The sequence below is a fragment of the Actinophytocola sp. genome, assembly GCF_050699915.1.
Classification (GTDB): domain Bacteria; phylum Actinomycetota; class Actinomycetes; order Mycobacteriales; family Pseudonocardiaceae; genus Actinophytocola.
The window spans coordinates 1-55,652 of the sequence record NZ_JBOHGA010000005.1 but is presented as its reverse complement, the minus strand read 5'-3'; the positions used below and the strand labels follow the sequence as shown (position 1 = coordinate 55,652).

The following is a 55,652-nucleotide window of genomic DNA, read 5'->3' as shown; positions in this document are numbered from 1 at the left end:
CGCGTCCTTGCCCTCGAAGCGCCGGTACAGAGTCGCCCGGGACACACCGGCCCGCCGCGCCACGACGTCGACATTGGTGCGCCGCAACCCGTAGGCGAGGAACTCCTCGAGCGCGGCGTCCACAATGGACTCTCCGACCGCGTCCGTGTCGGGCTCGGCCAGCACCAGCTCCAGCAGGCTCATCCGCGCGGCCCCACCCCGGCGCGGGCGTAACCCCGGCGGGCCCGCTCGGTGTAGCGCAGTCGCGGCGGCACCACGCGCCAGGACGTCCGCACCGCGCGGCGGAACCGCTGGTGTCGGCGCTCGTCGCGGGCGGTCCACCGCTCGCCGATCAGGTCGCGGACCGGCTCCGGGAGCGTGCCGACCGACAGCCACCACAGCGGCTTCGCGGTCGGCTTGCGCAGCAGCCGGTACAGCGGCGCCGGCACCAGCGGGAACGTGGCCGGCGGCTCCTTGGCGAACTCGACCAGCCCGCGGGCGGCCGGCGTGATCACCAGCTCCTCGCGGCACATCCGGTCGAAGTAGGCGAGGAAGCTCGCCCAGTCCGGCGGCACCGCACGGTCGCTGACGCCGTATGCCCGGAACACCACCCGGCTCTCGGCGTAGAGCTGCTCCTTCTCCGCGTCGGTCATCGGATGGTCGAACAGGTCGATCATCTGGAACAGCGCGTCGAAGATCGTCGCGTGCGCCCAGAAGTACACGTCCGGGTCGAGCGCGTGATAGCGCCTGCCCTGACCGTCCACTCCCTTGATGTGCGTGTGGAAGTCGCGGATCCTGCGCGCGGTGCGACCGCCGTGCGGCCAGTCGAAGGTGACGCCCTGGATCTCCGGCACCGAGCGCAGCACCCGCTCCCACGGCTCGTGGAAGAAGTCCGAATGCTGCTCGACCCCGGCGCCGAGCCCGGGATGCATCAGCTGCAGCAGGCCGGCCTTGACCAGCAGCAGGTACCCACGCACCTCGCCGGCCCAGCGCCAGTGCAACGACCCCGGCCCGGGCACCTCAACTTCGGGCTCCGCGCGCGCCGATGCGGTCACAGCAGTCTCCTCTGAGCCGATGAGACACTTCCGCCTCATTGTATCACTCAGAGTGCGCAAAACCGCACCTCAGGGGAACGCGACGCAACCCAGCCACAAGTACGCACGAAACCGGAAGGTGCGAACTCAGGCGACCGAACGTTTGAATTCCGGGGAGGCGGACTGGCTAGTGGTAGTCGTAGAAGCCGCGTTGGCTCTTCTTGCCAAGCAGACCCGCGTCGACCATGCGCAGCAGCAGCGGTGGCGGTGAGTAGAGCGGCTCCTTGAACTCGGCGTACATCGACTCGGCGATGGCCTTCGTCGTGTCCAGGCCGATCAGGTCGGTCAGCCGCAGCGGGCCCATCGGGTGCGCACAGCCCTGCACCATGCCGGTGTCGATGTCCTCGGGCGAGGCGAACCCGGACTCCAGCATCCGGATCGCGGACAGCAGGTACGGCACGAGCAGCGCGTTCACCACGAAGCCCGCGCGGTCCTGGGACAGGATGACCTCCTTGCCCAGCTGGTCCTCGACGAACCTGTCCGCGCGCTCCTTGGTGGTCTCGCCGGTGAGCAGCGAGGGCACCAGCTCGACCAGCTTGAGCACCGGCACCGGGTTGAAGAAGTGGATGCCGATCACCTGTTGGGGCCGCGACGTGGCCATGCCCAGCTTCATGATCGGGATCGAGGACGTGTTGGACGCGAAGATCGCCTCCGGGTCGGTGACGACCTTGTCGAGAGTGGTGAACACGTCGGTCTTGATCTGCTCGTTCTCCGCGACGGCCTCGACGACGAGCTGCCGGTCGGCGAAGTCGCCGAGGTCCTCACTGAACCGCATCCGCCCGAGGGCGGCGTCCCGGCCGGCCTCGTCGAGCTTGCCGCTGCGCACCGCCCGTGCGAGGGACTTCTCCACCCGCGCGCGACCGGCGGTGAGCGCGTCCTGGTTCACCTCGGTGACCACGACGTCCAGCCCGGCACGCGCGCAGACCTCCGCGATGCCCGACCCCATCAGCCCGCAGCCGACAACCCCGACACTCTCGATAACCACAAATCCTCCGTAGCACTCAGACGTGTTGAACGGTTCGCTCCGCTCCGTCGCTCTCGCTCAGACGTTGCGCCGGTACTGGCCGCCGACCTCGAAGAAGGCGTCGGTGATCTGACCGAGCGTGCACACCCTAGCCGCGTCCATCAGCACGCCGAAGACATTCTCGTCCGCGGCGACCGCCTCGCGCAGCCGACGAAGGGCCTGCTGCGCGTCCTGGGCGTGCTTGCGCTGGTACGCCTGGGTTCGGTCGACCTGCGAGCGCTTCTCCTCCTCGGTGGCCCTGGCCAGCTCGATCGTCGGCAGTGCCTCGGCGTTCTCCTTGTTCGGCAGGAACGTGTTCACGCCGATCAGCGGCAACGAGCCGTCGTGCTTGCGCTGCTCGTAGAGCATCGACTCGTCCTGGATGCGGCCGCGCTGGTAGCCGGTCTCCATCGCGCCGAGCACGCCGCCGCGTTCGGCGAGGCGCTCGAACTCGACCAGCACGGCCTCCTCGACCAGGTCGGTCAGCTCGTCGACGATGAACGAGCCCTGCAGCGGGTTCTCGTTCTTCGACAGCCCCCACTCCTTGTTGATGATCAGCTGGATGGCCATCGCGCGGCGCACCGACGACTCGGTCGGCGTGGTGATCGCCTCGTCGTAGGCGTTGGTGTGCAACGAGTTCGCGTTGTCGTACAGCGCACAGAGCGCCTGCAGCGTGGTGCGGATGTCGTTGAAGTGCATCTCCTGCGCGTGCAGCGACCGGCCCGAGGTCTGCACGTGATACTTGAACTTCTGCGAGCGTTCGTTAGCGCCGTAGCGCTCGCGCATGGCCACCGCCCAGATCCGCCGCGCCACCCGGCCGATCACGCTGTACTCGGCGTCGAGGCCGTTGGAGAAGAAGAACGACAGGTTCGCCGCGAAGTCGTCGATGTGCATGCCACGAGCGAGGTAGGACTCGACGTAGGTGAACCCGTTGGCGAGCGTGAAGGCCAGCTGGCTGATGGGGTTCGCGCCGGCCTCGGCGATGTGGTAGCCGGAGATCGACACCGAGTAGAAGTTGCGGACCTTCTTGGCGATGAACCACTCCTGGATGTCGGCCATCATCCGCAGGCTGAACTCGGTGGAGAAGATGCAGGTGTTCTGGCCCTGGTCCTCCTTGAGGATGTCGGCCTGCACGGTGCCGCGGACGTTGGCGAGCGCCCACGCGGCGATCTCCGCGCGCTCGTCCTCGGTCGGCTGGCGACCGTGCTCGGCGGCGAACTTCTCGACGTTCTGGTCGATCGCGGTGTTGAGGAAGTACGCGAGGATCGTCGGCGCCGGGCCGTTGATCGTCATGGAGACCGATGTGGACGGTGCGGTGAGGTCGAAGCCTTCGTAGAGCGCCTTCATGTCGTCCAGCGTCGCGATCGACACCCCGGAGGTGCCGATCTTGCCGTAGATGTCCGGCGGGGTGTCCGGGTCGTGGCCGTAGAGCGTCACCGAGTCGAACGCGGTCGACAGCCGGGTCGCCTCGGATCCCTCGGACAGGTAGCGGAAGCGGCGGTTGGTGCGGAACGCGTCGCCCTCGCCGGCGAACATGCGGGCCGGGTCCTCGCCGTCGCGCTTGAACGGGAACACGCCCGCGGTGAACGGGAAGTAGCCGGGCAGGTTCTCCTTGCGCAGGAAGCGGAGCAGCGACCCCTCGTCGTCGTACCGGGGCAGCGCGACCCGCGGGATCCGGCTGCCGGACAGGGTCTCGCGCCACAGCTGAGTGTGCAGCTCCTTGTCCCGGACCCGCACGACGAGCTCGTCGCCGGCGTAGTCCTCGGCCAGCGTGCGGTGACGAGCCAGCAGGTCCTCGGTGTCGCGCTGTACCCGGCGCGCGGCCTCCTCGGCGAGCGCGTCGATGTCCACTGTGGACAACCCGGCCCGGTCGAGCGCCGAGCGGGCCCGGGTGAGCGCGGCCCGTTCGGCCACCGCGGCGACCTGCTCGTCGGTCCGCTCGTGGTAGTCGCGCACGGTGTCGGCGATGTCGGCGAGGTAGCGCACCCGCTGCGGCGGCACGACGGTGGCGGCCCTGGTGGACACCTTGCTCCCGACCGAGGCCAGGGTCGGCTCGCTGACCGCCAGCCCGCGCTCGGCGAGCAGGTCGCGGGTGTGGTGGTAGAGGGCGGTGACGCCGTCGTCGTTGAACGTGGCCGCGCTGGTGCCGAAGACCGGCATGTCCTCCCAGGAGGAGCCGAACGCCTCGCGGTTGCGCACCAGCTGCCGGGCGACGTCGCGGCGGGCGTCCTCGGCGCCGCGGCGCTCGAACTTGTTGATGGCCACGGCGTCCGCGAAGTCGAGCATGTCGATCTTCTCGAGCTGCGACGCGGCACCGAACTCGGGCGTCATCACGTACAGCGAGGTGTCGACGAACGGCACGATGGCCGCGTCACCCTGGCCGATGCCGGGCGTCTCGACGATCACGAGGTCGTTGCCGGCCGCCTTGGCCGCGGCGACCGCGTCCGTCAGGCCGTCGGGCACCTCGGTCGCCGCGCCGCGGGTGGCCATCGAGCGGAAGTAGACCTGTTCGCCGTCCCCGCCGGGCAGGCCCGCGATGCCGCCGAGGGTGTTCATCCGGATCCGGTCGCCGAGCAGCGCGCCACCACCGCGCCGGCGGGTCGGGTCGACCGCGAGCACGGCGACGCGCAGCTTGTCCTCCTGGTCGAGGCGGAAGCGGCGGACGAGCTCGTCGGTGAGCGAGGACTTGCCGGAGCCGCCGGTGCCGGTGATGCCGAGGACCGGGACCTGCCGGCTCTTCGCGGTCTCGCGGATCCGCTCGAGCGTGGCCTCGTCCAGCTTGCCGGCCTCGATCTTGGTGATGACGCGGGCGAGCGCGTCGTGCTGGCCGGCGTAGAGCGCGTCGAGCGGCGGCTCCGGCCGGTCGGCGAGGTCGGTGTCGCAGGCCTCGACCATCGAGTTGATCATCGGGGCGAGGCCGAGCTGCTGGCCGTCGTCCGGGGAGAAGATGCGCGCGACGCCGCGCTCGTGCAGGAGCTGGATCTCCTCGTGGACGATCACGCCACCGCCGCCGCCGAAGACCTTGATGTGGCCCGCGCCGTGCTCGTTCAGCAGCTCGACGAGGTAGCTGAAGTACTCGACGTGGCCGCCCTGGTAGGCGCTGATCGCGACGCCCTGGACGTCCTCCTGGATGGCGGCACGGACGACCTCGCGCACCGAGCGGTTGTGGCCGAGGTGGATGACCTCGGCGCCCTGCGACTGCAGGATGCGGCGCATGATGTTGATGGCCGCGTCGTGCCCGTCGAACAGGCTCGCGGCGGTGACGAACCGAACCGGGTTCGCGGGACGGTGCAGCGTGATGGCCATGATAATAGTTTGACGTCCTACTATTCGACGTGCAACCGATGTGGGCGAGGTCTCCCCGTTCGGGCACGGTCGAAGTGGGCCGAACTGCCATGATGGCGCGATGGTTCCCGAGTCCGTACGCCGCATGCTCGACGACGACCTCGCCTCGCGTTCGCTCGGCATGACCCTCGTGGACGCCGGCACGGGCTTCGCGGTGGTCCGGATGACGGTCACCGACACGATGGTCAACGGCCACGACATCGCCCACGGCGGGTACGTGTTCCTGCTCGCGGACACCGCGTTCGCCTGCGCGTGCAACAGTCACGGCCCGGTCACGGTCGCCGCGGGCGCCGATGTCACCTTCGTGGCGACCGCGCGACGCGGCGACGTGCTCGAGGCGCGGGCGGAGGAGCGCGTCGTGTACGGCCGCAGCGGGCTGTGCGACGTGACGGTCCGCCGGGACGACGACGTGATCGCGGAGTTCCGCGGCCGCAGCCGCACGCTGAGGAGCTAGCCTGCCGGCATGGCCGCCGACCTGTTCGCGGGAGTCCCCGTCGCCGACTACGCCACCGCGCTGGCCTGGTGGGAGCGGCTGTTCGGCACCCCGCCGGCGTTCTTCCCACACGACACGGAGGCCGTGTGGGAGGTCGCCGAGCACCGGTACGTGTACATCGTCGAAGATCCCGAGCACGCCGGCCACGCCCGGCTCACCCTCTTCGTCGACGACCTCGACACCCGCATGGCCGCGATCGCCGAGCGCGGGCTGGAGCCCGCGAACCGGGAGACGTACGGCGACGGCGTCCGGAAGATCACCTACGCCGACCCCGACGGCAACGAGATCGGCTTCGGCGGCGGCCCGGCCTGACCGCCACTCGCGTCAGCTCAAGGCGAGGAACACCGCGCCCCCCACCACCGGGCCGAGCAGCGCGCCCACCAAGACCTGCGCCACCGTGTGGTCCTCCACCACCACGCGCGCCCAGCACACCAACGCCACGAGCAGGGCGAGCAGCAACAGCCACGGCCCGTAGACGTAGCTGATCATCGCGACCGCTCCCCCGGCCACCGTCGCGTGCACCGACACCTTCCACCAGCGGGTGATCACCAGGCACGCCACCCCGGTCACGATCAACGCCCAGGCCAGCGCGACGAGCTCGGTCGGCGCGCCGCCGGCGAGCATGATCGCCGTGCCGGCCAGGGCGGACGCGAGGCACACCAGCAGCGGCACCGTCCGGTGGGCGCGGTCGCGCACCCAGCGGCCCTCCCATCGCCCGCGGCGCGCGCCACGTACGAGGAACGCCATCGGCAGCACGCTGTAGAAGATCGCGACGAGCACGCCCCAGCCCAGCGTCTGCAGCGGTTCGTATCCCGTCGCGTGCCAGGCGACGGCCAGCGGGAGCGCCACGACCACGACGGCCGGCGAGAGCACCTCGGTCACGATGAGCGCCGCGCGGCGGGCGGTAGTGTCCACGTACACCATGATCCCTGCGCGAGGAGAGTCGATGAAGGCCGGCGACACCGCCCCCGACTTCGAGCTGCCCGACGAGACCGGCACGCCCCGCCGGCTCGGTGAGTTCCTGGAGACCGGACCGCTGGTGCTGTTCTTCTACCCGGCCGCGATGACTCGCGGCTGCACGGTCGAGAGCTGCCACTTCCGCGACCTCGCCGGCGAGTTCGCCGAGCTGAAGGCCTCCCGGGTCGGCATCAGCCCGGACGACGTGGCCAAGCAGCGGGCCTTCAGCGACAAGCACACGTTCGACTTCCCGCTGCTGTCCGACCCGGACGGCGAGGTGGCCACACGGTTCGGCGTGCGGCGAGCGTTCGGGCCGCTGCTCACCCGCCGCCACACGTTCGTCATCGACACCGACAGCACCGTGCTCGAGGTGGTCAAGAGCGAGCTCCGGATGGCCGTGCACGCCGACCGCGCCCTCGAGATCCTTCGCCGCCGCACTCCTTAGTTGTAGAGCGCGTCCTTCGGCACCGCCGCGTCGGTCTTCAGCGCGTCGAACAACGCCTGCGACTTGGCCTCGTCCATCTGTGTCGCCGAGCCGTCGGTCACCGGCACCGTCGTGGTGATCGTGCCGCCGTCGGAGATTCCGCCCATCGCGAAGCCCAGGCCCGCGAGGTGGTACAGGTGGTCGCCGTCGTCGACGGTCAGCGCGTTCGGCACCTCCGAGAGCAACGGGAAGACGTCGAACGGGTTGAGCAGCGTCGCCGGGCTCGCGATCTCCGCGGCCAGCGCGCCGATGAACGTCCGCTGGTTCGCCACCCGGTCGAGGTCCGACCTCGGCGTGGCCGCGCTCTTGCGGGTGCGGACGAACGCCAGCGCCTGCGCGCCGTCCAGCGTCTGGGGGCCGGCCTTGATCGTCACGCCGGTCGCGTTGTCCTTGATCGTCTTCGGGATGTTGATCTCGACTCCCCCGACGGCGTCGACCATGTTCGCGAAGCCGGCGAAGTTGATCTCGGCGTAGTGGTCGATGCGCAGCCCGGTCGCCTGCTCGATGGTCTGCACGAGCAGCTTCGGCCCGCCGATCGAGAACGCGGCGTTGATCTTGTTGACGCCGTTGCCCGGGACCTCGACGTTCAGGTCGCGCGGCAGACTCATCAGCGTCGCCGGCGTGTCGTTGTCCGGCAGGTGCGCGATGAGCATGGTGTCGGTGCGCTTGCCCTCGGTGTCGCCGGTGATGAGCTTGTCCTTCTCCTCCTGCGACAAGCCCTCGCGACTGTCCGAGCCGACGATCAGCCAGTTGGTGCCGGCCGCCTCCGCGGGCCGGCCCGGGTAGTCGGCGAGCGCCGCGACGCGGTTGAGCGAGGAGTCGACCCAGAAGTACATGCCGGCGAGCAGCACGACCAGGATGAGCACGATGATGCCGAGCGTGCGGCCGAAGCGGCGGCGCTTGCGGGGCCGGCGCGGTCGCGGTGGGTAACCGTCACCGCGCGGCGGCGGGCCGTACCCGTCCGGCGGCGGGCCGTCGTAGTGACCCCGGCGCGGCGGCGCGTCGGTCGGCGGCATGGGCAGCGCCTTGGTCTCGTGGTACGCCGGACGCCGGCCCTGCGCGGGCGGCCGCCCATAACCACCTGGGCCGCCTCCATACCCGGGCCGCCGCGGCGGGCCCTGCTGGCCGTAGCTCATCTCCCCACCTTCCGTCGATTCCCAAGACGTGGGGACCGCTGTCGAGGTTGCCAGTGGTACCGCTCACACCGTAGGGGACGCGAGTCAGAGCGGAACGCTCAACCCACCGGGCGAGGATTTGGCCAGCGCGCTGGCGATGACGTGGTCCAGCTCAGTGATACCCAGTGCGCCGAGCGTGAAGCGCCGCACCAGCAGCCGCCACTCGCGCGCCCGGCGCAGCATCGAGTGTCCCTCGCCCAGCACGTCGAACCGGCACACCGCGTCGGTGACCTCCTTGGCCCGCACCGCGTAGCGCAGCGACCGCCCGGGGGCGGTCACCGTGTCCTGGTCACCGTGCGCGATCAACACGGTCCGCCCGGCGAGCTGGTCGACGACGTCGCCTTCGGGAGTCCACGGCGCGAGCGCGCACACGGCCGCCACCCGCTCGGCGCCGGCGACGTGCAGCGCCGTCCGGCCGCCCATCGAGTGCCCGACCACGACGACCGGCGCGCCCGGATGCGCCCTACCGATCTCCCCGAGCGCCCAGCGGGCGTCGACGACCGGGTCGCGGTCCGGACCGTTCCAGCCGCGGTAGCGATAGCAGAGCTGCCACGCCGCGAGTCCGGCGTGGCGCCCCGCCCACCGCAGGTCGTGGGCGAACGGCAGCATCCGCAGGTAGGCGGGGCGCAGCCGGTGCGCGCGGACCTTGCTGGTCTCCTGCCCGCCGTGCAGGACGAGCGCCACCGCGCGCACACCGGTCCGGCCGAGCACGCGCAGGTCGGGCGCGGTCACGAGCCGATCCGGCGGGACTCGACCAGCGCCTCGATGCCGTCCAGGACCCGCCGCAGTCCGAAGTCGAACGGGTCTCCCCAGTCCAGCTCCTCGTCGCGCCACACCTGTGTGAGCGCCGGGTACCGCGCGGGGTCGAGGTGGCCGTCGAGCAGCGGCGCGAAGTCGGTCCAGAACTGCTCGTCGCTGACCCCGGTGCGCCGCTGGACCTGGGTTTCCTCCACCAGCTGCTGGGCCACGCCGCGGACGTAGCCGGTGACCAGGCCGACGACCGCCATCCGCTCGCCGCTGGTCAGCCCGAGGTCACCGACCGCGGCCAGTACCGCGTCGAGCGCGGCGGCCTGGTTCGGGCCCATCACGCCCCTGGTCAGCGACGCGCGCAGCAGCCACGGGTGGTGCTGGTAGCCCTCGAGGCTCGCGCGCGCGAACCGCTCGAGCGCCGCGCGCCAGCCCGCGCCGGCGACCACCGACGCGGCGTCACCCATGACCGAGTCGAGCATCAGGTCCTGCAGCTCGGCCTTGGCCGGGACGTACCGGTACAGCGACATCGTGCCCGCGCCCAGCCGGTCGGCGACGCGGCGCATGGAGACGCCGTCCAGGCCCTCGGCGTCGGCGAGCTCGACGGCGGCGGCGACGATCCGTTCGACGGTCATACCGGGTTTTCGGCCCCGGCTGGGCGCCGGCTTGGTGCCCCAGAGGAGCTCCATGCTGCGGGCCGCGGTGGCCGAGCCACCGAAGCTCGACGAGGCCGTGTCGTCCTTGGTCATCGCGGGCCCATCGTATTGTGCTAAATTCGCGTACAGTGTACCCACTTTCTGCAGGGAGGTCTCATGACGATCTTGGTGACGGGCGCGACGGGCCAGGTGGGCCGGCACGTGGTGGCTCAGCTCGCGGCGGCGGATGTGCCCGTGCGGGCCATGACACGCCACCCGGACGACTTCGCGTCGGCGACCGGCGCCCCGGTCCCGGCGGGCGTCTCCGTGGTGCGGGGCGATCTGCTCGAGCCCGCGACCCTGCCGGTCGACGGGGCGACCGCGCTGTTCCTGTTCCCCGAGCCGCGCAGTGCCCGGGCGGTCGTGACCCGTGCGGTCGAGGCCGGGGTGCGGCGGATCGTCACGCTGTCCTCGGGCGCGGTGACCGGCGGGTACGACACGGACTTCCAGTTTCCGGTCGAGCAGGCGGTCGAGGCGTCGGGGTGCGAGTGGACCCACCTGCGTCCCGGCGAGTTCGCCTCGAACACCCTGCGGCTGTGGGGACCGTCGATCCGGGCCGAGCGGGTCGTGCGCTACCACTACCCGGACTGGCGAGGCGTGCCGATCCACGAGGCGGACGTCGCCGCGGTCGGGGTGGCCGCCCTGCTGTCGGCCGGACATCACGGGCGCGCGTACGACCTGACCGGCCCGGAGCGGATCAGCGCGCGCGAGCAAACGCGGGCAATCTCGGCAGCGCTGGGTGAGAAGGTGCGGTTCGAGGAGGTGACGCCGGCCGAGTCGCGGGAGATCCTGAAGCGGCAGGGTGGTTGGGCCGCGGACAACGCGGACTTCCTGACCGGGTTCGAGGCGTACTCCGCGTCCTCCCTGCCGGACATGACGACCGAGGAGCTGGCGGAGTCGATCCGGCCGCTGCCGACGGTCGAGGAGGTCACCGGTCGGCCGGCGCGGACGTTCGCGCGGTGGGCGGTCGATCACGTGGCCGACTTCCGCTGACTAGGCTCGGTTTCGTGACCGTGACCGTGGCCGGGCTGCTGCTCGCGGCCGGCGCCGGACGCCGGTTCGGGATGCCGAAGGCGTTGGTGCGCCACCGTGGGCGGCTGTTCGTGGAGCATGCGGCGCAGGTGCTGCACGAGGGCGGGTGCGTGCCGGTGGTGGTCGTACTCGGTGCGTCGGCCGACGCGGTGCGGGCGTCGGCGTCGTTGCCCGGGTCGGCTCTTGTGGACAATCCAGAGTGGACGACCGGGATGGGTTCGTCGCTGCGGGCCGGCCTGTCGACGCTCGCGTCGTCGGTCGCGCAGGCCGTGGTGGTGCTTCCGGTCGACACGCCGGGGGTGACGGCACTGGCGATACGCCGGCTCGCCGACCTGGCCGCACCGGACGCCCTCGCGCGGGCGACCTACTTCGGCCGCCCGGGCCACCCGGTCCTGATCGGCCGCGACCGCTGGCCGGACGTCGTGAAGGCGGCCGTCGGGGACGCGGGCGCGCGGCCGTACCTGTCGTCGCACCCGCCGCTCGAGGTGCCGTGCGAGGACGTGGCCAGCGGAGATGACGTGGATCGCCCGTCGGACCTCCCGGAACTGTCGGACCCCGGTGAGAAGGTGACCGGGTACCCCGACGAATGAGGAGGTCCCTCCCGTGACCGGCCGAGAGGCGCAGAAAGACGAGCTGGCCGACCTGGTGCGCGGCGCCGCGCCCGAGTTGGAGGAGGCGGTGAAGTGGCGCCGCCTGACGTTCACCGCAGGCGGCGACTGGCACCACTGGGTATGCGCGGTGGCGGCCTCGTCGAATGGCGTGTCGCTGATGTTCCACAAGGGCGCACTGCTTGACGATCCGGCCCAGCTGCTGCGCGGGGAGGCCCGCTACGTGCGCCAAGTCCCCCACGCGACGGTGATGGAGCACCCGAAGGAGCTCGCAGCCCTACTTCACGAGGCGATCGCCCACCAGAAGGACATGCTCGACTGATTTCGCCCGAAGCGACTGTCCGCAGAGCACCCGCCCACAACGCGGCCGATCGGACCCCGGAAGCGTTCGTGGCGAGCCCGCACCAGAGGCGGGGAGCCTCGCAACTCGCGGGACCAGCCGGTGTGGCTGGTTCCGGTCCGCGACCAGACCCGGATTCGCGGCGGACAGCCGGCTTCTGGCCCACGCCGCTGACGCCGAGGCGGCCAGGTCAGGCGGCGGTGGCCTGGGTGGCGAACTGGGTGCGGTACAGGTCCGCGTACCTGCCCTCCGCTTCCAGCAGTGAGTCGTGGTCGCCGCGTTCCACGATTCGGCCGTCCTCCACCACCAGGATCTGGTCCGCCGCCCGGACGGTGGACAGGCGGTGCGCGATGACGATCGCCGTGCGGCCGGCCAGTGCTGAGGTCAGCGCCTCCTGCACGGCCACCTCCGACTCCGAGTCCAGGTGCGCGGTCGCCTCGTCGAGGATCACCACTCGGGGCTGCGCGACCAGCAGCCGCGCGATCGTCAGCCGTTGGCGTTCGCCGCCCGACAGGCGGTAGCCGCGCTCCCCCACGACCGTCTCCAGCCTGTCCGGCAGCGACTCCACCAGGTCCGCCAACCGCGCCTGCCGCAGCGCCGCCCAGATCTCCTCGTCCGTCGCGGCCGGCCGCGGGTACGCCACGTTCGCCCGGATCGTGTCGTGGAACAGGTGGCCGTCCTGGGTCACCACGCCCACCGTGTCCCGCAGCGCGTCGAATGACAGCTCGCGAACGTCCACATCGGCCAGACGGACGGCGCCCGCCTCGACGTCGTAGAGGCGCGGCACCAACGAGGCGATCGTCGACTTGCCCGCGCCGGACGGCCCCACCAACGCCACCATCTGCCCGGCCTCGGCCCGGAACGAGATGCCGTGCAGCACCTCCTGGCCGCCCCGCTGATCGAGAACGGCCACCTCCTCCAACGACGCCAGCGACACCTTGTCCGCCGCCGGGTACCCGAAGCGCACGTCGTCCAGCGACACCGACACCCCACCCGCCGGCACCGTCTTCGGCGTCGGCGACTCGGTGATCATCGGCGGCAGGTCGAGCACCTCGAAGACCCGCTCGAACGACACCAGCGCGGTCATCACGTCCACCCGCGCGTTCGCGAGCGCGGTCAGCGGCGAGTACAGCCGCGTCAGCAGCAACGCCAGCGCCACCACGGTGCCCGCATCGAGCTGACCGGTGATCGCCAGGTACCCGCCGAGCCCGTACACCAACGCCTGCGCCAGCGCCGACACCAGCGTCAGGCTCGTCATGAACCACCGGGTCAACATCGCCGTCCGGACGCCGATGTCGCGCACCCGCGCCGCCCGGTCGCCGAACTCGGTCGCCTCCGCGCGCGGGTGACCGAACAGCTTCACCAGCGTCGCGCCCGGCGCGGAGAACCGCTCCGCCATCTGGGTGGTCATCGACGCGTTCAGCGTGGCCGACTCGTGCTGCATGTCGGCCATCCGCCGGCCCATCCGTCGCGCGGGCAGCACGAAGACCGGTAACAGGATCAGCGCGAGCGCGGTCACCTGCCAGGACAACGTCAACATCACGACGACCGAGAGCACCAGCTGGATCACGTTCGTCACCAGCCCGGCGAGCGTCGAAGTGAACGCCCGCTGCGCCCCCATCACGTCGTTGTTCAGCCGCGACACCAGCGCGCCGGTCCGCGTCCGGGTGAAGAACGCCACCGGCATCCGCTGCACGTGCTCGAACACCGCCCGGCGCAGGTCGTGGATCAGCCCCTCCCCGATCCGCGACGACTGCCACCGCTCGGCCAGCCCCAGCCCGGCGTCCAGTACCGCCACACCCGCGATCGCCACCGCCAGCCACACCACCAGCGACACGTCGTGCCCGCCGACGATCGCGTTCACCACCTGCCCGGCGAGCAGCGGCGTCGACACGACGAGCACCGCCGAGATCATCGTCAGCAGCAGGTACACGACCAGCTTGCCCCGGTGTGGCCCGGTGAACCGGAACACCCGCCGGATCGTGCCCTTGTGCAGGCCCTTCGGCGCGTTCGCCGCGCGCATGGCGCCGTACATGACGCTCCAGGCGTTGTCCACTACAGCCCCACTTCCTTCCCCCGTCGCCCCGGCACAACGCCGGCCATCGCGCGGGCCTTCCCGGTTACCCGGAGAGCGAACGCGCCGCACTAGTAGCCTGCCCGCGTGGAGCAGACCGGGCAGCGCGCACGCCGCTTCGACCTGCTCTTCTACCTGGTGAGCCTGCTGTTCGCGGCGGCGACCGCGGTGTTCTCCGAGTTCTACGGCTACCGCGTCTGGGGCAACCTCGCCTCGGTCGGCTACCTGCTCGCCACCGCACTCACCGGGTTGGCTCTAGTGTCGCGGACACCACCGACAGTTTTCGCCGGGCTGCTGCGTTCGCGGTGGACGCCGATCGCCGTCGCCGGTCTGCTCGGCGGGATCGTGCCGCTGCTCGTGCTGGTCTTCCGCCGGGCGCCGGACTTCGTGTGGGGTCCGTGGCCGTGGTCGTTCCCGGCCCAGCCCGAGGTGTGGGTCGTCGAGCGATCCGCGGACCTCCTGCTCGACAACGGCACGCCCTACCCCGACCTGAGCCTGCTCGACCGGCCGGCGCACCCGGACGACTACACGCCCTACGGCCCGTCGATGACCGTGCTCGGCCTGCCGCGTGCGCTGCTCGGCGACGCCGCGCTCACCGACGCCCGCGTGGCGTTCGCCGTGGCGAGCGTGCTGATCATCGTGCTGGCGTTCGCGGTCCTGGGGTGGCCGCGCGTGCCGGTGGCGGCCGCGCAGCTCGCCGCGATCAGCCCGCTCACGCTGCTGACGATGACCGTCGCGGGCGACGACCTCCCGGTGATCGCGCTGATCGTGCTCGCCGTCGCGCTGGTCCACCGCGGCCGACCGGGTTGGGCGGGTGTGGTGTGTGCGGTCGTGGTCACGATGAAGCTGACCGCCCTGCCCGCGCTCGTGGTACTCGCGGTCGCGGTGCTGGCCTACCGCGGCGGCCGCCGCGGCCTCGCGATCTTCCTCGGCACGACCGTCGCGGCGAGCGCGGTGATCGTGGTGCCCGTGCTGCTTGTCGACCCGGCGTCGTTCGCCGAGCACGTGATCCTCTACCCGGCCGGGCTCGGTCAGGCCGGCTCACCGGCGCGGAGTCCGCTGCCGGGACACCTGATCGCGGGCCTGGGACCGGTCGGGCACGCCCTGTCGCTGGCGCTGCTCGCCACGGCGGCATGCGCGATCGTCGCATGGTTGTTCCTGCGCCCACCACGGGATCCCGCGGATGCGACGCTGCGGATCGCCACCGGTCTCGGGGCGGCGATCATCCTCGCGCCGGCCACGCGTTGGGGCTACCTGATCTACCCGCTGGCCCTGCTCGGCGCGATGATCGGGTTCGCTTCCGTCGGCGGAACGACGCCGGGGCGGCGCCGGACGGACCGGACAACCGCGGGACCGACCGATGAACTGGTCGCGAACCCCGACACCCGCGGCAGCCAACCCTAGGACGGAACCTACTTCTTCTTGGTACGGGTGGCGCCGCCACGACCCCGCAGCGTGACACCGGATTCCGACAGCACCCGGTGCACGAAACCGTAGGACCGACCCGTGGACTCGGCCAGGGCGCGGATGCTGGCGCCCTTCTCGTACTTCTTCTTGAGGTCAGCGGCCAGCTTGTCGCGCGTACTGCCCGTGATCCGCGCGCCCTTCTTCAGATCGGCCACGTCGTCCGCCTTCCGTAGCGTGTGACGGAGGATTCTGATGACACCTGCCGACGCAATGATCGAACACGACCGCGAGGAATGCCAGACGAGATCGAAAATAGCTATGAACTCGCACACCCCCGGACGAGGGATTAGGCCAGTTGAACGAGTTCCAGGTAGTCAGCAGACCAGTGATCTTCGGTACCGTCCGGTAGCAAGATCACCCGTTCGGGTGCCAGTGCCTCGACCGCACCCGGGTCGTGCGTGACGAGTACGACCGCTCCCGCGTAGTTGTGCAACGCCTCCAGCACCCGCTCACGGCTCGCCGGGTCGAGGTTGTTGGTCGGCTCGTCGAGCAGCAGCACGTTGGCGGAGCTGGAGACCAGGCCGGCGAGGGCGAGCCGGGTCTTCTCGCCGCCGGAGAGCGTGCCGGCCGGTTGCTCGAGTTGCTCGCCGCTGAACAGGAAGGTGCCGAGCAGTGAGCGCAGCTGCTGCTCGGGTGTGTCCGGCGCGGCGTGGCGCACGTTGGCCCACACGGTCGCCTGGTGGTCGAGCGTCTCGTGCTCCTGCGCGTAGTAGCCGATGCGCAGCCCGTGGCCTGGCACGACCTCGCCGGAGTCCGCCGGCTCCATGCCGCCGAGCAGGCGCAGCAGCGTCGTCTTGCCGGCGCCGTTGAGGCCGAGCACGACAACGCGGCTGCCCCGGTCGATCGCGAGATCCACTCCCGTGAACACCTCGAGCGAGCCGTAGCTCTTCGAGAGTCCCTCCGCGGTGAGCGGAGTCTTGCCGCACGGCGCCGGCTGGGGGAAGCGGATCTTGGCGACCTTGTCGGCCCTGCGGACCTCCTCGAGCCCGGACAGCAGCCGCTCGGCACGCTTGGCCATGTTCTGCGCGGCCACCGCCTTGGTCGCCTTGGCGCGCATCTTGTCGGCCTGTGCCTGCAGCGCGGAGGCCTTCTTCTCGGCGTTGGCCCGCTCGCGGCGGCGGCGCTTCTCGTCCGCCGCGCGCGCGTCGAGGTAGCGCTGCCAGCCCATGTTGTACAGGTCGACCTGGCCGCGCATGGCGTCGAGGAACCAGACCTTGTTCACCACGTCGGCGAGCAGCTCCACGTCGTGGCTGATCACGACGAGACCGCCGCGGTGCGTCTTGAGGAAGCCGCGCAGCCAGGAGACCGAGTCGGCGTCGAGGTGGTTGGTCGGCTCGTCGAGCAGCAACGTGGTGCCGGATCCGTTGCCCGCGCCGGACTCCGCGGCGGCGAACAGGATGCGGGCGAGCTCGACGCGGCGACGCTGGCCGCCGGACAGGGTGGCGATCGGCTGGGCGAGCACCCGGTCGGCCAGCCCGAGGTTGGCGCAGATGCGTGCCGCCTCGCTCTCCGCCGCGTAGCCGCCGAGCGAGGCGAACCGCTCCTCGAGCCGGCCGTAGCGGCGGACCTCGCGGTCGCGCTGGGAGTCGTCGGCGTGCTCGGACATCGCCGACTGCGCCTTCTCCATCTCGCGCAGCAGCTGGTCGAGGCCGCGCGCGGAGAGCACCCGGTCCTTCGCGGAGACCGACAGGTTGCCCTCGCGCGGGTCCTGGGGCAGGTAGCCGACGTCGCCGGCGCGGCGCAGGTCGCCGGCGTAGGGCTCACCCTCGCCGGCGAGGACGCGCAGCGTCGTGGTCTTGCCGGCGCCGTTGCGGCCGACGAGGCCGATCCGGTCGCCCGGCTGGACGCGCAGCGTCGAGTCGGAGAGCAGCGTGCGCGTGCCGGCGCGCAGTTCGAGATCGAGAGCGGTGATCATGCGGAGACTCCGTGGAGGTGGTGGTGGGCAGGCCTCGTCCGCTCGCCGGTCGTGACCGGCGAGCCCGCCTGCGGCCTAGTCCGTACGAACCACCACGGACCCGAGTCTACGGGTTGCCGGCAACGTAATTGAGCGCACGGTGTGCGCTAAGCAGCCGCTTAGTAGAGTCAGCGGCTATGACTCCTGACTTCCACGGCAAGGTCGCGCTGGTGACGGGTGCCAGCCGCGGCATCGGACTCGCGATAGCGACCGAGCTGGCTCGCGGCGGGGCGGCGGTGACGATCTCCTCACGCAAGCCGGAACAGGTCGAGGCCGCGGCCGAGGCGGTGCGCGCCGACGTGCCGGACGCGAAGGTGCTCGCCGTCCCCGCGAACACCGGCCGCGACGAGGACCGGGAGGAGGTCGTCCGGCGCACGACCGAGGAGTTCGGCCGGCTCGACGTGCTGATCAACAACACCGGCATCAACCCGACCTACGGCCCGCTGGCCGAGGCCGACCTCGGGGCGGTGCGCAAGATCTTCGACGTCAACGTGGTCGGCGCGCTCGGCTTCGTCCAGCTGGCACTGAAGGCGTGGATGGCCGAGCACGGCGGCTCGATCGTGAACATCGCCTCGATCGCCGGGCTGCGTTCGTCCGGCCTGCTCGCCGCGTATGGCGCGAGCAAGGCCGCGCTGATCCGGCTGACCGAGGAGCTGGCCTGGCAGCTCGGGCCGGGCGTGCGGGTCAACGCCGTGGCGCCGGCCGTGGTGAAGACGAAGTTCGCCGAGATGCTCTACAGCGAGCGCGAGGAGCAGGCGGCGAACGCGTACCCGATGAAGCGCCTCGGCGAACCGGCCGACGTCGCGCAGCTCGTCGCGTTCCTGGCCTCAGACCAGGCGAGCTGGATCACCGGCGAGACCGTCCGGGTGGACGGCGGCATGCTGGCCACCGGCACCCTGGGCTGACAACCGGCCGGCTAGACGAGCGTGGCCAGGGTGGCGACCGACTTGCGCAGGTCGGCGCGCACGGCCCGGCCGATCGCCATGCCGACCGGGCCGAAGACCGGCCGGCCGGTGACGTCGGCGTCGACCGTGATCTTCGAGTGGCCGTCGCCGTCGCCGCGGACCGTCAGGTCCAGCGCGATCCGCACGCCGCCCACGCCCCGGCCGGAGATCGTCAGGCCGGTCGGCGGGGCGTAGCGCTCGACATGCCACCGCACGCGGTTGCGCAGGCCCATCACCGCGACCACCGACGTCAGGTCGGTGCCCTCGCCGATCTCGGCCGGCACCTCGCCGCGCCAGCCCTCGTGCAGGGTCAGCCACTCGCCGAAGCGGGACAGGTCAGCGGCCGTGGCCCAGGTCCGCTCGGGCGTCGCCGGCACCGAGACCGACGCGTTCACCTTGGCCACTCGTCCTCCTACGCCTCCCGCACCACGATCTCGACGTCGCGCGACCGCCGGGCCGCGTCCTCGAGGACGGTGCGGCGCGGCTCGGGCACGTCGAGCGCTCGCGGCTGCGCGAGCGCGAACAGCTTCGCGAGTCGAGAATCGGCGCGCAAGACGTCGAGTGCGCGCTGGTCGCCGCCGAGCACCACCGCGTCCAGTTCGGACAGCCGGGGCACCAGCACCGCCACCGCGTCGTCGGCCGCCGCCCGCAGCGCCACCCGAACCTGCCCGTCGCGGCGGCGGGCGAACCGCTGCTGCGACCAGCCGCCCGCGGCGCTGCGCCCGTGCACCGGCCGCCGGTCGGTCCGCGACACCTCCACCACGCCGTCCCGCGAGACGCCGACGGCGTGACCGCCCAACCGGACGAGCAGCAGCCCGATGCGGCGCGGCGTGAGCAGGTGAGCCACCAGTGGGTCGATCGCGAGCCCCGCGAACGACCCGGTGGACCCGAGCGGTCCGAACGGCACCGCGCAGGTGGCTGTGGAGCCGTCGACCGCGTCGACCCGCACCGCAGCGGGCTCGCGGACGGTGCCGACCACTCCCCCGTGCCGGCCGGCGAAGCGCTCGAACCAGCCGGCCACCCGCTCCGGCTCGACCTCGACCGCGCGCCCGCCCCCGGCCACCGCCCTGGCTCTGCCCACGCGCCGACGGTAGCGGCTGGTGACAAGGCACGGCCGCCGCCGGCTGGTGCCGACGACGGCCGTGCGCGTTGGTCAGGACGTCACGGTGTGACGTACCCGTTGATGTGCAAGGAAACCGACCGGATCGAACCGGTGTCGGCGCCGGCGAGGTCGAACGCGCTGAACGTCCAGTCGCCGTCCGCCGGGCCGCGCAGGCCGGAGAACGCGTCGGCCGGACGCCAGGTGCCGGTGAACGGCGCCTGGACCGGCGTCACCGACGCGAACGGGTTCGCCGCGTCGTCGGCGAACACGACCTGGCACAGGTTGTTTCCGCCGCCGCCGTTACCGCTGAACACGGTCGCGGTGGCCCCGGACGGCGAGGTGACGATGCCGACGAGGTCACCGACGAACGTGTGGTCCAGGCCGACCGTGGTCGAGCCCGCGGTCGCGTTACAGGTCGCGCCGTCGATGGAGAACGTCACCTTGGACGCCGGACCCATGCCGCTGACCGGGATCGTCACGCTCGAGCCGACCGTGCTGTTGTCCGGGATCGCCACCGGCGCACCCGCGTACGCGTAGTCCACAGTGGTCGGTGAGGGCTCGCCCACCTCGACGGTGAAGCTCGCGTTGCTCGGCGAGTAGGCCCCGGCGAACGTGACCCGGCTGTTCAGCCGCAGCGGAGTGCCGACCTGGTGCGACGAGGGCACGGTGACCTGGAACGACTTCGTCACCCTGGCGTTCTTCTCGATCGTGCCGTAGGACTGCGCCCGCGGCGTGATCGTCACACCCGGGGTCGGGCTGGTCAGCACCACGCTCGTCGACACCGCGGTGGCGTCGCCGATGTTGGTCACCGGCAGGTCGACCGTCGCGGTGTCACCCGGGTGCAGGAACTGGCCGCCGTCGTTCGGGGTGACCGTCGGCGCGGCCGCCTGGGCAAGCGGCTGCGGGCTGGCCCCGGTGAACGCCAGGACCCTGTCGGCCAGGATCACGCCGTGCCCGCTGCGTCCGTCCACGCCCGGCTCGACGATGTCGATCGCCGTGCTGGTCAGCGCCTCGCGAACCTCGGCCGGGTCGATGCCGGGGTTGCCCGACAGGACCAGGCCCGCGATCGCCGCCGCGTGCGGGGCGGCCGCTGAGGTGCCGAAGAACGGATCGAACCCGGGCACGCTGGTGAGCACGCCGTCCGCGGCGGTGATGTCCGGCTTCTGCCGCACCTCGCCACCGGTGGAGCTGACGTCGCCCGGCGTGATCGCGGTGCCGTCGGCCTCGTAGAAGACCCGGCGTGGGCCGTCGGAGGTGAACCGCTCGAGCGCGGAGTCGGCGTCGTACGCGTCCGGGAACGGTCCCCGCGGGTTCGGCGGGTCGCCCGGCTCGAGGTCGAACGGCAACGGGTCGTTCGCCGGTGCCGCGGCCACGCTGAACGCGCCCCGCGCCGCCGAGTGGCCGAACGTGACGCCCGGCGTGTTGAACGCCTTCAGCCCGTCGGCCGAGTCGGAGAACCGGCCGCGCAGCGCCGAGAGCGACAGGTACCGGTCGTCGCCGCGGAACTTCACCACGGCCAGGCGCAGACCGCTGCCGCCGAAGATCGGGGTGTCCACCCGCTCGTAGGCGTCCTGCGTGCCGGTCTGGTAGTCCTGGCTCATCGAGACGACGTTGCCGGCCGCGTCGAGCAGGTACAGGTCGTAGTCGTTGTTCGACGCGCCCAGCGGGTCCGACCAGTTCAGCAGTACCGGCACGCCCGCGGACGACGCGTTCGAGATCGGCTGGTAGACCTGGGTGGCCGCGGAGGTGTCGAAGTCGTGCGCGTACCCGGCGAACTTGCCGATCACCTGGCCGGAGTTGACGAAGTCACCCTCCCAGTGCGCGGCGGTGCCGTCGACGGTGTTGCCCTCGTTGCCCGCCGAGGAGAAGTACAGCGCGCCGTCGGCGATCACGTCGTTCACGGCCTGGGCGATGATCCAGTCCTGGAACGGCGCTTCCTTGAAGTAGATGATGTCGTCGACGATCACGTCGCAGTCCAGGTCGAAGCGCAGCGCGCGGATGTTGTCCGCGAAGCTGGCGTCGCCGTTGAACGCGGTCGCGAAGCCCAGCTCCGCGGTCGGCGCCACGTCGTGGATGATCTCCAGCATCGCGGTGCCCTCGTCGCCCCCGCCCGCCTGGGTCGGCAGCACGTCGACGGCCGGCAGCTCACCGGCGGCCTGCGAGGCGGCCAGCGAGTCCACACCGTCGGACAGGGCGCAGATCTTCACGCCCACGCCGGTGACGCCGATCTGCTCGCGCGAGGTGTCGGCGTTGTGCGTCCGGTCGCCCTCACTGTTGATCGGCCCGGCCCGGTTCTCCAGCGCCGCGCGGGTGCGCTGCGCGATCCGAGTCACCTTGGCCTGCTTGGACTCCGGCTTGGCCGGCTTGGCCGACGTGTCCCCGCGGTCGAGCTCGCGCGCGGTCATCGCGCCGCCGGCGACCTCGATCCGCTTGACGTCCGTCCGGGCCGCGATCGCACCGATCGCGGACAGCGGCAGGTCGGCGCGGATCGTTCCGTACCGCGTGGACACCGAGCGCAGCGTGGCGCCCGCGTTGGTGAGCGTCTTGCGCAGGTCGTTGGACACGGTGGCGCGGATGTCCACCAGGGTCCGGTTGCCGGTGACCGCGACTCCGCTCTGCAGCTTCGGCAGCGCGCGCGTCGCGGCCGCGTCCGCCCGCGCAGTGAGCGCCACGAGGAGCTTACTGTCTACTTTGGACTCGACCTTGTCGGCGCTCGCCTTGATGTCCTGCAGGGCGCCGATCTGCCTGGCCGCGTTCTCAGCGGCGGCCGAGGCCTTCTGGTCCTCGGGCGGCGGGGCCGCGGCCGCCGGGCTCGCCAACCCCACGACGGCGAGCAGGCAGGCGGCTGAGGTGAACAAGACTCGGGATCTTCGGGATGCGTGAGCAGGTCTACGCACGGATCGTCCTCCGCGATTGGGCCGTGCCCCGACTCACGGACAGCCCTACCGGGTACCCCCGGCCGCGCCAAACCTATGGTTCGTGGCTTTCCGCCACAGCGGCCATTCGGCTCAACCACACCGGATGTGCGTTACCAATTGCCGGCTGTTAGCGACTCACAGAACGAATGCGTCTGACCACGGTTGTGCGCTGCGACCAGAGAGCGCGTCGAGGAGCGCGGCGGCCTGACTGTCAGTGAGCGACGCGACGAAGTCGATTACCGCGCGTCCCCTGGCCAGTTCCCGGACTCCGGCGCTGCCTTGGGGCGGCTCGCCGACCGCACCGACCAAAGTGGACATATCGGTCTCGGCGAGCACGCCGTACTCGTGCTCGGCGAGCGCGACGAGGTCCTGCAGCCGGCGCGGCAGGCGGTTGGCCTCGTAGCGGTCGGTGAGCCACTGTTCGAGGGCGTGGACGAGGGAGCCGAGCAGCTGCGCCTGGCCGCGCTGGTGCAGCGCGAGGTCGGGGCGCAGTAGGACGAAGCGGCGGTGCACGAACTTGAGGACCTGGACCTCGTGCCACTGCGCCGGGGCGAGCTGCACGTGTCCGGAGCGGGTCGGCGGGTCGGGCGCCACGCCGATGTCGGTGACGAGCCGGACGGTCCAGCCGGAGGAGAACCGGCCGACCGTCTGCTCGGCCTCCACCGAGCCGTCGAAGGGGGTGGCGAGCAGGGTGTCGACGAGCTCGGTGCGCACCCGCGACACGGCGGCGACGAACGCGTCGTCGTCGACGATCCACGAGTCGCGGCGGTGCAGCCGGCGGCGGAGCTGTTCGAGGGAGTAGCCGGGGCGGCGTGAGTAGGCGGCGAGCTCGGCGTCGGTCAGCTCGGCGAGCTCCAGCGCGGAGCCGAGCCAGCGACCGAGCTCGGCGGCGACCGGGGCGTGTTGGAGGACGCCGATGCGGTGGAAGTCCTCGAGGTCGTGGATGGCGTAGGCGATGTCGTCGGCGGTGTCCATGACGGACGCCTCGACGGTCTGCTGCCAGCCGGCGACGCGGCCGGCGAAGGGCTCGCGGGCCTGGACGAGGTCGTCGAGCTCGGTGACGTAGACGGAGAACTTGCTCGACCCGGTCCCCGGCTCGCCGGGTGGCTCGGACGCGCCGCGCGGCGGGTCGGGCATGTCGCGCGGGTGCGGTTCGGGGTGGGAGCGGCGGGACCACGGGTACTTCAGCATCGCGGCGCGCACGGCGGCGGTGAGGTCGAGGCCGACGGCGCCCGGTCCGCCGGTGTCGGTGGTGGTCACGATGCGCAGACTCTGGGCGTTGCCCTCGAACCCGTCGGGCAGCGCGAACCGGTGCCGGGCGAGCCGGTCGAGCTCCTGCTCGCCGAGGTGGCCGAACGGTGGGTGCCCGAGGTCGTGCGCGAGGGCGGCGGCCTCCACGACGTCGAGATCGCAGCCACCGAGGTCGTCGACCAATGGCGCGAGTTGCGGGTCGGCGTTGATCCGCTCGGCGATCGCGCGGGCGACCTGAGCGACCTTGAGGCTGTGCGTGAGCCGGTTGTGCAGCAGCCCGGACCCGCTGGCGCTGACGACCTGCGTGACGCCACCGAGCCGCGCGAAGAAGGGCGACGCGACGATCCGATCACGGTCGGCGCGGAAGGGGCTGACGGCGAGATCGCCGGACTCGGTGCCCGATCGCCGCGCGTCACGTCCCTCGCCCATGCCAGCTGACCCTACTGTGCTGGGATATCTCCCGTGGTGAGGCAGAGGTGTGGACGGTGACGCCCGCGCCGCGGCTGATGGCATCGCGGTCGCTCCCCCAGCCCGCGGCACGACAAGCGCAGGCGGTGCCGTCGCGGATCTCCGGCCGGCGGCGCGGCCGGCGGTCTGGGCTGTGGCGCGGCCGGTGCCTCGCATGACAGCGCGACTGCTGTGGACGGCGACGAACGCGGCGCCGCCACTGGCGCAGGCGACTGCGCGATCGAAGGATTGGCCAGCGGCTTGGCTGGTAGCGCGGTCGACGGCGTGGCCGTCGAAGCGGGCGGTGGTGCGAGCGGGGTGGCCGGCGGTGGTGCCGTGATGGGTGTCGCCGCGGATGTCGTCGTCGCCGGGGCGGGGCCGGCGGGTTGGGCGGTCGCGCGGGCTTGTGCGTCGCGCGGCCTGCGCACGGTGCTGTTGGCGCCGCGGCCGGCCGCACCCTGGCCCGCCACCTACGGCATGTGGCTCGACGAGGCCCAGCTCCTCCCGCCGGGAGCCGGGTACGTCGTGGCCCGGGCGCGGGTTTTCGCCGGCTCTGCGCGATGGCTGGCTCGCGAGTACGCGGTACTGGACAACCCGTCGGTGCGGGCGGCGCTCTCGCACCCGGCTGTGGAGGTGCGCACCGGCCGGCTCGGGGACGTCGACGCGCCGGTGGTGATCGACGCGACCGGTGCGCGGCGGCCGGCTGAGGCGGCCGAGCAGACCGCGTACGGGGTCCTCGTGCCGGCCGCTGTCGCCGCGCCGATCGTCGGGCCGGGCGAGGCGGTCTTCATGGACTGGCGCCAGCCGCGCCCCGGCCCGGCCACGTTTCTCTACGCCGTCCCGCTGCCGGACGGCCGCGTGCTGCTGGAGGAGACCTCGCTGGCCCGCCGCCCGGGTCTACCCACGACCGAACTGCGGGACCGACTCCTGACCCGCCTGGCCCGACACGACATCGACCCCGGCGACGCCCAGGTGGAACGGGTCCGCATCCCCCTGCCGACCCGCGTCAACCCCCGGTACCCAGCCCCCACCCGTTCCCGGGGGGCGTCCCCGATGCCAGTCTACCGGTGGGGGCCGACGCTCCTGGGGTATGCGCGGGGGCTGTGGACAACTTCGGGTCGCGAGTGGAATGTCGTGCCGTTCGGGGCCGCCGCTGGGCTCGTGCATCCGGCCACCGGGTTCGGCGTGAGCGACGCCCTGCGGCTCGCGCCTCGGGTGGCTGACGCGATCGTCGACGGCGGGGCCGAGGCGGCGCGGCAGACGATCTGGTCGGCCCGGGCCCGGGCGGTGTTCCGGCTCCGCCGCGCGGGACTGCACACCCTGCTCGCCCTCCCGCCCGAACGGCTGCCGGACTTCTTCGAGCTCTTCTTCGCGCTCCCGCGGGAACGCCAGTACGCCTACCTCTCCGGCCGCGAGGACCTCCCCGGCGCCGCGGCCGCGATGGCCGCCCTCTTCCGCGCGGCGCCGTGGCCGCTGCGCCGGACCATGGCGTTCCGGCGATAGATCGGGGCCGCGCCGTCCGCCGGCCCGCCTAGACTTCACCCATGCGGCGCTACTCACCCGGCCAGATCGCCGAGCGGACGGGGTTCAGCATCGACACCCTGCGCTACTACGAGCGGATCGGCCTGCTCGACGACATCGAACGCAACTCCGGCGGCCAGCGAGTCTTCACCGAGGACGACCTGGGCTGGCTGATGATCCTGCGCTGCCTGCGCGAGACCGGCATGCCGATCCAGCGGATGATCCGGTTCGCGGAGCTGGCCCGCGGCGGCGAGGAGACGATCCCGGAACGGATCGAGCTGCTCGAGGAGCACGACCGGGACGTCGACGCGAAGATCGCGCAGCTGCACTCCGAGCAGGAGCACATCCGCGGGAAGATCGGCTACTACAAGGGCGTGCTGAGCGAGACCGGGGTGAGCGCCACCCCGGCGTGACGGGTCCGGCTAGATCGTGAAGCCCAGCGCGCGCAGCTGCTCGCGGCCGTCGTCGGTGATCTTCTCCGGGCCCCACGGCGGCATCCAGACCCAGTTGATCCGGAAGTCGCCGACTAGGCCGCCGCCCGGGCCGGCGGTCAGCGCCGCGCGGGTCTGGTCCTCGATGACGTCCGTCAGCGGGCAGGCCGCCGACGTCAGCGTCATGTCCAGGGTCGCGGTGTTGTCCTCCTCCACCCGGATGTCGTACACCAGGCCGAGGTCCACGACGTTGATCCCGAGCTCGGGGTCGACCACGTCGCGCATGGCCTCCTCGAGGTCCTCGATCGCGGCCACGTCGGCCTTGGGGGCGGGGGGTTCGGGCAGCGACTCCACGCCGCGGTCCACATCGGTCATCGGGTGGCTCCTTCCGCTCGGGACACCGCGTCCTTGAACGCCATCCAACCCAGCAGCGCGCACTTCACGCGGGCCGGGTACTTCGCGACGCCGGCGAACGCGACGCCGTCCTCCAGTACTTCCTCGTTCGGCTCGACCTGGCCGCGGCCCTGCACCATCTCTACGAAGGCGTCCATCGTGGACAGTGCCTCGCCGACGGGCCGGCCGGTCACCAGGTCCGTCAGCACCGACGTCGAGGCCTGGCTGATCGAACAGCCCTGCCCCTCGTACGACACGTCAGCGACCTTGTCGTCCGACACCGCGACGCGCAGTGTCACCTCGTCCCCGCACGTCGGGTTGACCTGAAAGGACTCGGCGTCGAACGGCTCGCGCAGACCGCGCCCGTGCGGGTTCTTGTAGTGGTCCAGGATGATCTCCTGGTACATGGACTCGAGGTTCATGTGAAGACCGTCCCGCCTCCCCGCGACTCAAAGCGTTGGTCACGTTCCGCCGTCGGGTGCGGCTTGGCCACGTACTTGTGGCCGGTTCGCGTCCCGTTCCCCTTAGGGACCTGTTTCGAGTTCATCCGAAGACCTTTTTCACCTGCGCCAGGCCCGCGACGAGGGCGTCCGCCTCGGCGGGGGTGTTGTACAGGTAGAACGACGCCCTGGTGGTCGCCGGAATTCCGTACCGCACGACGGCCGGCCGTGCGCAGTGGTGACCGACCCGCACCGCGATGCCCAGCTCGTCGAGCACCTGGCCCACGTCGTGCGGGTGGATGCCCTCGACCGAGAACGACACCTCGGCGACCCGGTCCTGCGCGGTCGGCGGGCCGATGATCCGCACACCGGGCACCTCGGCGAGCGCCGCCAGCACGTACTCCGTGAGCGCGTGCTCGTGCGCGGCGATCGCCGGCATGCCGACGCCGGTGAGGTAGTCGACCGCGGCACCGAGCCCGACCGCCTCCGCGATCGGCGGAGTGCCGGCCTCGAACTTGTGCGGCGGGGCGGCGAACGTCGACCGCTCCATGGTGACCAGCTCGATCATCTCGCCGCCGCCGAGGAACGGGGGCAGCTCGTTCAGCAGCTGGTGGCGGCCCCACAGCACGCCGATCCCCGTCGGGCCCAGCATCTTGTGGCCGGTGAACGCGACGAAGTCGGCGCCCAGCTCGACCACGTTCAGTGGCAGGTGCGGCACGGACTGCGAGGCGTCCAGCAGCACCAGCGCGCCGACCTCGTGGGCGCGGGCGATGACCCGCTCGACCGGGTTGATCGTGCCGAGCAGGTTCGACACGTGCACCATCGACACGATCTTCGTCCGCTCCGTGATCACGGAGTCCAGAGTGGACAGATCGAGTCGGCCGTCGTCGGTGATCCGGAACCACCGCACGGTCGCGCCGGTCCGCTCCGCGAGCTGGTGCCACGGCACGATGTTGGAGTGGTGCTCCATCTCGGTGATGACGATCTCGTCGCCGGGACCGACCCGGTAGCCGGGGTCGGCGTCGCCGAGCACCCGGGCCACCAGGTTCATGGCCTCGGACGAGTTCTTGGTGAACACCACCTCGTCGCGGCTCGGCGCGCCGATGAAGCCGGCCACCTTGTCCCGCGCGCCCTCGTACAGCGCGGTGGCCTCCTCGGCCAGGGTGTGGATGCCGCGGTGGACGTTGGCGTTGTGCTTCTCGTAGTACTCGACCAGCGCGTCCAGCACCTGCCGCGGCTTCTGCGAGGTCGCCGCGTTGTCCAGGTACACCAGCGGCCGGTCGCCGTGCACCAGCCGGGACAGGATCGGGAAGTCCTTGCGGATCGTCTCGACATCCAGCGGTGCGGCTGTGGTGGTGCTCATCCGGGAACCCCTCGATTCTCAGCCGATGCTGGCCGGCTCCTGCTTGCCGGTGAACCGCACGTAACCGTGCTCCTCGAGCTGGTCGGCGAGCTCCGCGCCGCCCGACTCGACGATCCGGCCACCGGCGAACACGTGCACGAAGTCCGGCGTGATGTGGCGCAGGATCCGGGTGTAGTGGGTGATCAGCATGATGCCGACCTCGCCGCTCTCCTTGACCTTGTGAATGCCCTCGCTCACCACGCGCAGCGCGTCCACGTCGAGGCCGGAGTCGGTCTCGTCGAGGATCGCGATCTTCGGCTTGAGCAGGGCGAGCTGCAGGATCTCGTGCCGCTTCTTCTCACCGCCGGAGAAGCCCTCGTTCACGCTGCGGTCGGCGAAGGCTGGGTCGATGTCCAAGTCGGACATCGCCTCCTTGACCTCCTTGACCCAGTGCCGCAGCTTCGGCGCCTCGCCGCGCACGGCGGTGACCGCGGTGCGCAGGAAGTTCGACATCGACACACCGGGCACCTCGACCGGGTACTGCATGGCGAGGAACAGGCCCGCGCGGGCGCGCTCGTCGACGGTCATCGACAGCACGTCCTCGCCATCGAGCAGCACCTCGCCGGAGGTCACCTCGTACTTGGGGTGGCCGGCGACCGCGTAGGACAGCGTGGACTTGCCGGACCCGTTGGGGCCCATGATGGCGTGCGTCTCGCCCGCCTTGATGGTCAGGTCGACCCCGGACAGGATCTCCTTCTTCGTCTCGTCGGTGGTGACGGAGACGTGCAGACCCTTGATCTCCAGCGTGGCCATCTCTGTTGCTTTCTCCTTGGTGGGTAAGTCAGTTCGTGGCGGCGGTGACGTCCACGTGGACCTCACCGTCGCGGATCTCGATGGGGAACACCTCGACCGGCTCGGTGGCCGGCGGCGAGGAGGGCGCGCCGGTGCGCAGGTCGAAACAGGACCCGTGCAGCCAGCACTCGATGCCCTTGGGCGTCAGCTCGCCCTCCGACAGAGCCAGCTCGGCGTGCGAGCACTCGTCGCGCAGCGCGTGCACCGCGTCGCCCTGGCGCACCAGCACCACGTCGACCTCATCCACCTCGACGGCGAACGGCTTGCCGTCGTCCAGATCGGACAGTGCACACGCGCGACTCATACCCCGACCGCCTCGAGCTCTTCCTCGATGGCCGCCTCCAAGCGCTCCCGGATCTCCGGGACGGCGATCTTCATCAGCAGCTCGTGGAAGAAGCCGCGGACGACCAGCCGGCGGGCCGAGTCCTCCGGGATTCCCCGTGCCTGCAGGTAGAACAGCTGCTCGTCGTCGAACCGGCCGGTGGCACTCGCGTGCCCGGCGCCCGCGATCTCGCCGGTCTCGATCTCCAGGTTCGGCACCGAGTCGGCGCGCGCGCCCTCGGTGAGCACCAGGTTCCGGTTCAGCTCGAACGTCTCGGTGCCCTCGGCTGCCGCGCGGATCAGCACGTCGCCGATCCAGACGGTCCGAGCGCCATCGCCCTGCAGCGCGCCCTTGTAGACCACGTCGGACTTGCAGTTCGGCTGGGCGTGGTCGGCGAATGTACGCAGCTCGATGTGCTGGCCCGCGTCGGCGAAGTACAACCCGTTGAGCTGAGCGTCGCCGCCCGGGCCCGCGTAGACCACGGTCGGGCTGATCCGCACCACGTCACCGCCCAGCGCCACGAGGTGGTGCCGCAACGTCGCGTCCCGGCCGAGCTTCGCGTGGTGCGCGGAAACCTGGACCGCGTCGTCGGCCCAGTCGTGCACGCTGACCACGGTGAGCTTCGCGCCGTCGCCGACGAGGATCTCGACGTTGTCGGCGACCGTGCCGCTCCCCCGATGGTCGAGCACGACGACCGCCTCGGCGAACTGCTCGGCGTGGACCTGCAGGTGCCCGTAGGCGACCTCGCCCTCGCCGGGGCCGGTGATCGTCACCGTTGCGACGCCGGCCTTCGTCTCCTTCGGCACGGTCACGATCGTGGCCTTACCGAACGACGAGTACGCCTGTGCGGCGATCCGGTCGCCCGGGGTGCCCGCCTTGCCGAGCCGCTCGTCGTCGCGGCCGACGGACTCGACGGTCACGTCCGGACCGTCGACCTCGACGGTCAGGTCGCCGGAGGCTCGTGCGGTCCCGTCGTGCAGGCCGCGCAGGCGCTTCATCGGCGTGAAGCGCCAGATCTCCTCGCGACCACCGGGAATCTCGAACGCTTCGACGTCGAAGGAGGCGAAATGTTCGGCCCTGGACGCCTTCGGAACCACCGCGCCATGCGAGTGCGGTGTCTGTGCAACGGACGTCATTTAGCCGACGGCCCCTTCCATCTGCAGCTCGATGAGCCGGTTCAGCTCGAGCGCGTACTCCATCGGCAGCTCACGGGCGATCGGCTCCACGAAGCCGCGAACCACCATGGCCATCGCCTCGTCCTCGGTCAGGCCGCGGGACATGAGGTAGAACAGCTGGTCCTCGCTGACCTTGGACACCGTCGCCTCGTGGCCCATGGACACGTCGTCGGTGCGGATGTCCACGTACGGGTAGGTGTCGCTGCGGCTGATCTGGTCGACCAGCAGCGCGTCGCACTTCACCGTGGACTTCGAGTGGTGCGCGCGCTTCGCGACCTTCACCAGACCCCGGTAGGAGGTCCGGCCGCCGCCGCGTGCCACCGACTTGGACACGATCGTCGAGGACGTGTGCGGCGCCAGGTGCTCCATCTTCGCGCCGGCGTCCTGGTGCTGACCCTCGCCCGCGAACGCGATCGAGAGGACCTCACCCTTGGCGTGCTCACCCATCAGGAACACCGACGGGTACTTCATCGTGACCTTGGAGCCGATGTTGCCGTCGATCCACTCCATGGTCGCGCCCTCTTCGGCCTTGGCGCGCTTGGTGACCAGGTTGTAGACGTTGTTCGACCAGTTCTGAATGGTCGTGTAGCGGCAGCGGCCGCCCTTCTTCACGATGATCTCGACGACCGCGGAGTGCAGCGAGTCCGACGAGTAGATCGGCGCGGTGCAGCCCTCGACGTAGTGCACGTAGGCGCCCTCGTCGACGATGATCAGCGTCCGCTCGAACTGGCCCATGTTCTCGGTGTTGATCCGGAAGTAGGCCTGCAGCGGGATCTCGACGTGCACGCCCTTCGGCACGTAGATGAACGAGCCGCCGGACCACACGGCGCCGTTGAGCGCGGAGAACTTGTTGTCACCGTGCGGGATGACCGAGCCGTAGTACTCCTCGAACAGCTCCGGGTGCTCGCGCAGCGCGGTGTCGGTGTCGAGGAAGATCACGCCCTGCTTCTCGAGCTCCTCGTTGATCTTGTGATAGACCACCTCGGACTCGTACTGCGCGGCGACACCCGACACCAAGCGGGCCTTCTCAGCCTCCGGGATGCCCAGCTTGTCGTAGGTGTTCTTGATGTCCTCGGGCAGGTCCTCCCAGCTGGCGGCCTGCTTCTCGGTGGAGCGCACGAAGTACTTGATCGTGTCGAAGTCGATGCCCGACAGGTCCGCACCCCAGTTCGGCATGGGCTTGCGGCCGAAGAGCTGGAGCCCCTTGAGCCGGGACTCGAGCATCCACTCCGGCTCGCTCTTCTTCTCGGAGATGTCCCTGACGACGGCCTCGGACAGACCGCGCTGGGCGCTCGAGCCGGCGACGTCGGAGTCGGCCCAGCCGAACTGGTACTTGCCCATGGAGGCAAGCGTCTCCTCCTGCGTCAGCGGCGGTGAGCTCGCGCGCTCCGGGGCGGTGGTCATGAAGGCGTCCCTTCGGTTGTGGTGGTCGCAGGCGGGTCGATCTGGATCAACCCTTGCGCGCCCGGCTCTGCGGGTTCGGGGCCGCCGAGCGGTACGTGGGTGGTGCACACGGCGTCTCCGCGTGCGATGGTCGCGAGCCGCTGGACGTGGGTGCCGAGCAGGTCGGCGAACGCCGCCGTCTCGACCTCGCACAGCTGGGGGAACTCCGCGGCGACGTGAGCGACCGGGCAGTGGTGCTGGCAGAGCTGCTCCCCTGTCCCGACCCGCCGCGTCGACGCAGCGTAACCCTCTCGCGTGAGGGCGGTCGCGAGGGCCTTGGCGCGGCCCGTGACCTCTGCTTGGGCGGTCACCGCGGTGCGGTGCCGGTCGACCAGCGTGGCCGCCCGACGCTCCGCGAAGGCGCGCACGGCGGTCTCGCCGCCGGCCTCCGCGACGAACCGGATGGCCGCGATGGCCAGGTCGTCGTAGGCGTGGCCGAACCGGGCCCGGCCGGTCTCGGTCAGCAGCCAGAGCTTGGCCGGCCGGCCGCGACCTCGCTGACCGCGCCGGGGGGCGTCGCGGAACTCGGCCTCCCCGTTGGCGACCAGCACGTCCAGGTGCCGGCGCACAGCAGCTGGGCTCAGCCCCAGCGTGTCGGCGACGGCGGTCGTGGCGATCGGCCCTTCCTCCAGCAGCAGACGCGCCACACCATGCCTGGTGCGGCCCTCGGCCTGCTGCTCGTTTTTCACAACATCAGTGTGTCGTATTTCGTTCCGGCCCGCAAAGACGGGGTTCCCGGAGGTGAGCGGCGTCACTGTCGGGACCGATCGATACCCTTCCCGCGTGGCGGTGGGCAACACGGTGCGTGGGGACGTGAACGGCCGTGCCACCGTGCCCGAACCCGGCACCGACCAACTCGACGACCGCGAGCGGCGCCAGCTCGACGTGGTCCGCCGGTTCGGCACGGTCGGCTCGCTGCTGCTGGCCGCGGGCTCGCTCGGCGCCGGAGCCGCGCCGGTGTTCAACCCGGTGTGGAGCCTGCCCTTCTTCAGCCTGTTCAGCCGGATGCCGACGGTGTCCATCGCGCTCGCGTTCACCGGCATGTTCATGATCGTGCTGGCCTGGCTGGGGCTGGGCCGGCTGTCGCTGCCCGGCCGCGAGCGCATGGTGTCGCTGCCGCAGATGGCCCGCACGCTGATCATGTGGACCACGCCCCTGGTGTTCACGGTCCCGATGTTCTCGAAGGACGTGTACAGCTACCTCGCGCAGAGCGAGATCGCCGCGCGCGGCCTGGACCCGTACACGACCGGGCCCGCCGAGGCGCTCGGCAACGCCGACCCGCTGACCCGCACCGTGCCCACGATGTGGCGGGACACGCCGTCGCCGTACGGGCCGCTGTTCATCACGATCGGCAAGGGCATCACCTGGGTCACCGGCGACCACGTGGTCATGGGCGTGGCGTTCCACCGGCTGCTGGCGCTGATCGGGTTCGCCATGATCGTGTGGGCGCTGCCGCGGCTGGCCCGCCGGTTCGGCATCAACCCGGTCAGCGCGCTGTGGCTCGGCGCGGCGAACCCACTGGTGCTGTTCCACCTGGTCGTGGGCGTGCACAACGAGGCGCTCGCGATCGGCCTGATGCTCGTCGGCATCGAGCTCGCGCTGAAACGGATGCCGCGGGTGACGCCGGACGGGCCGTTCCCGCCATGGCAACAGGGCGAGCTGCTCTGGTACGGCATCGGCGCCACGGTCATCACGCTGGGCGCCGCGGTGAAGATCCCCGCGGCGCTGGCGCTCGGCTTCCTCGGTGTGATGATCGCCCGGCGGCGGGGCGGGCGGTGGAGCCATCTGTTCAGCACGGGCGCCGTGCTGATGGTGTTGTTCCTGGCCGTGCTCACGATCGCGTCGCTGGGCAGCGGGCTCGGCTACGGCTGGGCGATGACGTTGAACACTGCCAACGCCATCAAGAGCTGGATGGCGCCGATGACCGCGCTCGGGTTCGGCGCGGGCGGGCTCGGCATCATGCTGGGCCTGGGCAACCACATCGACGCGGCGATCACGGTCAGCCGCATGGTTGGCACGCTGCTCGGGCCGCTGCTCGCCGCGAAGCTCCTGCTGGACAGCTTCCGGTGGCGGCTGCGACCGATGATCGGGCTTGGCGCGGCGCTGGGCGCGGTGCTGGTGTTCGGCGCGACCGTGCAGCCGTGGTACCTGCTGTGGGCCGCGCTGCCGCTGGCGGTGGCGGCCGGCAACATCCGCTTCCGGACGATGGCCATGGGGATCAGCGCGGCGTTCGCGGTGGCGCTGCCGCCGACCGGGACCACGTTCGACGGGCGCACCTACCAGCTTCCTTACTCGTACGTGGCCGCGGTGATCGTGGTCGGGCTGGCCCTGCTGGCGGTGCGCAAGTACATCCCGAGCCGGCCCCGCCGCGTCACCCGGTGACCGCCGACGAGCAGCGCGCCCGCCGGAACCGGCGGGGGTTGGTGCTGGCGCTGACCATGGGACTCCTCGCCATCGCCGCGCCCTTCATGGTGTCGTTGGGCGCGTTCATGACCATCGCGAGCGACGCATGCAGCGGTGATCCCGACCGGCCCATCTGCTCGCCGGCGACACAGCAGCTGGTCTGGCAGATTCCCGCCGGCGCCGTCGTCGCCGGACTGCTCGTCGGCGGCCTCGCCGGCGGTTTCGCCGTCAAACGCGACCGCCGTCCGTACCCGTGGCTCGTGCTGGCGTGGGCGTTGCCGGTGGTGGCTCTGGTGGTCTCCGGCAACATCGCCGGGGCTGAATGACCGGCCCGATGGCTCGGCCCTCCGGAACTGTCGGTGCCCGCGCTTAGCCTTCGCGGCATGGTGACCTTCTCCGAGTCGGACATCCGGTACGTGCTCGCCGAGTACCGGACGTTGGACGAGCTGTGCCACGGCCGGACCGAGAGCGTCGCCGAGGTCCGTGCCCTGATCTCCGCCGGCCGCTTACCGCGGGCCACGTACGTGCTGCCCTCCGGCGAGGCCCGCTTCCCGCCGGACTACTTCGCGCTGGTCGACGAGGCCGGCGGCGTCGACGCGCTGCCCGCCCTGTTCCGGGCCCGCTACCTGGCCGCCGCCGGCACGGTGCCGACCGCCGACGCGGACGCCGCCGAGGACTGGGCCGGCTTTCTGAGCGGCCAGTTCGGCGTGTGTCTGCGCTCGGTCACGCCGGAGGCGATGGCCGAGAAGTACCGGCTCGTCCGCCGGGTCGAGGTGCTGGTGGCGGCGCCCGCCGAGGACGACCCCGCGTGGCGGAACGAGTTACGCACCACGGTGGACGCCCTCGACGCCCTCGAGCGGCCGTTCACCGACTTCGACCGGCTCCGCTGGGGTGAGACCAGTCGGATCCGGCACATCGAGCGGGTGCGGGAGCGGTACCCGGCGGCGTTCGCGACGACGTTCGAGGAGGCTAGCGAGTCCATGGTGCGCGCCACGTCATAGCCTTAGCGCGTGAGCGCCAGCACCCCTGATCCCGCGGTTGACGTGTCGGGTCTGGTCCGGCGTTTCGGATCGACCGTCGCGGTGGACGGGTTGGACCTGCGGCTGCTGCCCGGGCAGGTGCTCGCGTTGCTGGGTCCGAACGGTGCCGGGAAGACGACGACGATCGAGATCTGCGAGGGCTTCCTGGGCCGCGACGCGGGCTCGGTGCGCGTGCTCGGCCTGGACCCGACCACCGACGGCGAGCGGCTGCGCCCGCGGATCGGCGTGATGCCGCAGGGCGGCGGCGCGTACCCGGGCGTCCGCGCCGAGGAGATGCTCGCGCTCGTGGCCGCGTGCGCGGCGAACCCGATCGACCCGGCGTGGCTCATCGAGGTGCTGGGCCTGTCCGCCGCGCGCCGGACGCCGTACAAGCGGCTCTCCGGCGGTCAGCAGCAGCGGCTGTCGCTGGCGTGCGCGCTGGTGGGTCGCCCGGAGCTGGTGTTCCTCGACGAGCCGACCGCGGGCCTGGATCCACAGGCACGGCGGCTGGTGTGGGAGCTGGTGTCGGCCCTGCGCGCGGACGGCGTCTCGGTGCTGCTGACCACGCACGCGATGGAGGAGGCCGAGGAGCTGGCCGACCATGTGGTGATCATCGACCGCGGTCGGGTGGTCGCCGAGGGCAGCCCGCGCCAGCTCACCGCCGAGCAGCCGGAGGCCGCGCAGCTCCGCTTCCGCGCGCAGCCGGGTCTGGACACGAGCCAGCTGTGCGCGGCGCTGCCGGACGACTGCAGCATCGTCGAGCTGACTCCGGGCGCGTACCTGCTGACCGGCAAGGTGGACCCGCAGGTGGTGTCGGCCGTGACCGCCTGGTGCGCGCAACAGGGCGTGCTGGCCGAGGAGCTGCACGTCGGCCGGCGCAGCCTCGAGGACGTCTTCCTGGAGCTGACGGGACGGGAACTGCGCTGATGACCACGTTCCCCGCCGGCACCTTCACCCCGGCACCCGGTCGCGGCCGGGTGGGCCACATGCTCGCCATCCACGTGCGCACCGAGGCGATGCTGACGCTGCGCAACAGCGAGCAGATCCTGCTCACCCTGCTCATCCCGCTCGCGCTGCTGATCGGGCTGACCGTGCTCGACGTCTTCTCCGTGCCGGAGCCACGCATCGACTCGGTGGCGCCGCGGATCTTCGCGCTGGCGGTGATGTCGTCCGCGTTCACCGGCCAGGCCATCGCGCTCGGCTTCGACCGGCGCTACGGCGTGCTCAAGCGCCTCGCGGCCACCGCGCTGCCGCGCTGGCTGCTGGTCGGCGGGCGGACCATCGCCGGCCTCGTCGTGGTGGCGATCCAGCTGGTGGTGCTCGCGGTCGTGGCGGCCGTGCTCGGCTGGTCCCCGTCCGCAGCGGGCATCGGCTGGGCGGTGCTGCTGGTGATCTTGGGCACGCTCGCGTTCGGCGCGTTGGGCGTGCTGCTGGGCGGCGCGCTGAAGGCGGATGTCGTGTTGGCACTGGCCAACATCGTGTGGTTCGTGCTGCTGCTGGCGGGCGGCCTCGCGGTGCCGGTCGCGTCGATGCCGGACGGGCTGAGCACGATCGTCGGCCTGCTGCCCTCTGGTGCGTTGGCCGAGGGCCTGCGGGTGGCGCTCGTCGACGGCGCGGTGCCCGGGTGGTCGGCCTTCGCGGTCCTGTTCGGCTGGGGCGCGGTCGCCGCCCTGCTCGCCGCGCGCACCACCAAGCTGGCCTGACCGGGGCCGGCCCGCCCGCCCTGCCTACGATCTGGGCCGTGTCGTTCGACTCGTTGCGGGCCCGTATCGGTCGCCTGCCAAGCCCAAGCCGGCGGTTGCAGCTGGGCGTCGCGATCGCGGTAGTCGCCACGCAGGCGCTCATCGCGATGACCGGGGCCGTCGTGCGCGTCACCGGTTCCGGGCTCGGCTGCCCCACCTGGCCGGAATGTTTCCCCGGCAGCATGGTGCCGGTCGCGCACCCCGAGTACGCCGCGCTGCACCAGTGGATCGAGTACGGCAACCGGCTGTTCACCGGCATCGTCGGGATCGTCGCCGGCGCCGCGTTGGTGCTCGCGCTGCTGAACAAGCCGCGCGACCGGCGCTACCTGCGCCTCGCGATCGCCATGCCCGTCGGCGTGGTGGTGCAGGCCGTGCTCGGCGGGGTCACCGTCCGGCTCGACCTCGTCTGGTGGACCGTGGCCATCCACCTGCTCGCCTCGACCGTCATGGTCTGGCTCGCCACCCTCCTCGTGCACGCCGTGCCCGGCGACGACGCACGACCGGGCGCCGGCAGCCGGCCGGTCGGCGCCTGGCTCTACGTGCAGACCGCGCTCCTCGCCGGCCTGCTCGTCACCGGAACCATGGTCACCGGCGCCGGCCCGCACGGCGGCGACCCGGACACGCCACGACTGGACCTGCCGGTCGAGACGTTGGCCCACGTGCACGCGTCGTTCCTCTACGCCTTCCTCGGCTCGCTGGTGCTGCTCGGCTTCCTGCTTCGCGGCCTGCCGAACGCCCCGTGGCGCCGCTACCAGGTGCTGGTCGGCGTGGTGCTCGCGCAGGGAACCATCGGCCTCGTGCAGTTCTGGGCCGGCGTCCCGGAGCTGCTCGTGTCGCTGCACGTGCTCGGCGCGATGACGGTGATCGTCGCGACTGCCTCGCTGTGGTGCGGGATCCGCGGCTACGGCCGGCCGGTGTCGGATCGGCGTGAAGGCGACGACGCGCTTGTGGCGCCCACGCCCTGAACGACCTACCGTGAGACGTGAACCTACGGCTACGTAACCGTAGGTAACGTTGAGAGGCCGCGTCCCGGCCGAGTTACGAGGTCGTCGAGCTCATCACTGCCACGCTCTCGCCCCAGCGCGAGGAACCCCGTCCCCAGCCCAAACCCCTGATCGGTCGCCGGCGCTCGCTGCCGGAGACGTATGTCGTGAAGCTCTTCATCCTCATCCCGTTCCTCGCGCTGGTCGCTGCCGTGCCGCTCTTGTGGGGCTGGGGGCTCGGCTGGACCGACGTCTCCCTGGCCGCGGCGTTCTACCTCGTCTCCTCCCTCGGCGTGACCGTTGGCTACCACCGCCACTTCACCCACGGCTCCTTCAAGGCCAAGCGGCCGCTGCGGATCGCGCTGGCCGTCGCCGGCGGCATGGCCGCGCAGGGCTCGGTCATCGACTGGGTCGCCGACCACCGCCGCCACCACGCCTTCTCCGACCGCGAGGGCGACCCGCACTCCCCCTGGCTGTTCGGCACCTCCCCCGCGGCGATCGCCAAGGGCTTCTGGCACGCGCACATGGGCTGGCTCTTCGAGCGCGACGTGACCAACGCCGAACGCTTCGCTCCGGACCTGCTCACCGACCGCGACCTCCGCGTGGTGGACAAGCTGTTCATCCCGCTGACCGTGGCCACCATCGCGCTGCCGGGCGTGCTGGGCGGGCTCATCACGTGGTCCGTCTGGGGCGGCGTCACCGCGATGTTCTGGGCCGGCCTCGTGCGAATCGCCTTCCTGCACCACGTGACCTGGTCGGTGAACTCGATCTGCCACATGGTCGGCTCGCGGCCTTTCGAGAGCCGGGACAAGGCCGCCAACTTCTGGCCGCTCGCGATCCTGTCGATGGGCGAGTCCTGGCACAACTCCCACCACGCCGACCCGACCGGCGCCCGGCACGGCGTGCTGCGCGGGCAGCTCGACATCTCGGCGCGGCTCATCTGGATCTTCGAGAAGTTCGGCTGGGCGACCAACGTGCGCTGGCCACGGCCGGAGCGGCTCGCCGCGAAGCGGGTGCCCACCGCGGGATAGGGTCCGGGAAAGCTGGACAACCCACGCGGAGGAACAAACGTGGTCGACGCGGTCGTGGTACGCGCCACCGGCGGACCGGAGGTGCTCGAGCTCGCCCGGATCGACGTGCCGGAGCCCGGCACGGGTGAGCTGCTGGTGGATGTCGCCGCGGCCGGCGTCAACTACATCGACACCTATCACCGGCGCGGTCTGTACCCGAAGGACCTGCCGTTCACGCCGGGCAACGAGGGCGCGGGCGTGGTCGCCGCGGTCGGCCCGGAGGTCACCGGGTTCGCCGCCGGCGACCGCGTCGCCTGGGCGGAGGTGGCGGGGTCCTACGCGCAGCGGGCGATCGTGCCGGCCCATTCGGCGTTCGCCGTCCCGGACGGCGTCTCCGACGAGATCGCCGCGGCGTCGATGCTGCAGGGGCTCACCGCCCACTACCTCGTGACGTCCACCTACCCCGTGAAGCCGGGCGACACGGTGCTGATCCACGCCGCCGCGGGCGGAGTCGGGCTGCTGCTCGTCCAGACCGCGAAGTCCCGCGGCGGCAAGGTGATCGCGACGGTGTCCACCGCCGAGAAGGAGGAGCTCGCCCGCGGCGCCGGCGCGGACGAGGTCGTCCGCTACACCGAGAACGACTTCGCCGAGGAGGTCGAGCGGATCACCGGCGGCGTGGGTGTCGCGGCGGTCTACGACGGCGTCGGCAAGGACACGTTCGACCGCAGCCTCGCCTGCCTCGCCCGGCGCGGCATGCTGGTGCTGTTCGGCGCGTCCAGCGGCCCGGTGCCACCGGTGGACCCGCAGCGGCTGAACGCGGCCGGTTCGGTGTTCCTCACCCGGCCCACGCTCGGGCACCACCTCGCGACGCCAGAAGAGTTTCGCTGGCGCTGCGAGGAGCTGTTCTCCGCGATCACCGGCGGTCGCCTCGACGTGCGGATCGGCGGCCGCTATCCGCTCGCCGACGCCCGCAAGGCCCACGAGGACCTCGAAGGCCGGCGGACCACCGGGAAGCTGCTGCTCATCCCCGGACCCGCCGGCCGGCCCGGAGCTAGGCGGCGGTCACCTTCACGGCGTCGATGACGAACACCAGGGTCTCGTTCGCCAGCTGGTGGCCCTGCTGCCCGCCGTAGGCGGTCTCCGGCGGCGCGACGATCAGCCGCCGGCCACCCTGCTTCATGCCCACCAGGCCCTGATTCCACGCCTCGATGAGCCCCTCGCCGACGGTCGGGATGTCCAGCGGGCCCTGGCCCGACGGCGGGTAGGAGGTCTCCAGCTCCTGTCCACTCGACCACGCGGACAGCGCGTAGTGAGCCTGCATCTTGGCACCCGAGGCGGCCTCCGGGCCGGTGCCCGGCTGCAGGTCCTCGACGATCAGCTTGGTGGGCGCGGAGCAGTTCTTCGGCAGGGTGATCGTCGGGTGGGCGTTCGCCCCGCCGGTCACCTCGATGTCCTTCGCGGTGCACTCCACCGCGGTGCTCGCGTCGTCGCTCGGCGGCGCGCTGGTCTCCGACTCCGGCGGCGCCGGCTCCTCGGTGCTCGGCGGCGGGAAGCTCACGGTGTCCCCGGGCGGCTCACTGGAGGCCTGCTCGTCGGCGACACACCCGGTGAGGCTCACCGCGGCGGCCACCGCCAGGAGGACCTTGCTCACGTTGCGCATGGTTCGCGAGCTTAAGGGGCGCGTCCCGGCGCCGAACGGCGGCTATCGGTAACCGTGCTGGTCACTCGTTTCGCCTATTTCTCACAATTGTCCCCAGGGGTAGAGTAACTCCCCGCGCTCGATCATTTACTCAGAGCATTCGGCCGATCGAGTGTCGCCCAAGGAGGTGAATTACTTGCCCGCGGAAGCCAAGGGCCTCCGCAAGAACCCGATTCAAGAGATCTTCTGGACCAGAACCGGCCTCCTCCTCCTGATCTTGTTGGTGATTTCGGGCGCGGCGATGATCGCCACCAGCGGCATGGCACCCGGTACGGGCAGGAACCTGCTCACCGCCGTATCCACCGGCACCCTGGTGTCGGCGATCGTCGGCTTCGGGCAGACCCTCATCACGGCCACCGCCACCCAGCGCGCGATGCTGACCCCGCTCATCGACGAGAGCCGCCAGGCGCTGCACGACCTGGCATCCGAGTACCGCTCGATGAACCGCGAGTTCTTCCCCACTCACATCTTCGAGCCAACGGCGGAACCCGACCCGGCCTTCAACCGGCTGATGATGCAGGACCTGCAGGGCACCCGGCAGTACCTGTTCCGCGGGTTCTCCGGCCGGCACGCGGCCGCGCGGCTGCTGCTGTCCAAGGCGGAGTGGGAGTTCCGCGCGGTGGTCGCGGATCCGGGGAACTTGAGCGGGATCAGCGGACGGGCCCGATACCTGATCAGGCATTCGGCGGCGGACGTCGACTTCGACACCATCCACTCCCGGCTGCACGACGAGATCCGCATCGGGCTGGTCGGCCTGTACCTCGCGCGCAGCCGCTGCACCCGGATGGAGGTCACGGTGATCTCCGACCCGCCGACCGACCGGCTGGAGATCTTCGACGAGAGCGTCTGGGTCACGCTCTTCAGCGACGCGCGGGCGAGCAACGAGTTCCCGCGCACGCTGCGCTTCTCCGAGGGCTCGTTCATCTACAACATGGAGCGCGCCGAGTTCACCCGCATCTCCGCCTCGCCGCACGCGCACCACCTGGTGATCACGCCGGACACCTCGCGGAAGGACTTCATCGAGCAGTTCCAGAAGATCACCAACACGCCGCTGTCCGAGGACCAGTTCCTCGAGCTGAACGCCGAGTTCTACAACTTCCTCCGGGAGTTCTCCGTCACCGCCGAGTTGGGGAGCTGATATCTCGTGCCCAACAGGGTCTCCGCCCTGAGCGAGCTGGCCGAGCAGCTGCGATCGGCCGAGTTCGACCTGTCCCAGCGCTGGGACAACGTCGACAAGTGGTTCGAGGTCTGGGCCGAGCGGCCCGGGCTTCGCGCCAGCTTGCGCCACCACCTGCTGGAGTTACCCGACGAGCAGGCCGCGGCGGTCATCAGACGGTCGCGCGAGACGACGACCCACTTCGCCTGGTGTCTGCGCGACGTGGCGGACGAGCCGTTCACGTTCTGGCTGCACGAGTACAAGGAGCAGCGGGACTGGCGGGTGGGCTACGCCGACTCCGTGCACAACCACCGCTACCACTTCTGCACGACGATCCTGCGCGGCGGCTACCTGCACGAACGCTACGCCGCGACGATCAACCCGGGCACCGAGCTGGTCCGGTCGGCGGAGCTGGTGACCGCCACGCCGTGTCCGGTCGGCGCGTCCGCCTTCCTGCTCGCGTCGGACTTCCACCGGATCCCCCGCGCCGCGGACGGCACCATGACGTTCCTCGTGAAGTCCCGCGAGGTGACGCCGTGGAGCCTGTCCTACGACCCCGACACCCACGAGAGCCAGCGCCACGTCCCGGTCGAGAGTCGGCTGGAGAAACTGGCGAGCCGCCTGTGAACCGAGCGTGACCATTCCCTGACCCATTCCGCATTCAGCCACCTGGAGGAACTCCGACAGCAGACATGGGCCGCACGCGGCGTCTACCATCATCCAGCACCCCGTCGGTGGGCGGGGTGCTGGGGAGGCTGGATGCACACCGAGAACGCCGTACCGGTACGGACGGCCGTCCCGGCCGTTCCGCCTGGGGTGCTGGCGTCGGTCGACATGCAGGTCCGCCGGCTGTGCGCGCGCTACGCGCAGCGCCTGCCCTTCCACGGCTGGCACCACGTGAGCTTCGTCCGGGCCAAGGCCGTGCACTTCGCCCGGGCCAACGGCGCCGAAGTCAGCGTCGTGGAGACGGCCGCCCTCGTGCACGACGTCAACTACCTCGTGCGGCGCAACTCCGCCGCGTCGGCCGGCGAGCGGCTGCGACTCGACGTGCTCGCCCGCGCCGGTATCGGGCCGGCCACCGCGCGATGGATCGACGACATCGTGATCGAGGCGGAGATGGCCAACCGCGGACCGCGCATCTCGGTGGAGGCACAGGCGCTCTCAGACGCCGACACGCTGTTCAAGGCGCTGCCGGTGACCCCGGTGATGCTGTCGCACAGGTACCTGCAGGAGAACGGCATCACCTTGCGGGAGCTCGCCGACAAGATCGTCGGCGAGCAGCAGTCCGTGCACGACGACGGCTACTACTTCTACAACCCGGACGCGGCGGCCGCCTACTCCCGCTGGGCGGCGACGAACCTGATGCTGTGGCAGCACATCCGCGAGTCGCTGGACGACCACGACGTCGCCGACCTGCTCGACGCGCTGACCGCGCTCGGGATCATCGGTCTGCCGGCGACTCCCGGCTCGTAGCCAGCAGGTCGGCGAGGCGGTCGAAGCCCTCCCCCACCCCGCGCGCCATCCCGGACTCGAGCACGGCGTCGCGGATCTCCTTGCTGGGGAAGCGAACGGTGTTGGTCAGCGTGGTGCGCCCGCCGTGCTCGACGAGGACCACGGTGGCGAGCGACTCGTGCTCGGCGCGGGCGTCGCAGTCCACATTGGACTCCGTGGTGACGATGCGCTCCGGGTGGACGATCTCCAGGTAGGTGCCGCGCAGGGTCATCTCCGCGCCGCCCGGGCCGCGCATGAGGTAGTACCAGGTCCCGCCGGGGCGCAGGTCGATCTCGCAGACGACGAGCCGCCAGTCGTGCGGGCCGAACCACCGCTTGAGCAGCTCGGGCCTGGTGTGCGCGTCGAACACGAGCCGGCGCGGGGCGGCGAACTCCTTGGTGAGCGCGATCTCGCGGTCGCTCGGGGTGCTGACGATCACGGTTCCTCCCGCAGGTCGCCGAGGAGCGACTCGAGGCGCTCGTAGCTCTCGGCCCAGAACTGGCGGTACCCGACGAGCCATTCGGCGGCGTCGCGCAGGGGCTGGGCCTCCAGCCGGCAGGGCCGCCGCTGCGCGTCGCGGCCGCGCGAGACGAGGCCGGCGCGCTCGAGGACCTTGAGGTGCTTGGAGATGGCCGGCTGCGTCATCGCGAACGGCTCGGCCAGCTCCTTGACCGACGCCTCGCCGCGCGCGAGCCGGGCGAGGATCGCGCGCCGGGTCGGATCCGCCAGCGCGGCGAACGTGGCGTCCAGCCGCTCTAGAGTCGCGGTCAGGTCCATCACCTCCAGGTTCAATAACCAGACGGTAATTTCTCACCGCGTGCGGCGTCAACTACGGTGAGCCGCACGGTCGAGGCGGTGCTGATCGAGGTTTCGGGGTGGGCGTCAACCATGTGCTCACCGCGCCGGCGGTGACTGCGGCGTACCTGGCCCAGCACCACCCCGGCGCCCGCTGCGCGCTGCTGAACAGCGGCGACATCGACGTTCCCCTGAGGTTGCGTTGGTCGACACGAGACCACGCACGTTTGTCCGCCGTGGGCTAGAACGGCCAGCCGAGAACGGGCAGGCCCAGTGCCGAGTCCACGGCCAGCGCCACGAACACCAAGGTCAGGTAGGTGTTCGACATGTGGAACAGCTTCATCGGCCGGCCCGGCTCGCCCCGGCGCACCGTCGCGTAGAGCCGGTGTGCGACCACCAGGAACCAGCCGCCCGAGACGGCCGCGAACGCCGTGTACACCCAGCCGGTGGCCGGCACCAGGAGCAGCGTCCACACGACCATCACCCACGAGTACGTGACGATCTGGCGCACCACGCGCTCGGCCGTCGTCACCACCGGGAGCATCGGGACGCCCGCCCGCGCGTAGTCGTCGCGGAACTTCATCGCCAGGGCCCAGAAGTGGGGCGGCGTCCAGAAGAAGATCACGCCGAACATGACCAGCGCCGGCCACTCGATCGACCCGGTCACCGCCGACCAGCCGATGACCACCGGCATGCAGCCGGCCGCCCCGCCCCACACGATGTTCTGCGCGGTCCGCCGCTTCAGGAACAAGGTGTAGACGAAGACGTAGAACAGGATCGCGCCGACCGCCATCGACGCGGCCAGCAGGTTCGTCGTGGGCCAGAGCCACGCGAACGACAGCACGCCGAGCGTCACGCCGAAGATCAGGGCGTTCCGCGGCGGGACGCTGTGGCGGGGCAGCGGCCGCGAGCGGGTGCGCTTCATCACCGCGTCGATGTCGGCGTCCGCGACGCAGTTGAGCGCGTTCGCCGAGCCGGCGGCCATGGTCCCGCCGAACAGCGTGGCGAACACCAGCCACGGCGACGGGATGCCGCGCTCCGCGAGCATCATCGCCGGCACCGTCGTGACCAGCAGCAGCTCGATGATCCGGGGCTTGGTCAGCGCGACGTAGGCCAGCAGCGCGTCCTTGCGACGACGTCTGCCACCCGCGGCGCGGACGGAGTCCGCGGCAGCGCTCACCGGCGGCATGCAACTCCCCATTTGGTCAACTCGGCAACGACGGAATCGTAGCCGCGTGACCATGACCCGCCCGCCTCGGGTGCCTTCGTTAGTCTTGGCGCTGACGAGGTACTACGAGGTAGACGCGCGGGTCGCACGGTCGAGGGGACGCGACACGCGGGCCGCTCGAACGATCACGCAGTCGAGTCAATGGGAGCCTTGGTCCGTGTCCATCACCAGTGACGAACTCGCCCGCCTGACCACGCAGAACACCCCGGACGACTGGACGGATCTCGACAAACGAGCCGTCGACACGATCCGGGTGCTCGCCGCCGACGCCGTCCAGGAGGCCGGCAACGGCCACCCGGGCACGGCGATGAGCCTGGCGCCGACCGCGTACGCCCTCTACCAGCGCGTCATGCGGCACGACCCCAACGACCCCGAGTGGATCGGCCGGGACCGGTTCGTGCTCTCCGCCGGCCACTCCAGCCTCACGCTCTACCTGCAGCTCTTCCTCTCCGGCTACGGCCTGGAGATCGACGACATCGCCGCGCTGCGCAAGTGGGGCTCGCTGACCCCCGGCCACCCCGAGCACGGCCACACCCGCGGCGTGGAGATCACCACCGGGCCGCTGGGCCAGGGCGTCGCCTCCGCGGTCGGCATGGCCATGGCCAACCGCCGCGAGCGTGGGCTCTTCGACCCCGACGCCGCGCCGGGCGAGAGTGTCTTCGACCACTTCATCTACGTCATCGCCTCCGACGGCGACATCGAGGAGGGCGTGTCCTCCGAGGCGTCCTCGATCGCCGGCCGCCAGGAGCTCGGCAACCTCGTGCTGATCTACGACGACAACAAGATCTCCATCGAGGACGACACGAACATCGCGCTGTCCGAGGACACCGCGAAGCGGTACGAGGCCTACGGCTGGCACGTCCAGGTCGTGGAGAGCGGCGAGGACGTCACCGCGATCCTGGCGGCCGTCGAGGCGGCGAAGGCGGAGACCGGCCGCCCCTCGTTCATCCTGCTCAAGACCGTCATCGGCTACCCGGCGCCCAACAAGATGAACACCGGCAAGGCACACGGCGCGGCACTGGGCGAGGACGAGGTCCGCGAGGTCAAGAAGATCCTCGGCTTCGACCCGGACCAGAAGTTCGCCGTGGAGCACGACGTGCTGGCCCACTCCCGGATGGTCGCCGAGCGCGGCAAGCAGGTCCGCGCCGAGTGGGAGGTCGCGTTCGACAGCTGGGCGCGGGCCAACCCGGTGCGCAAGGAGCTGCTCGACCGGGCGTCGGCCTACCGGCTGCCGAACGGCTGGACCGACGCCCTGCCCAGCTGGGACCCCGACGAAAAGGGCCTGGCCACCCGCAAGGCGTCCGGCGAGGTGCTGAGCGCGCTGGCGGACGTCCTGCCCGAGCTGTGGGGCGGCTCCGCGGACCTCGCGGAGAGCAACAACACCACGATGAAGGGTGCCAACTCGTTCGGCCCGCACAAGGCGTCCACGACGCAGTGGAACGCCGACCCCTACGGCCGCACGCTGCACTTCGGCGTCCGCGAGCACGCGATGGGCTCGATCCTCAACGGCATCGTGCTGCACGGCCCGACCCGCCCGTACGGCGCGACGTTCCTGGTGTTCAGCGACTACATGCGCCCGCCGGTGCGGCTGGCCGCGCTGCAGCAGCTGCCGGTCACCTACGTCTGGACGCACGACTCGATCGGCCTCGGCGAGGACGGTCCGACCCACCAGCCGATCGAGCACCTCGCCGCGCTGCGGGCGATCCCCGGCCTGGTCATTCTCCGCCCGGGCGACGCGAACGAGACCGCCGCGGCCTGGCGGGCGATCCTCGGCCAGCACACCCAGCCGGTGGGCCTGGCGCTGACCCGGCAGAACCTGCCGGTGCTCGAGGGCACCAAGGAGCTCGCCGCGGAGGGCGTGCGCCGGGGCGGCTACGTGTTGGCCAGAGAATCCACCGCGGCCTCGGCCGGGGTGCCCCGGGTCGTGTTGGTCGCCACCGGCTCGGAGCTGCAGATGGCGGTGGAGGCACGGAAGATCCTGGAGGCCGACGGCGTTCCAACCAGAGTGGTCTCGATGCCGTCCGTGGAATGGTTCGACGCGCAGGACGAGGCCTACCGCGACGAGGTGATCCCACCGTCGGTGCGGGCCCGGGTGGCCGTGGAGGCCGGCATCGCGCAGCCGTGGCACCGGTTCGTCGGCGATGCCGGCGAGGTCGTCTCGATCGAGCACTTCGGCGCCTCGGCGGACTACAAGACTCTGTTTCGCGAGTTCGGCTTCACCTCCGAAGCGGTGGTGACGGCGGCTCGCAACTCGCTACGGAAATTGGAGGGGCAGGCATGAGCGACACACTCGCCAAGCTGTCCGAGGCCGGAGTCTCCATCTGGCTGGACGACGTCTCCCGCAAGCGGCTCAACACCGGCAACCTGGCCGACCTCGTGCGCGACAAGCACGTGGTCGGCGTGACCAGCAACCCGACGATCTTCGCGAAGGCGCTCGCCGACGCGGCGGACTACGACGACCAGGTGCGCGAGCTCGCCGCCCGCGGCGCCTCGCTCGACGCGGCGGTCAAGGAGATCACCACCACCGACATCCGCAACGCCTGCGACCTGTTCCGCGACGTGTGGCAGGCCACCGGCGGCGTGGACGGCCGGGTGTCGATCGAGGTCGACCCCCGCTCGGCGCACGACGCGGACAAGACCGTCGCCGAGGCGCTGGACCTGTGGAAGACCGTGGACCGGCCGAACCTGCTGGTGAAGATCCCGGCCACGGCCGATGGCCTCCCGGCGATCACCCGCACGCTCGCCGAGGGCGTCAGCGTCAACGTCACGCTGATCTTCTCCGTCGAGCGCTACCGCGAGGTGATGGACGCGTTCATCGCCGGCGTGGAGCAGGCGAAGGCCAACGGACACGACATCTCGACGCTCACCTCGGTCGCCTCGTTCTTCGTCTCCCGCGTGGACACCGAGGTCGACAAGCGGCTCGACGCGATCGGCACGGACGAGGCGAAGGCGTTGCGCGGCAAGGCGGCGGTGGCCAACGCGCGGCTGGCCTACGCGGCGTTCCAGGAGGTCTTCGGCTCACCGCGCTGGCAGGCGCTGGCCGATGCCGGCGCCCGGCCGCAGCGTCCGCTGTGGGCATCCACCGGCGTCAAGAACCCCGACTACGCCGACACGATGTACGTCGACGACCTGGTCGTGAACGACACGGTGAACACGATGCCGGAGAACACCCTGCACGCGGTCGCCGACCACGGCAAGATCAGCGGCGACGCCGTGACCGGCCGGGCGGGCGAGGCCCAGCAGCTGTTCGACGACCTGTCCGCCGCCGGGATCGACGTCACCGACGTCTTCCTCACGCTCGAGAACGAGGGCGTGGAGAAGTTCGAGAAGTCCTGGGAGGAGCTTCTCGAGTCGGTCGACGGCCAACTGAAGGCAGCGGCAGGGAGCTGAGCAACCAGATGACACAGCCGGACGAACGGCCCGACGAGACGGCCGGGACGGCACAGGAGCGGCTGCTGGCCGAGGCCAGGCCGCTGATCGAGCAGATGGTGGCGGATCGGGTCGCGTCCCGCCTCGCCGCGCAGGACGCCACCCTGTGGGGCCCCGACGCCGAGTCCGAGGCATCGATCCGGCTGGCCTGGACCGGGCTGCACGAGACCTCGGTACCGGTGGTCCGCGAGATCGAGACGCTGCACGCCGAGTTGCGGGCCGAGGGCCTGGACCGGGTCGTGCTCGCCGGCATGGGCGGCTCGTCACTCGCCCCCGAGGTGATCACGAGCACCGCCGGCGTGCCGCTGGTCGTGCTCGACACCACCGACCCGGGCCAGGTCGCCGACGCGCTGGAGGGCGACCTGACCCGCACGGTGCTGGTGGTGTCGTCCAAGTCCGGCTCCACGGTGGAGACCGACAGCCACCGGCGGATCTTCGAGCAGGCGTTCACCGACGCCGGCATCGACGCCGCCAGCCGGATCGTCGTGGTCACCGACCCGGGCTCACCGCTGGACGAGGCGGCCACGGAAGCCGGCTACCGCAAGGTGTTCCGGGCCGACCCGCACGTGGGCGGGCGCTACTCGGCGCTGACCGCGTTCGGGCTCGTCCCCTCCGGCCTCGCCGGCGCCGACCTGCGCAGGCTCCTCGACGACGCGCACAACCCCGCGCCCAAGCTCGGCAGCGACGTCGAGGACAACCCGGCGATCCTGCTCGCGGCGGCGCTCGGCGCGGCGCACACCCGCGGCTCGGAGAAGCTCGTGCTGGCCGACACCGGCTCGGGCATCTCCGGTTTCGGCGAGTGGGCCGAGCAGCTCATCGCGGAGTCCACCGGCAAGGACGGCACCGGGCTGCTGCCCGTCGTGGTCGAGAACCCGGACAGCCCCGGCTTCACCGACGCGCGGGAGGACGCGACGCCGGTCGCCATCGGCCCGTCGCCGAAGGGCGTGCTGCTGGCCACCGAGGGCACACTCGGCGGCTTGTTCCAGTTGTGGGAGACCGCGATCGCGCTCGTCGGCCGACTGCTCTCGATCAACCCGTTCGACCAGCCGGATGTCGAGGCGGCGAAGAAGGCGGCCCGCTCGCTGCTGGACGCGCCGTCCGCGGACGTCGCCGCACCATCCTTTGTAGACGGTCCAGTCGAGGTGCACGCTCCCGATGGCCTGCTGCCCGAGGGCACCGACACGCTCGCCGGCGCGCTCACCGCCTTCCTCGGCACCGTCCCGGAGTTCGGCTACCTGTCCGTGCAGGCCTACCTCGACCGGATCGCGGACGCCTCGGCGATCGTGCTGCGGCCCGAGCTCGCCCGCCGGACGGGCGTGCAGACCACGTTCGGCTGGGGACCTCGGTTCCTGCACTCCACCGGCCAGTACCACAAGGGCGGCCACCAGAACGGCGCCTTCCTCCAGTTGACCGGCGCGGTGACCGACGACATCCAGGTGCCCGGGCGGCCCTACACGCTGGGCACCCTGCAGCAGGCGCAGGCGCTCGGCGACGGGCAGGTCCTGCGCGAACACGGCCGTCCGGTGCTGCGCCTGCATCTCACCGACCGGGCCGCGGGTCTGGCCCACCTCGTCAAGGCCGTTCAAGAGGCGGGCACATGACACGTACCTGGCAGAACCCGCTGCGCGACGGGCGGGACAAGCGACTGCCCACGATCGCCGGGCCGTGCGGCCTGGTGATCTTCGGGGTCACCGGCGACCTCTCCCGCAAGAAGCTGATGCCGGCGATCTACGACCTGGCCAACCGCGGCCTGCTGCCGCCCGGCTTCTCGCTGGTCGGCTTCGCCCGCCGGGACTGGGCCGACGAGGACTTCAGCCAGGTCGTGTTCGACGCGGTCAAGGAGCACGCGCGGACCCCGTTCCGGCAGTCGGTCTGGGACCGGCTCGCCGAGGGGTGCCGGTTCGTGCAGGGCTCGTTCGACGACGACGGCGCGTTCGACAACCTCGTCACGACGGTCACCGACCTCGACCGCATCCGCGGCACGGCCGGCAACCACGCCTTCTATCTGTCGATCCCGCCCGGCGCGTTCGAGAAGGTCATCAAGCAGCTCGCCCGCACCGGGCTGGCGGCGCCGACGTTCGACCAGTGGCGCCGGGTGGTCATCGAGAAGCCGTTCGGGCACGACCTGACCAGCGCCCGGCGGCTGAACGAGATCGTCAACGGGGTCTTCCCCGAGGAGTCGGTGTTCCGCATCGACCACTACCTCGGCAAGGAGACCGTGCAGAACATCCTGGCGCTGCGGTTCGCGAACCAGCTGTTCGAGCCGATCTGGAACTCGAACTACGTCGACCACGTGCAGATCACCATGGCCGAGGACATCGGCCTCGGCGGGCGCGCCGGCTACTACGACGGCATCGGCGCCGCCCGCGACGTGATCCAGAACCACCTGCTGCAGCTGCTCGCACTGACCGCGATGGAGGAGCCGATCTCCTTCGGGCCGCAGGCGGTCCGGGCGGAGAAGGCCAAGATCCTCGCGGCGACCAAGGCAGCGAGCCCGTTCTCCGAGACGACAGCGCGCGGCCAGTACACCGGCGGCTGGCAGGGCGGGCAGAAGGTGCCCGGCCTGCTGGAGGAGGGCGGCTTCGCGAAGGACTCCACCACCGAGACCTTCGCGGCGATCGAGCTGCAGATCGACACCCGCCGCTGGGCGGGCGTGCCGTTCTACCTGCGCACCGGCAAGCGGCTGGGCCGGCGGGTCACCGAGATCGCGGTCGTGTTCAAGCGCGCCCCGCACCTGCCGTTCGACGCGACGTCCACCGAGGAGCTCGGCCAGAACGCGCTCGTGTTCCGGGTGCAGCCGGACGAGGGCGTCACCATGCGGTTCGGCTCGAAGGTCCCCGGCTCCACGATGGAGGTCCGGGACGTCAACATGGACTTCAGCTACGGCCACTCCTTCACCGAGTCCTCCCCCGAGGCCTACGAGCGGCTGATCCTGGACGTGCTGCTGGGCGAGCCCTCGCTGTTCCCGATGAACGACGAGGTCGAGCGGTCCTGGGAGATCCTCGACCCGGTGATCCGGGCATGGCACGCCAGCGGTCGGCCGGAGTCCTACTCGGCCGGCACGTGGGGGCCGGGCTCGGCAAACAAGATGCTCGCCCGTACCGGTCGACACTGGAGGCGTCCGTGATCATCGACCTGCCGGCCACAACGACCTCACAGGTGAACAGCAAGCTCGTGCACCTGCGCGAGCAGGGCGGTGCGAACACCATCGGCCGGGTGCTCACGCTGGTCATCGTCACCGACGACAGCGAGCGCACCGAGGAGGTCATCGACGCGGCCAACCACGCGAGCCGCGAGCACCCGTGCCGGGTGATCGTGGTGGCGCGGGGCGCGAAGAAGGCCTCGCCGCGGCTGGACGCGCAGATCCGCGTCGGCGGCGACGCCGGCGCGAGCGAGGTCATCGTGCTGCGGCTGTACGGCCCGCTCGCCAACGAGGGCGCCTCGTGCGTGGTGCCGATGCTGCTGCCGGACGCGCCGGTCGTCGCCTGGTGGCCGTTCGAGGCGCCGGCCGTGCCGGCCAAGGACGCCATCGGGGCGCTCGCCACCCGCCGGATCACCGACGCCGCGGCGTCGCGCAACCCGACGAAGGCCATGGAAGCCCGCGCGAAGTCCTATATGGACGGTGACACGGATCTGGCGTGGACGCGGCTCACGCTGTGGCGGGCGGTGCTCGCCTCCGCGCTGGACCTGCCGCCCTACGAGCGGGTCACCACGGCCACGGTCAGCGGCGAGGGTGACTCGCCCTCGGCGGACCTGCTCGCCGCGTGGCTCGCCGCGCGGCTGCGGGTGCCCGTGCGGCGGCTGAAGGCCCGCTACGGCGAGGGAATCGTGAAGGTCGAGCTGGAGCGCCGGTCCGGCACGGTCGAGCTGCACCGGCCGGATGGCACGGTCGGCGAGCTGACCCAGCCGGGCCAGCCGAACCGCCGGGTGGCGTTGCAGCGGCGGCCGGTGCGCGACTGCCTCGCGGAGGAGCTGCGCCGGCTCGACGCGGACGAGATCTACGCGCTGGCGCTCAAGTCGCTGGGCAAGATCGACCGCCGCGCCCGGGCGGCCACCGCCGCGAAGCCGGCGGCGGACAAGTCCAGCCGGGCGAAGTCGACCGCCAAGTCCGACGGGAAGTCCGCGGCGAAGGAGTCCCCGAAGGCGAAGGCCGGGGCCACGCCGTGACGACACCGCAGGTGGTCGCGTACGGCAGCCCCGAGCTGCTCGCCGCGGCGACCGCGGCGCGCCTGGTGACCTGCCTGGTCGACGCGCAGGCCGCCCGTGGCACGGCGTCGGTGGTGCTCACCGGCGGCCGGACCGGCGCGGCCGTGCTGGAACAGGTGCGCGCGGCGCCGGCCCGCGACGCCGTCGACTGGTCCGCGGTGGACGTCTACTGGGGCGACGAGCGCTTCCTGCCCGCCGGCGACCCCGAGCGCAACGAGACGCTGGCGCGGCAGGCCCTGCTGGACCACGTGCCGGTGGCGCCGTCCCGCGTGCACGCGATGGCGCCCTCGGACGCCGGGCTCTCCCCCGAGGAGGCGGCGGAGCGGTACGCCGAGCTGCTGGCCGCGGCCGCGGGGGCGGTGGACCACGTGCCGAGCTTCGACGTGTGTCTGCTCGGCGTGGGCGAGGAGGGCCACACGGCCTCGATCTTCCCCGACTCGCCGGCGGTGCACGAGACCGAGCGCTCGGTCGTCGCCGTGCACGACTGCCCGAAGCCGCCGCCGGTCCAGGTCAGCCTGACCCTGCCCGCGATCCGCCGCGCGGCGGAGGTCTGGCTCGTCACGGCCGGAGAGGGCAAGGCCGCCCCGGTGGCGATGGCACTCGGCGGCGCGGACGAGGTGGCGATCCCAGCCGCCGGCGCGCGCGGGCAGCGCCACACCCGGTGGCTTCTCGACACGGCGGCCGCGGCCAAGGCACCCGGCGTCTCCTCCGCGCGGGTGAGCTAGGCCGCGCGCCCGCGGCCCAATTTCGCCGCTCAGCCACGAAAATGAACACGGAATGTCATTCTCGTGGCCTGATGATGGCCGAAAACTCGCCTCCAGGCGCCGACACAGGCCGAAGAGCTGCGAAAACACGCTGGACCGACTGGCCCAGCCACCTTCGTCGATTCGGCCCCGGCGAACGTCCAAATAGGGCAAACCGGTAACTGGTGATTTGCTCCAGCACAGTTATCTGTAATGAAACGTCCCACGCGGACGATGCTTCTGTCTTCAATGGGTGCGGAGCAAAACTCCGGAGGGAGGTCGACCATGTCGCCACGGCAACAGCACCACCCTGCCACAGCGCGCCACAGCGCGCCCGCCGGGATGGAGCTGCCGCGACAACGAGCTGGTGTCCGCGAGCTGCCTACACGAGACGCCGCGGAGGGAGAGGCCAGCACCCAGACAGGAGGTAGCGCCCTGGTCGCGTCAACGCTCACCCCACCGATGGACGAGTTCCGGCTCATCCCGCGCCCCCGGCTGGTCACTCGCGCACTGCCGCGCTGGGTCATCGCGTTCCGCGCGAGCACGCGTGCCAAGAACCTCGCCTCCGATGTCGTCGCCGTCGTGCTGGCCGTGCTCGACGTGTGGCTGGTGATCCCCGAGGACACGCAGAACTATCAGGTGTGGCTCTCCGGAGCCGGTGTGGCGGCCATGGTCATGCGCCGGCACGTGCCGTTCCTCGCCGTGCTGGTCACGGTCCCAGGCTTCCTCACCGGCTGGTGTCAGCTCGCCGCGATGGTCGCGCTCGGCACGCTCGCCAAGCGCCGCGGCTGGAGCTGGCAGCTGGTGGTCAGCTCGATCCTGGTGTTCTGCTGCTACTTCATCATCTGGCCGCTGCAAGAGTTCGCCGCCATGACCTGGCGCGAGCACGCGCTGGAGTTCATGTGGGCCGTCGTCGTCGCCGGTATGCCGGTGGCCATCGGCCTGCTGATCACCGCTCGCAAGGAGCTCTCCGCCCGCATCACCGAGCTCGCCAACAGTCGAGAACGGGAGAAGGCCCTCTACGCCGAGACCGTGCGCGCCGCCGAGCGGACCAAGCTCGCGCGCGAGATGCACGACGTGGTGTCCCACCAGGTCACGCTCATCGCCATGCAGGCGGGCGCGATGCAGGTCGCGGCGAGCGACGAGGACTCGAAGGAGACCGCGACGACCATCCGCCGGCTGTCCACCCGCACGCTCGAGGAGCTGCGCAGCCTGGTCGGCCTGCTGCGCTCGGGCGACGGCGGCGAGGGCCAGCAGCCCGGCGTGGACGAACTGGGCGACCTGGTGCGCAACTTCCGCTGCGAGGCGGTCCCGGTCGCGCTGAACGTCGAGGCCGAGCCGTCCAGGCTGCCCCGCTCGGTGTCCCACGCGGTGTACCGGACGGTGCAGGAGGCGCTCACCAACGTGCGCAAGCACGCGGCCGGCGCGCGCGCCTCGGTCAACGTCACGGCGCAGAAGGACACCATCGTCGTCGAGGTGCACAACGGCAGGGCCGGCGCACGGCCACCGGCGTTACCCTCCGGCGGCCACGGACTGATCGGTCTCCGGGAGCGAGCGGGGCTCCTCGGAGGCACGTTCCAGGCGGGTCCCACCTCCGAAGGCGGGTTCTGCGTCTCGGCCACGTACCCACTGGCCGGCTGAAAGCCCGGGCTCCGGCAGACGGCCCTCCCCCTCAACCGACTGCCGGAGCCCGCTCCACATGACGAGGCCGCCGCACGGA

General features: G+C 71.2%; 55 protein-coding genes (1 of these 55 running past the window's edge). 28 read left to right on the top strand and 27 right to left on the bottom strand.

Features of this window, described 5'->3' with window-relative positions:
- The 4 genes from ACRDSK_RS01950 to icmF form a co-directional block, all read right to left on the bottom strand.
- Window positions 1-183, bottom strand: the start of a protein-coding gene (locus tag ACRDSK_RS01950) for a TetR/AcrR family transcriptional regulator (protein WP_431438104.1). 426 nt of this gene lie to the left of the window's left edge; the window shows 183 of its 609 coding nt (coding positions 1-183); the start codon lies at window positions 181-183; its stop codon lies beyond the left edge, outside the window.
- Window positions 180-1,034 (bottom strand): oxygenase MpaB family protein, encoded by an 855-nt coding sequence (locus ACRDSK_RS01945; RefSeq protein ID WP_431438103.1) that lies wholly within the window; start codon window positions 1,032-1,034, stop codon window positions 180-182. The genes ACRDSK_RS01950 and ACRDSK_RS01945 overlap by 4 nt, the downstream gene beginning before the upstream one ends.
- 166 nt (window positions 1,035-1,200) lie before the next feature.
- Complete coding sequence (locus tag ACRDSK_RS01940) at window positions 1,201-2,058, bottom strand: 3-hydroxybutyryl-CoA dehydrogenase (protein WP_431438102.1); 858 nt, start codon at window positions 2,056-2,058, stop codon at window positions 1,201-1,203.
- Window positions 2,059-2,115: 57 nt separating this feature from the next.
- Window positions 2,116-5,382 carry a fused isobutyryl-CoA mutase/GTPase IcmF gene (gene icmF / locus ACRDSK_RS01935; protein ID WP_431438101.1) on the bottom strand — a complete coding sequence of 1,089 codons (3,267 nt, stop codon included), beginning with the start codon at window positions 5,380-5,382 and terminating at the stop codon, window positions 2,116-2,118.
- Between the two features lie 100 nt (window positions 5,383-5,482).
- Here icmF and paaI point away from each other — a divergent pair, with 100 nt between their 5' ends.
- Window positions 5,483-5,875, top strand: a complete 393-nt coding sequence (paaI, locus tag ACRDSK_RS01930) for a hydroxyphenylacetyl-CoA thioesterase PaaI (protein WP_431438100.1) — start codon at window positions 5,483-5,485, stop codon at window positions 5,873-5,875.
- A gap of 9 nt (window positions 5,876-5,884) precedes the next feature.
- A complete protein-coding gene (locus ACRDSK_RS01925) occupies window positions 5,885-6,226 on the top strand; it encodes a VOC family protein (protein WP_431438099.1) in 342 nt (113 codons plus the stop codon).
- Between the two features lie 12 nt (window positions 6,227-6,238).
- Here ACRDSK_RS01925 and ACRDSK_RS01920 read toward each other — a convergent pair whose 3' ends face one another.
- Window positions 6,239-6,829 (bottom strand): hypothetical protein, encoded by a 591-nt coding sequence (locus ACRDSK_RS01920; RefSeq protein WP_431438098.1) that lies wholly within the window; start codon window positions 6,827-6,829, stop codon window positions 6,239-6,241.
- A 31-nt stretch (window positions 6,830-6,860) separates the two neighbouring features.
- Between ACRDSK_RS01920 and ACRDSK_RS01915 the strand changes: the two genes are divergently transcribed.
- Window positions 6,861-7,316: a peroxiredoxin gene (locus ACRDSK_RS01915; RefSeq protein ID WP_431438097.1), complete on the top strand. Its 456-nt coding sequence runs from the start codon at window positions 6,861-6,863 to the stop codon at window positions 7,314-7,316.
- On the opposite strand, the gene ACRDSK_RS01910 is transcribed toward ACRDSK_RS01915, so the two are convergent.
- The 3 genes from ACRDSK_RS01910 to ACRDSK_RS01900 form a co-directional block, all read right to left on the bottom strand.
- Entirely contained in the window at window positions 7,313-8,491 is a 1,179-nt protein-coding gene (locus tag ACRDSK_RS01910) for an LCP family protein (RefSeq protein ID WP_431438096.1), read from the bottom strand. The two genes, ACRDSK_RS01915 and ACRDSK_RS01910, sit on opposite strands and share 4 nt — an antisense overlap.
- Before the next feature lie 84 nt (window positions 8,492-8,575).
- Window positions 8,576-9,262, bottom strand: a complete 687-nt coding sequence (locus tag ACRDSK_RS01905; protein WP_431438095.1) for an alpha/beta hydrolase — start codon at window positions 9,260-9,262, stop codon at window positions 8,576-8,578.
- A complete protein-coding gene (locus ACRDSK_RS01900) occupies window positions 9,259-10,026 on the bottom strand; it encodes a TetR/AcrR family transcriptional regulator (protein ID WP_431438094.1) in 768 nt (255 codons plus the stop codon). Before ACRDSK_RS01900 ends, ACRDSK_RS01905 begins: the two co-directional genes overlap by 4 nt.
- Window positions 10,027-10,089: 63 nt before the next feature.
- Between ACRDSK_RS01900 and ACRDSK_RS01895 the strand changes: the two genes are divergently transcribed.
- Genes ACRDSK_RS01895 through ACRDSK_RS01885 form a run of 3 tightly spaced genes read left to right on the top strand, consistent with a single transcriptional unit; the run spans window position 10,090 to window position 11,934 of the window.
- Window positions 10,090-10,965 (top strand): SDR family oxidoreductase, encoded by an 876-nt coding sequence (locus ACRDSK_RS01895; protein ID WP_431438093.1) that lies wholly within the window; start codon window positions 10,090-10,092, stop codon window positions 10,963-10,965.
- A gap of 20 nt (window positions 10,966-10,985) precedes the next feature.
- Window positions 10,986-11,594 carry a nucleotidyltransferase family protein gene (locus ACRDSK_RS01890; protein WP_431438119.1) on the top strand — a complete coding sequence of 203 codons (609 nt, stop codon included), beginning with the start codon at window positions 10,986-10,988 and terminating at the stop codon, window positions 11,592-11,594.
- Between the two features lie 13 nt (window positions 11,595-11,607).
- Window positions 11,608-11,934 carry a DUF1801 domain-containing protein gene (locus tag ACRDSK_RS01885; protein WP_431438092.1) on the top strand — a complete coding sequence of 109 codons (327 nt, stop codon included), beginning with the start codon at window positions 11,608-11,610 and terminating at the stop codon, window positions 11,932-11,934.
- Between the two features lie 208 nt (window positions 11,935-12,142).
- On the opposite strand, the gene ACRDSK_RS01880 is transcribed toward ACRDSK_RS01885, so the two are convergent.
- Window positions 12,143-13,987: an ABC transporter ATP-binding protein gene (locus ACRDSK_RS01880; RefSeq protein WP_431438118.1), complete on the bottom strand. Its 1,845-nt coding sequence runs from the start codon at window positions 13,985-13,987 to the stop codon at window positions 12,143-12,145.
- Window positions 13,988-14,113: 126 nt separating this feature from the next.
- Between ACRDSK_RS01880 and ACRDSK_RS01875 the strand changes: the two genes are divergently transcribed.
- On the top strand, window positions 14,114-15,430 hold the full coding sequence (locus tag ACRDSK_RS01875; RefSeq protein WP_431438091.1) for a glycosyltransferase 87 family protein: 1,317 nt from the start codon (window positions 14,114-14,116) through the stop codon (window positions 15,428-15,430).
- An 8-nt stretch (window positions 15,431-15,438) separates the two neighbouring features.
- Here the strand turns inward: ACRDSK_RS01875 and ACRDSK_RS01870 are convergent, their stop codons facing one another.
- Entirely contained in the window at window positions 15,439-15,648 is a 210-nt protein-coding gene (locus ACRDSK_RS01870) for a helix-turn-helix domain-containing protein (protein ID WP_133909271.1), read from the bottom strand.
- A gap of 131 nt (window positions 15,649-15,779) precedes the next feature.
- Complete coding sequence (locus ACRDSK_RS01865; RefSeq protein WP_431438090.1) at window positions 15,780-17,408, bottom strand: ABC-F family ATP-binding cassette domain-containing protein; 1,629 nt, start codon at window positions 17,406-17,408, stop codon at window positions 15,780-15,782.
- 176 nt (window positions 17,409-17,584) lie between these two features.
- Between ACRDSK_RS01865 and ACRDSK_RS01860 the strand changes: the two genes are divergently transcribed.
- A complete protein-coding gene (locus ACRDSK_RS01860) occupies window positions 17,585-18,352 on the top strand; it encodes an SDR family oxidoreductase (protein WP_431438089.1) in 768 nt (255 codons plus the stop codon).
- 11 nt (window positions 18,353-18,363) lie between these two features.
- On the opposite strand, the gene ACRDSK_RS01855 is transcribed toward ACRDSK_RS01860, so the two are convergent.
- The 4 genes from ACRDSK_RS01855 to ACRDSK_RS01840 all read right to left on the bottom strand — a co-directional run bounded on the left by ACRDSK_RS01855 (window position 18,364) and on the right by ACRDSK_RS01840 (window position 24,091).
- Complete coding sequence (locus tag ACRDSK_RS01855) at window positions 18,364-18,795, bottom strand: type II toxin-antitoxin system Rv0910 family toxin (protein WP_431438088.1); 432 nt, start codon at window positions 18,793-18,795, stop codon at window positions 18,364-18,366.
- Window positions 18,796-18,803: 8 nt separating this feature from the next.
- Complete coding sequence (locus ACRDSK_RS01850; protein WP_431438087.1) at window positions 18,804-19,472, bottom strand: acVLRF1 family peptidyl-tRNA hydrolase; 669 nt, start codon at window positions 19,470-19,472, stop codon at window positions 18,804-18,806.
- Window positions 19,473-19,552: 80 nt separating this feature from the next.
- Entirely contained in the window at window positions 19,553-22,351 is a 2,799-nt protein-coding gene (locus ACRDSK_RS01845; protein ID WP_431438086.1) for a S8 family serine peptidase, read from the bottom strand.
- A gap of 195 nt (window positions 22,352-22,546) precedes the next feature.
- Complete coding sequence (locus ACRDSK_RS01840; RefSeq protein ID WP_431438085.1) at window positions 22,547-24,091, bottom strand: deoxyguanosinetriphosphate triphosphohydrolase family protein; 1,545 nt, start codon at window positions 24,089-24,091, stop codon at window positions 22,547-22,549.
- Window positions 24,092-24,370: 279 nt separating this feature from the next.
- Here ACRDSK_RS01840 and ACRDSK_RS01835 point away from each other — a divergent pair, with 279 nt between their 5' ends.
- Both ACRDSK_RS01835 and ACRDSK_RS01830 read left to right on the top strand, forming a co-directional pair.
- Entirely contained in the window at window positions 24,371-25,612 is a 1,242-nt protein-coding gene (locus ACRDSK_RS01835; protein ID WP_431438084.1) for a lycopene cyclase family protein, read from the top strand.
- A 41-nt stretch (window positions 25,613-25,653) separates the two neighbouring features.
- On the top strand, window positions 25,654-26,043 hold the full coding sequence (locus ACRDSK_RS01830; protein WP_431438083.1) for a MerR family transcriptional regulator: 390 nt from the start codon (window positions 25,654-25,656) through the stop codon (window positions 26,041-26,043).
- Window positions 26,044-26,052: 9 nt separating this feature from the next.
- Here the strand turns inward: ACRDSK_RS01830 and ACRDSK_RS01825 are convergent, their stop codons facing one another.
- From ACRDSK_RS01825 to ACRDSK_RS01790, 8 genes are all read right to left on the bottom strand, one after another.
- On the bottom strand, window positions 26,053-26,436 hold the full coding sequence (locus tag ACRDSK_RS01825) for a metal-sulfur cluster assembly factor (RefSeq protein WP_431438082.1): 384 nt from the start codon (window positions 26,434-26,436) through the stop codon (window positions 26,053-26,055).
- Entirely contained in the window at window positions 26,433-26,876 is a 444-nt protein-coding gene (sufU, locus tag ACRDSK_RS01820) for a Fe-S cluster assembly sulfur transfer protein SufU (protein WP_431438081.1), read from the bottom strand. Before sufU ends, ACRDSK_RS01825 begins: the two co-directional genes overlap by 4 nt.
- Window positions 26,877-26,997: 121 nt before the next feature.
- Window positions 26,998-28,257: a cysteine desulfurase gene (locus tag ACRDSK_RS01815; protein WP_431438080.1), complete on the bottom strand. Its 1,260-nt coding sequence runs from the start codon at window positions 28,255-28,257 to the stop codon at window positions 26,998-27,000.
- Window positions 28,258-28,275: 18 nt separating this feature from the next.
- Window positions 28,276-29,049 carry a Fe-S cluster assembly ATPase SufC gene (gene sufC, locus ACRDSK_RS01810; protein WP_431438079.1) on the bottom strand — a complete coding sequence of 258 codons (774 nt, stop codon included), beginning with the start codon at window positions 29,047-29,049 and terminating at the stop codon, window positions 28,276-28,278.
- A 28-nt stretch (window positions 29,050-29,077) separates the two neighbouring features.
- The gene (locus ACRDSK_RS01805) at window positions 29,078-29,392 is read right to left on the bottom strand and encodes a non-heme iron oxygenase ferredoxin subunit (RefSeq protein ID WP_431438078.1); all 315 of its coding nucleotides are present in this window, start codon (window positions 29,390-29,392) and stop codon (window positions 29,078-29,080) included.
- Window positions 29,389-30,546 (bottom strand): Fe-S cluster assembly protein SufD, encoded by a 1,158-nt coding sequence (gene sufD / locus ACRDSK_RS01800; protein WP_431438077.1) that lies wholly within the window; start codon window positions 30,544-30,546, stop codon window positions 29,389-29,391. Before sufD ends, ACRDSK_RS01805 begins: the two co-directional genes overlap by 4 nt.
- Window positions 30,547-31,926, bottom strand: a complete 1,380-nt coding sequence (gene sufB / locus ACRDSK_RS01795; protein WP_431438117.1) for a Fe-S cluster assembly protein SufB — start codon at window positions 31,924-31,926, stop codon at window positions 30,547-30,549.
- 59 nt (window positions 31,927-31,985) lie between these two features.
- The gene (locus ACRDSK_RS01790; RefSeq protein ID WP_431438076.1) at window positions 31,986-32,717 is read right to left on the bottom strand and encodes a helix-turn-helix transcriptional regulator; all 732 of its coding nucleotides are present in this window, start codon (window positions 32,715-32,717) and stop codon (window positions 31,986-31,988) included.
- A gap of 94 nt (window positions 32,718-32,811) precedes the next feature.
- Between ACRDSK_RS01790 and mptB the strand changes: the two genes are divergently transcribed.
- The 8 genes from mptB (at window position 32,812) to ACRDSK_RS01750 (ending at window position 40,268) form a co-directional block, all read left to right on the top strand.
- Window positions 32,812-34,410: a polyprenol phosphomannose-dependent alpha 1,6 mannosyltransferase MptB gene (gene mptB, locus ACRDSK_RS01785; RefSeq protein ID WP_431438075.1), complete on the top strand. Its 1,599-nt coding sequence runs from the start codon at window positions 32,812-32,814 to the stop codon at window positions 34,408-34,410.
- Window positions 34,407-34,757 carry a hypothetical protein gene (locus ACRDSK_RS01780; RefSeq protein WP_431438074.1) on the top strand — a complete coding sequence of 117 codons (351 nt, stop codon included), beginning with the start codon at window positions 34,407-34,409 and terminating at the stop codon, window positions 34,755-34,757. Before mptB ends, ACRDSK_RS01780 begins: the two co-directional genes overlap by 4 nt.
- 57 nt (window positions 34,758-34,814) lie before the next feature.
- On the top strand, window positions 34,815-35,432 hold the full coding sequence (locus ACRDSK_RS01775; RefSeq protein ID WP_431438073.1) for a DUF6058 family natural product biosynthesis protein: 618 nt from the start codon (window positions 34,815-34,817) through the stop codon (window positions 35,430-35,432).
- A gap of 9 nt (window positions 35,433-35,441) precedes the next feature.
- On the top strand, window positions 35,442-36,377 hold the full coding sequence (locus ACRDSK_RS01770; protein ID WP_431438072.1) for an ABC transporter ATP-binding protein: 936 nt from the start codon (window positions 35,442-35,444) through the stop codon (window positions 36,375-36,377).
- On the top strand, window positions 36,377-37,153 hold the full coding sequence (locus ACRDSK_RS01765) for an ABC transporter permease (protein WP_431438071.1): 777 nt from the start codon (window positions 36,377-36,379) through the stop codon (window positions 37,151-37,153). Before ACRDSK_RS01770 ends, ACRDSK_RS01765 begins: the two co-directional genes overlap by 1 nt.
- A gap of 38 nt (window positions 37,154-37,191) precedes the next feature.
- Window positions 37,192-38,157: a COX15/CtaA family protein gene (locus ACRDSK_RS01760; RefSeq protein WP_431438070.1), complete on the top strand. Its 966-nt coding sequence runs from the start codon at window positions 37,192-37,194 to the stop codon at window positions 38,155-38,157.
- A gap of 92 nt (window positions 38,158-38,249) precedes the next feature.
- Window positions 38,250-39,206 carry an acyl-CoA desaturase gene (locus ACRDSK_RS01755; RefSeq protein WP_431438116.1) on the top strand — a complete coding sequence of 319 codons (957 nt, stop codon included), beginning with the start codon at window positions 38,250-38,252 and terminating at the stop codon, window positions 39,204-39,206.
- 39 nt (window positions 39,207-39,245) lie between these two features.
- Window positions 39,246-40,268, top strand: coding sequence for a quinone oxidoreductase family protein (locus ACRDSK_RS01750; protein ID WP_431438069.1), 1,023 nt, complete (start codon window positions 39,246-39,248; stop codon window positions 40,266-40,268).
- On the opposite strand, the gene ACRDSK_RS01745 is transcribed toward ACRDSK_RS01750, so the two are convergent.
- A complete protein-coding gene (locus ACRDSK_RS01745) occupies window positions 40,237-40,845 on the bottom strand; it encodes an FKBP-type peptidyl-prolyl cis-trans isomerase (protein WP_431438068.1) in 609 nt (202 codons plus the stop codon). The genes ACRDSK_RS01750 and ACRDSK_RS01745 overlap by 32 nt on opposite strands.
- A 175-nt stretch (window positions 40,846-41,020) precedes the next feature.
- Between ACRDSK_RS01745 and ACRDSK_RS01740 the strand changes: the two genes are divergently transcribed.
- The 3 genes from ACRDSK_RS01740 (at window position 41,021) to ACRDSK_RS01730 (ending at window position 43,513) form a co-directional block, all read left to right on the top strand.
- On the top strand, window positions 41,021-42,022 hold the full coding sequence (locus ACRDSK_RS01740; protein ID WP_431438067.1) for a hypothetical protein: 1,002 nt from the start codon (window positions 41,021-41,023) through the stop codon (window positions 42,020-42,022).
- Window positions 42,023-42,028: 6 nt separating this feature from the next.
- Complete coding sequence (locus tag ACRDSK_RS01735) at window positions 42,029-42,667, top strand: hypothetical protein (RefSeq protein ID WP_431438066.1); 639 nt, start codon at window positions 42,029-42,031, stop codon at window positions 42,665-42,667.
- 207 nt (window positions 42,668-42,874) lie between these two features.
- A complete protein-coding gene (locus ACRDSK_RS01730; protein WP_431438115.1) occupies window positions 42,875-43,513 on the top strand; it encodes an HD family phosphohydrolase in 639 nt (212 codons plus the stop codon).
- On the opposite strand, the gene ACRDSK_RS01725 is transcribed toward ACRDSK_RS01730, so the two are convergent.
- From ACRDSK_RS01725 to ACRDSK_RS01715, 3 genes are all read right to left on the bottom strand, one after another.
- On the bottom strand, window positions 43,482-43,970 hold the full coding sequence (locus tag ACRDSK_RS01725) for an SRPBCC family protein (RefSeq protein WP_431438065.1): 489 nt from the start codon (window positions 43,968-43,970) through the stop codon (window positions 43,482-43,484). The two genes, ACRDSK_RS01730 and ACRDSK_RS01725, sit on opposite strands and share 32 nt — an antisense overlap.
- Window positions 43,967-44,308, bottom strand: a complete 342-nt coding sequence (locus ACRDSK_RS01720) for an ArsR/SmtB family transcription factor (protein ID WP_431438114.1) — start codon at window positions 44,306-44,308, stop codon at window positions 43,967-43,969. The genes ACRDSK_RS01725 and ACRDSK_RS01720 overlap by 4 nt, the downstream gene beginning before the upstream one ends.
- A gap of 259 nt (window positions 44,309-44,567) precedes the next feature.
- Entirely contained in the window at window positions 44,568-45,515 is a 948-nt protein-coding gene (locus ACRDSK_RS01715) for a heme o synthase (RefSeq protein WP_431438064.1), read from the bottom strand.
- A gap of 196 nt (window positions 45,516-45,711) precedes the next feature.
- Between ACRDSK_RS01715 and tkt the strand changes: the two genes are divergently transcribed.
- The 7 genes from tkt to ACRDSK_RS01680 all read left to right on the top strand — a co-directional run bounded on the left by tkt (window position 45,712) and on the right by ACRDSK_RS01680 (window position 55,573).
- On the top strand, window positions 45,712-47,835 hold the full coding sequence (tkt, locus tag ACRDSK_RS01710; RefSeq protein WP_431438063.1) for a transketolase: 2,124 nt from the start codon (window positions 45,712-45,714) through the stop codon (window positions 47,833-47,835).
- The gene (gene tal, locus ACRDSK_RS01705; protein WP_431438062.1) at window positions 47,832-48,944 is read left to right on the top strand and encodes a transaldolase; all 1,113 of its coding nucleotides are present in this window, start codon (window positions 47,832-47,834) and stop codon (window positions 48,942-48,944) included. Before tkt ends, tal begins: the two co-directional genes overlap by 4 nt.
- An 8-nt stretch (window positions 48,945-48,952) precedes the next feature.
- Window positions 48,953-50,584, top strand: coding sequence for a glucose-6-phosphate isomerase (locus tag ACRDSK_RS01700; RefSeq protein ID WP_431438061.1), 1,632 nt, complete (start codon window positions 48,953-48,955; stop codon window positions 50,582-50,584).
- Window positions 50,581-52,110: a glucose-6-phosphate dehydrogenase gene (gene zwf / locus ACRDSK_RS01695; RefSeq protein WP_431438060.1), complete on the top strand. Its 1,530-nt coding sequence runs from the start codon at window positions 50,581-50,583 to the stop codon at window positions 52,108-52,110. The genes ACRDSK_RS01700 and zwf overlap by 4 nt, the downstream gene beginning before the upstream one ends.
- Window positions 52,107-53,150, top strand: coding sequence for a glucose-6-phosphate dehydrogenase assembly protein OpcA (gene opcA / locus ACRDSK_RS01690; protein WP_431438059.1), 1,044 nt, complete (start codon window positions 52,107-52,109; stop codon window positions 53,148-53,150). Before zwf ends, opcA begins: the two co-directional genes overlap by 4 nt.
- Window positions 53,147-53,914 (top strand): 6-phosphogluconolactonase, encoded by a 768-nt coding sequence (gene pgl, locus ACRDSK_RS01685; protein WP_431438058.1) that lies wholly within the window; start codon window positions 53,147-53,149, stop codon window positions 53,912-53,914. The genes opcA and pgl overlap by 4 nt, the downstream gene beginning before the upstream one ends.
- Before the next feature lie 480 nt (window positions 53,915-54,394).
- Window positions 54,395-55,573 (top strand): sensor histidine kinase, encoded by a 1,179-nt coding sequence (locus tag ACRDSK_RS01680; protein ID WP_431438057.1) that lies wholly within the window; start codon window positions 54,395-54,397, stop codon window positions 55,571-55,573.
- Window positions 55,574-55,652: the final 79 nt, after the last annotated feature.

Excerpts from the sequence above, each read along its gene's own strand:
- icmF (WP_431438101.1), bottom strand. The coding sequence starts at position 5,382 with ATGGCCATCACGCTGCACCGTCCCGCGAACCCGGTTCGGTTCGTCACC.
- paaI (WP_431438100.1), top strand. The coding sequence starts at position 5,483 with ATGGTTCCCGAGTCCGTACGCCGCATGCTCGACGACGACCTCGCCTCG.
- ACRDSK_RS01925 (WP_431438099.1), top strand. The coding sequence starts at position 5,885 with ATGGCCGCCGACCTGTTCGCGGGAGTCCCCGTCGCCGACTACGCCACC.
- ACRDSK_RS01915 (WP_431438097.1), top strand. The coding sequence starts at position 6,861 with ATGAAGGCCGGCGACACCGCCCCCGACTTCGAGCTGCCCGACGAGACC.
- ACRDSK_RS01910 (WP_431438096.1), bottom strand. The coding sequence starts at position 8,491 with ATGAGCTACGGCCAGCAGGGCCCGCCGCGGCGGCCCGGGTATGGAGGC.
- ACRDSK_RS01900 (WP_431438094.1), bottom strand. The coding sequence starts at position 10,026 with ATGACCAAGGACGACACGGCCTCGTCGAGCTTCGGTGGCTCGGCCACC.
- ACRDSK_RS01895 (WP_431438093.1), top strand. The coding sequence starts at position 10,090 with ATGACGATCTTGGTGACGGGCGCGACGGGCCAGGTGGGCCGGCACGTG.
- ACRDSK_RS01880 (WP_431438118.1), bottom strand. The coding sequence starts at position 13,987 with ATGTACGGCGCCATGCGCGCGGCGAACGCGCCGAAGGGCCTGCACAAG.
- ACRDSK_RS01865 (WP_431438090.1), bottom strand. The coding sequence starts at position 17,408 with ATGATCACCGCTCTCGATCTCGAACTGCGCGCCGGCACGCGCACGCTG.
- ACRDSK_RS01860 (WP_431438089.1), top strand. The coding sequence starts at position 17,585 with ATGACTCCTGACTTCCACGGCAAGGTCGCGCTGGTGACGGGTGCCAGC.
- ACRDSK_RS01840 (WP_431438085.1), bottom strand. The coding sequence starts at position 24,091 with ATGGGCGAGGGACGTGACGCGCGGCGATCGGGCACCGAGTCCGGCGAT.
- ACRDSK_RS01830 (WP_431438083.1), top strand. The coding sequence starts at position 25,654 with ATGCGGCGCTACTCACCCGGCCAGATCGCCGAGCGGACGGGGTTCAGC.
- ACRDSK_RS01825 (WP_431438082.1), bottom strand. The coding sequence starts at position 26,436 with ATGACCGATGTGGACCGCGGCGTGGAGTCGCTGCCCGAACCCCCCGCC.
- sufU (WP_431438081.1), bottom strand. The coding sequence starts at position 26,876 with ATGAACCTCGAGTCCATGTACCAGGAGATCATCCTGGACCACTACAAG.
- ACRDSK_RS01815 (WP_431438080.1), bottom strand. The coding sequence starts at position 28,257 with ATGAGCACCACCACAGCCGCACCGCTGGATGTCGAGACGATCCGCAAG.
- sufC (WP_431438079.1), bottom strand. The coding sequence starts at position 29,049 with ATGGCCACGCTGGAGATCAAGGGTCTGCACGTCTCCGTCACCACCGAC.
- ACRDSK_RS01805 (WP_431438078.1), bottom strand. The coding sequence starts at position 29,392 with ATGAGTCGCGCGTGTGCACTGTCCGATCTGGACGACGGCAAGCCGTTC.
- sufD (WP_431438077.1), bottom strand. The coding sequence starts at position 30,546 with ATGACGTCCGTTGCACAGACACCGCACTCGCATGGCGCGGTGGTTCCG.
- sufB (WP_431438117.1), bottom strand. The coding sequence starts at position 31,926 with ATGGGCAAGTACCAGTTCGGCTGGGCCGACTCCGACGTCGCCGGCTCG.
- ACRDSK_RS01775 (WP_431438073.1), top strand. The coding sequence starts at position 34,815 with ATGGTGACCTTCTCCGAGTCGGACATCCGGTACGTGCTCGCCGAGTAC.
- ACRDSK_RS01765 (WP_431438071.1), top strand. The coding sequence starts at position 36,377 with ATGACCACGTTCCCCGCCGGCACCTTCACCCCGGCACCCGGTCGCGGC.
- ACRDSK_RS01745 (WP_431438068.1), bottom strand. The coding sequence starts at position 40,845 with ATGCGCAACGTGAGCAAGGTCCTCCTGGCGGTGGCCGCCGCGGTGAGC.
- ACRDSK_RS01730 (WP_431438115.1), top strand. The coding sequence starts at position 42,875 with ATGCAGGTCCGCCGGCTGTGCGCGCGCTACGCGCAGCGCCTGCCCTTC.
- ACRDSK_RS01720 (WP_431438114.1), bottom strand. The coding sequence starts at position 44,308 with ATGGACCTGACCGCGACTCTAGAGCGGCTGGACGCCACGTTCGCCGCG.
- ACRDSK_RS01715 (WP_431438064.1), bottom strand. The coding sequence starts at position 45,515 with ATGCCGCCGGTGAGCGCTGCCGCGGACTCCGTCCGCGCCGCGGGTGGC.
- tal (WP_431438062.1), top strand. The coding sequence starts at position 47,832 with ATGAGCGACACACTCGCCAAGCTGTCCGAGGCCGGAGTCTCCATCTGG.
- ACRDSK_RS01700 (WP_431438061.1), top strand. The coding sequence starts at position 48,953 with ATGACACAGCCGGACGAACGGCCCGACGAGACGGCCGGGACGGCACAG.
- zwf (WP_431438060.1), top strand. The coding sequence starts at position 50,581 with ATGACACGTACCTGGCAGAACCCGCTGCGCGACGGGCGGGACAAGCGA.
- ACRDSK_RS01680 (WP_431438057.1), top strand. The coding sequence starts at position 54,395 with ATGGACGAGTTCCGGCTCATCCCGCGCCCCCGGCTGGTCACTCGCGCA.